This window comes from Halalkalibacterium halodurans, from assembly GCF_004376175.1.
Taxonomy (GTDB): Bacteria; Bacillota; Bacilli; order Bacillales; family Bacillaceae_D; genus Halalkalibacterium; species Halalkalibacterium halodurans.
In genome coordinates, this window is the sequence record NZ_SNUY01000008.1 from 1 (window position 1) to 55,310 (window position 55,310).

Genomic DNA, 55,310 nt, shown 5'->3' on the forward strand with positions numbered 1-55,310 from the left:
TGGAATTGGGTGTTGTGGTAACCTCAATTATCTACAGAATTTAAGGGGGTGGCAATTTTTTTGCTTATAAAGCCCTCTAATATAGGATTTAATAACCTATTTTTATATAAAGTTTTGACAATACGATTAATTTAGGGGGAGAGAAAAGATGAAAAAGCTTTTTGGTCTTTTGGGGCACCCTGTCGGTCATTCATTATCACCGCTCATGCATAACCAAATGTTTCAATTGTTAGATTTCGATGGTTATTACCATGCATTCGACGTGGAGCCGTCTCAGTTAGAAAAAGCTGTAGAAGGGGCTCGGGCGTTACAAATGCAAGGCTTCAATGTGACAATCCCGCATAAGGTGACAATTATGGATTATCTCGACATGGTCGATGAAGAAGCGCAAGAAATTGGAGCTGTAAATACGGTGGTAATGAAAGACGGGCAATTGTTCGGTTCTAATACAGATGGGCAAGGGTACTTAGAGTCTTTGATGGATGTTGTGACAACTCCTTTTCCGACACACGATGTGTTGATTATTGGTGCAGGTGGTGCCGCTCGAGCGATCGGGATGGTGCTTAAACGGGAGAAGGTTCGATCCATTACGATCGCGAATCGAACGTTGGCAAAAGCCAAGGAATTTAGCGAAGTCCTTGAATCGAGTGAGACAAGCTGTTCAGCTCTTTCCCTAAAAGAAGCTGAACAACAACTAGAACGTTTCTCGGTTATTATTAACACTACATCTGTCGGGATGAGCCCCCGTGTCGACGATATGCCTTTATACCTTGAACGTTTATCAAGGGAGACGGTTGTTAGCGATTTAATCTATAATCCACTTGAAACGAAATTTTTACGTGAAGCCAAACAAAAAGGCGCAAAAACGGTAGATGGGTTAGGGATGTTTGTCAATCAAGGGGCGCTTGCTTTCGAATTATGGACAGGTTTACGCCCTGATCGTGAAAAAATGAGACGCTGTGTTTTAGAACAGCTAGGAGGATAATGCAATATGTTAACAGGAAAGCAAAAACGTTTTTTACGGGCGAAAGCTCACCACCTTCAGCCTATTTTTCAAGTAGGAAAAGGTGGGGTCAATGAGAACATGGTTAAACAAATTAGTGAAGCTCTTGAAGCGCGCGAATTAATTAAAGTCAGCGTACTACAAAATTGCGAAGAGGATCGTGACGAGGTGGCCGAGGCTTTGGCTACCGGTGCTGAAGCTGAACTCGTTCAAGTGATCGGCAATGTTATTGTGTTATATAAGGAATCAAAAGAACAGAAAACAATTGAGTTGCCGTAGGAAGGGAGCGGAAACGGAGTGAAGCGCATCGGACTTTTAGGGGGAACGTTCGACCCGCCGCATATCGGTCATCTTTTATTGGCGCAAGAGGCGATACATTGTGCGGACTTGGATGAAGTTTGGTTCGTACCGGTCGGCATCCCTCCCCATAAAGAGCGAGAGGAGATCGCTTCCAACGATGATCGGCTTGCCATGATCAAGAGAGCGATTAAAGGGAAGGAAACGCTTTTTAACATCTGCACAATCGAGTTAGAGCGAGAAGGGAAATCGTACACCATTGATACGGTTCGGACGTTAACAAAGAAACACCCAGATGTTCGCTTCTTTTTTATTATCGGCGGCGACATGGTCAAAAGCTTACCGACATGGAAAGGGATCGATGAGTTACTTGCCACTGTAACGTTCATTGGCTTTAAGCGACCAGGTGTTTTGCTTGATTCCCCTTATCAAGACCAACTGATGCTCGTAGAGGGGCCAGAGGTGAACGTTTCATCGACGATGATCCGTGAGCGGATGACGGAAGGGAAACCGATCTCGTACTTATTACCTTTAGATGTAGAACGCTATATTTATGAAAAGGGGTTGTACAAAACCAATGAATCGCGGAAAAGCCCTTCAGTTAGTAAAACCTCATCTAACTGAACATCGTTACCAACACACCATTGGGGTAATGGAAACGGCGATTGATTTGGCAAAGCTTTATGGTGCGGATCAACAAAAGGCTGAGCTTGCTGCCATTTTTCATGATTATGCCAAATTTAGAGATAAAAATGAAATGAGAACTTTAATAAGGGAAAAGCTGTCGCAGCAGGATATATTATTTTATGGAGATGAGCTGTTGCATGCTCCATGTGGTGCATACTATGTACGAGAAGAAGTCGGAATTGAGGATGAAGACGTTCTTCAAGCGATACGCTTCCATACAACGGGGAGGCCGAATATGAGTCTGTTGGAGAAAATTATTTTTCTAGCTGATTATATAGAACCAAACCGTCAATTTCCCGGTGTGGAAAAAGTGCGCACACAAGCAAAAACAGATTTGAATGGCGCCATTATTTCTTCTTTAGTAAATACAATTACGTTTTTGCTTAAAAAAAACCAGCCTATATATCCTGATACCCTTGCAACATACAATCAGTTACTATTAGAACAGAAATGATGGGAGGAGTGAAACACAAATGTCAAATCAAGAACTATTGCAACTGGCGGTAAATGCTGTGGACGATAAAAAAGCAGAACAAGTCGTTGCCTTAAATATGAAGGGGATTTCATTAATTGCTGATTTTTTTCTCATCTGTCATGGGAACTCCGAAAAACAAGTACAAGCAATTGCTCATGAATTAAAAAAAGTAGCACAGGAACAAGGCATTGAAATTAAACGTCTTGAAGGCTATGAACAAGCGAGATGGGTACTGATTGATCTCGGTGATGTGGTCGTTCACGTGTTTCATAAAGATGAGCGCGCATACTACAACTTAGAAAAGCTCTGGGGAGATGCGCCAACTGTTGAATTAGAAGGAGTTATTAGTTAATGAGTTTAAAGCCAGGTTATCAAGTGACAATGCGCGTGGACCGTGTTCGTGATTTTGGGGCCTTTCTAACAGATGAAAGGAAGCAAGAAGAAGTGTTTCTTCATAAACGGGAAATGACGAGAGAGGTTTCGGAAGGCGATGAGGTTACGGTTTTTTTATATCATGACCACAAAGGTCGTTTAACTGGGACAATGGAAGAACCGCTCCTCACAGTCGGTGAACTCGCTTGGCTCGAGGTCGTTGCTGTGAAGGACGGGCACGGATTGTTTTTGCATAACGGTGTTTCCCGTGATCTGTTTCTTTCCATCGATGAATTGCCGACTGATCGATCCATTTGGCCACAAGTGGGTGACCGACTTCCCGTATCGTTAACATGGGATAAAAAAGGGCGGTTAATGGGGAAATTGGTGAAAGGACAACCTTTGGAAGAGCAAGCTAATAAAGCAACGAATAATCTCCGAAAAAAAGAAGTGCATGGCACAGTCTACCATTTTCTCGACGATGGCGCTGTTTTGTTTACAGAAGAAGGTTATCTTGGCTATTTGCATAAAACAGAAATGGAGACGAAGCCGAGATTAGGGGAACGTATCACAGCGAGAGTATTATATGTTCGTGAAGACGGTCGGATCAATGTCACCACATTCCCTGTACGAACAGAACGGCAAAAAGAGGATGCGGACGTCATTTTTGACTATTTGTGTTCCCGTGGAGGGGCCATGCCGTTTTCTGATCGAACTCCACCGGAGGATATTAAAAAACGTTTTGATATGAGTAAAGCGTCGTTTAAACGGGCCCTCGGAAAGCTCCTGAAGGAAGGGAAAGTTTATCAAGAGGATGGATGGACGTATCGCAAGGAGAGCCGAGAGCAATGAATTACGAGATGTTTGCTAAATTATACGACCGATTAATGGCTGATGCGCCATATGATCGTTGGGCAAAACTCGTGGAGGAAGAAATCCGAAAGGCGATATTCTCAGATGTAAACCTACTGGATATTGGCTGTGGGACAGGCCGTTTGCTTAAGATATTAAGTGAGCGAGGCTATGCCTGTACAGGCGTCGATCAATCGGCGAACATGCTCGTGATTGCGAGAGAGGCGTTAGCTCAAAAAGGGGTTCAAGTCCCTTTATTTCAGCAAGATATGACCGAGTTCTATACCGGAGAAACGTATCAAGTGATCACGATCTTTTGTGACTCCTTGAATTACGTGATAACCGAAGAAGGAGTTGTCCAAACGTTTCAGCGGGTATTTGACCATTTAGATCAACAGGGAGTGTTCATGTTTGACGTCCATTCTCCTACAAAGCTCAGGAACCATTTTATCGGAAAAACGTTCGCTGATGCGGATGAAGAAATTTCATATATATGGCAGAGCTTTGCTGGTGAAGCTGAACAATCGGTTGAGCACGAGCTTACGTTTTTTGTACGTAATGAGACTGGCTCCTATGATCGTTATGAAGAACTCCACATTCAACGGGGGTATCCAATTGAGCGTTACGTGGACTGGCTAAAAGAGGCGGGTTTCTCACGTATAGACATCACTGCTGATTTTACAAATGAGGCACCAACCGAAAATAGTGAGCGGATTTTTTTTAAAGCTTATAAAAAATAAACAGGAATTTGCTTTTGCGTAGCGAAAATGATAAAGGGCAGGGATATCCCTGTCCTTTATCTCTTACAAGGAGGTGACTCAACCCTTTAACGTAAGCTGAGACGAAATTTTCTCCTGTTCGTGATAATATTTTTGATGGGTTTTCTGAAACAGGCGATCAAACATGTGACCCACGTCTTCCTCTAACACGCGGATCCCTTCCCCAGTAATACCTCCAGGTACACATACCCGTTTTTGTAACGTCGGTAAAGTATATAATTCCTGATCTAACAATTTCCCAATCCCAATTAACATTTCGGTCGCTAACACCGTCGCGTCTTCTTCGGAAATCGCTGTTTGCCGAACCGCTGCCTCAATGAAACGTTGCGTTAAATAACTAAAAAATGCGGGCCCGCAACTTACGATATCTGAAGATACCCGTGTAATTTTTTCTTCAATCAATAATGGCTCTGAAATGGTGCCCAATAAGCCGCAAAGGAACGACCGATCCTCTTCAAGACAACGCTCACTGAAGCTAACGAGCGTTGAACCCGCGAAAGCCCGATTTAAGATGCTCGGAATGGCTCGGGCCACTTTGCAATCAACAGAGTTTTCTAATTGGGCGATTGAGATTGGGCTTGTGATCGAGACGAGCAGTTTGTTTGCCGAACAATGGGGACGTATGTCCATTAACACGCGGTGGAACTGCATCGGTTTTACACAAACAAAAAAGCAGTCAGTCTGCTGAACGACCTCCTCTGGGTGATCAACTACCGATAGCCCGGGATACCGACGAGCCAACGCATCTGCCTTTTCCCGTGTGCGATTTGTTATCACCATTTGTTCGGCTGTTAAGGCGGATGATTCGAGAAATGATTCAATGAGAATTGTTCCCATACTTCCTGTCCCAATAAACCCGATTTTCATGATGTCGCCTCCTTCTCGCTGCTACCATCAAGTTGACATATGATGGATCCTTACTTACACATGTATGACAGGAGTTAGGAGAATATGTTTGTTGTCTTATTTTTGCATGCGTAACGCGTAAGTCTTGACCATCTCAACGGTTACAAGTTTACGTGTAGGCAATTGATATAGTTTAGCTAGTTGATTCATCTCTTCTGTGATTCGATTAATGGCTGTGGTTGTGAAAGGCTTGCCTTGCTTCGCTTCGCTTACCGCTTTTTCGATCGCTGCCTCTCGCTTTTGATCCATTTGTTGAAACTGTTTTTGCGCTTGACGATGCTTTTTGATTTGGTCTGCAATTTGTAAATGTACGCTCATTTTGGGCTCCTTTCTCGCTCGATCGTGAGGTGATTAATAAATGAAATTTTTTCCATTGACAAAAAGGGAGCAGTTGGTGAGTGTGGTCGCTCTCATTTTCGCTCTGATAGTAAGTGTAATGGTCTTTTTGGCCTTTGGCAATGTTGGATTAAAAGAAAATAACCAGGCTGAGGAGGACATATTTATGTCTTTTGATAACAATCAGCCCTTATCGGAGGCTGACAAGCAGCTTGATGGAACGAATGAACGGTTGGTGGTCGACGTGAAGGGAGCTGTGGAACATCCTGGCGTTTATGAGATGGTACAAGGGGAACGGGTGATTGACGTAATTGAAAAGGCGGGTGGTATGACAGAAAAGGCTGCTGCTGAAAGTGTCAACTTAGCGGTAAAATTACACGATGAGATGTTTATTTATGTTCCTGAACAAGGTGAAGCTGAACAGTCTCTCCCTGAACAGCAAAATGAGCAAGGGGATACCCAGATGGTCGTATTAAATCGAGCGACTGAAGTGGAACTACAATCATTACCAGGAATTGGCCCTGCTAAAGCGACAGCGATCATCTCCTACCGTGAAGAGCATGGAGCCTTTTCTTCATTGGAGGAGCTAATGAACGTCTCAGGAATTGGGGAAAAGTCATATGAAAAGCTCGCCCCTTACTTGCGGTTGAATTAGGACATTGACGAAGTAGTGAGCGTCCACTACACTTACAGGAGACAAAATGTAGAGGTGAGCAAGTTGAATCGAATTTCTTGGGATCAATATTTTATGGCACAGAGCCACTTGTTAGCACTTCGGAGTACGTGTACTCGCCTTATGGTAGGGGCGACGATCGTTCGCGATAAGCGGATTATTGCTGGTGGTTACAACGGATCGATTTCAGGTGGGCCTCATTGTATTGATGAAGGCTGTTACGTTGTTGAGGGGCATTGCATTCGAACGATTCATGCTGAAGTGAATGCGTTATTGCAATGTGCAAAATTCGGGGTACCTACAGAGGGCGCAGAAATTTATGTAACCCACTTTCCGTGTGTGAACTGTACGAAAGCCATTATTCAAAGTGGTATTAAAAAAGTTTACTATGCAACGGACTATAAAAATTCCCCGTATGCTGAAGAGTTGTTTCGTGATGCGGGGGTAGACGTGGAGCAGGTCGAATTAGAAGAAATGATTTTGGACCGGCACAACGAAGAAAAACTAACGTTTACTGCTGATTTGTTAAAAAGGCTGGCTGAAACTGGCTATGACGAAGCTGAGATCCGTCAATTGCACGAAAAGGCCAACCGTCTTTATACATCTTCTTAAATCGCTAATGGGCGAATGATCCTTCCTAATTCTTAAACCTAGGTTCATGTGAGGTGATGGCTTGGCTTCCCGAATCATTTTCCTCTTCTCTTTATTGATCATGCTAGGCCTCGCTACTGGCTTGCGGGGCTTTAGTGCCCTCCTCGGATTCCTCGCGTTCCTTCTACTCCTGATCATTGTCTGTCAACAATATCGGCGTTTTCTGCTTCTTTTTCTAGCGATCCTTCTCTTTTTATGTGCTTGGTTGTACGGAGTCGTCCAAGAAAGGCAAAACGAGACGCAACTAAATCCGTTAGTTCAAAGCGTGGAAGGGACGCTCATTTCTGATCCAGAATTGGACGGGGACCAATTTTCTGCGACCGTAAAAACAACAGATGGTGAAAAAGTGCTCATTAGAGGAAGGGTCCAAGCTGAAGCGGAGAAAGATAAACTGGAAATGACGCAAATAGGGATGGTCTGCTCGTTCGTTGGCCAGTTAGAGATACCTAGTGAACCGACGAACCCATACCAATTTAATTACAGGCAGTTTTTAGATAATAATCGAATCCATTGGATATTTCGTACCGATTTAACGCAATGGCAGTGTAGTGACCAGCCCACGACTCTTTTTATGAAGGTAAAACGCTGGCGGAGCGAACAATTGCAAGACATTTATGACTTGGCATCCGATGAAACAGCAGGATTAATTGCAGCTTTCGTCTACGGTGATCGAAGTGAACTTGACAGCGAGCTACTATCTGCATACCAGTCATTAGGGGTCATCCATTTACTTGCGGTATCAGGGCTTCATGTTGGACTCGTGGTCGCAGCTGTTTTTTATCTTTTCATCCGGCTCGGTGTTACACGTGAAAGAGCGTATGAGTTGCTCCTATTGTTTCTCCCCTTTTATGCCATTGTCGCAGGGGCGGCACCTTCAGTTGTTCGCGCGGTAGGGATGACGATGACTGTTTTATTAGCACTCCGTTTTCAAAAGCGATTGGCGCCGATAATCGTCCTTTCTTTAGTTGCCGTCATTTACATCATTATTGAACCATACGCGATTTTCCAATTAGGCTTCCAGCTCTCCTTTTTAACGACGTGTGCGCTGCTTCTTTCATCCTCCACCTTATTGCAAGCAATCAATCGACCGTTGCTCTCCTTGGTAAAAGTCACGTTCCTCGCCCAACTGATCTCCATGCCTGTTATTTTGTATCACTTTTTTGAACTGCCCATCCTCTCTGTTCCTCTCAATCTTCTCTTTGTACCCGTTGTCTCTTTTGTTCTTTTGCCGTTAAGCTTTTTCGTTGCAAGCTCGCTATTGATACATCCAGGGGTTGCTGAGCTTCCCTTATTCATTCTTGAGATCATTGTGCCAATCGTCCATCAGCTTCTTTTGGTTTTAAACGAACAATCGTTTGCCGCTGTTGTCATTGGAAAGCCGTCACTAAATAGCGTTTTTCTAATGATGATCAGCTTGATCATTGGTTGGGCATGGCTTGAACGAAAGGAACCATTCAAAGCCTGGGGTGCTTTTTCGGTCGTATTATTTCTTATCGCTTGGCAAATTTATTCCCCGTATTGGAGCAATGAAGCCATAGTAACTATGATTGATGTTGGTCAAGGGGACAGCTTTTTGATTGAGCTTCCAAGAAGAAAGGCGGTTTATATGATTGATACCGGTGGATGGGTAACCTATGGGGAAATGGAGCCGTGGCAAGAACGGCGTAACACGAGAGATATTGGTGAGCAAGTACTGACACCGATTTTGAAGGGGAAAGGGATACGTGGGATCGATAAATTAATTTTAACCCACGGACATGAGGACCATTTTGGCGGAGCTGAAGGACTGGTCCGATCCATAAAGGTGGATGAAGTCGTCTATGGATACAAACATGCCGAATACACCGAACGGGAAATGGAAGTTTTAAGTGCGTTAAAAAAAGCAGGAGCATCAATTCGTTTCGTTAAGTCGGGTGATCAATGGGTGATAGGTTCTTCTTCCTTTCGCGTGTTATCTCCTTTTGGTGATGAAGAGGAGCTCAACGATCAGTCGGTTGTCGTATATGCGGTAATTGAAGGGGTTCGTTTTTTGTTCACAGGTGATTTAGAGGAAGTAGGCGAGAAACGATTGTTGGAAGGTTATGGTGATCTAAAGGCAGATGTGTTAAAGGTAGGCCATCATGGGAGTGCTACTTCAACGACTGATCCGTTTCTTGAAGCCGTTCACCCGGTGGTGGCTCTTATCTCAGCAGGCAGAAACAATCTGTATGGGCATCCAAATCAAGATGTATTGGCAGCGTTGGAGCAACATGAAACTTTTGTACTGCGGACAGACCTCCATGGAGCTGTTAAGTTAACGATTCGGGATGGAGGGATTTACGCTCGGGTGATGACGACAGATTGAATTGTCATGGATAAACAAAAACAACCACTTTTATCACAAAGTGGTTGTTACGGATTAATGTCCACCAAACACATCAACTAATGTTGCAATCGTGAAAAGTACGGTGAAAAAGCCAAACACTACTGCAAATCCAACAATGGAATCAATAAAGTCGTTTTTCTTATACTGAACATCTTTCTCAAAGTGGTTCATCGTATCTCCTCCTTCATCGCAATTTCAGTATAAGGGATATCCCCAAAAAAATCTACCAGATTTGACAAGCTGTCGTGAGAATTGCAGGCTTGTTCATAAAATTCTCATAAACCTAGATCACTTCCCTTGGTTGCTAAGAGTTGTCACCTATAGTTTCAGGTTGCATAGGATATCATAACAACTACACAGGCGGTTATGATTATCGTCATAAAGAGGATGGCTCGGGGTCCTCCTTTATGACGTTTATCATAAATGGGGGATGGGCTTTATCTGGTTCATCTCCCTTTTCCATTCGTACCTATATGATATACTAAATTCGAACAGCTTATGTTCGTTTTTTGTATTGATGATTGGCTTGCTTTTAAAGGATGTGACCGAAAATGAACTATTTAAAATTAAAGCAAGACGCCCAAGCGGGACGAGTGGCCCCTGTATATTTTATGTATGGGACCGAGTTGTTTTTAATGGAAGACCTCATACAGGACATTTTGTCCGTAACGTTATCGGATGAGGAAAGGGATATGAATGTTTCATCTTATTCCCTTACTGATGTTCCGATTGAGACGGCGCTCGAAGAAGCAGAAACGGTTCCTTTTTTTGGCTCGAAGCGGGTCGTGATCTTAAAAGATGCTGCCCTATTTACAAGCAAAAAGCTTGATGTTGAGCACGATGTGAAACGATTGGAGCAATACATATTGAACCCAGTTCCAGAGACGGTTTTGCTGATCATGGCCCCTTATGAAAAGCTCGATGAACGAAAAAAAATCACGAAGCTTATTAAAAAAGAGTCGATTGTTCTTGAGGCAAAGCCTTTGGACGAAGGAGAGGCAAAAGCATGGCTATCCTCACTGGCAAGCGAGCTTCAGGTGGAGATGGACGAGAAAGCTATCGACACGTTGTTAGGGATGACGGGTCTTCGCTTGACCCAATTAGCATCTGAAATGAATAAATTAGCGTTGTATGTAGGGGAAGGAGGCATCATCCGATCAGAGGACGTAACCTTGCTCGTTGCCAAAACGCTTGATCAGAACATTTTTGATTTGATTGATTTTGCCATCAATCAGAGGACTCATCAAGCGCTCTCTCTTTACCATGAGCTCCTGAAACAAAAAGAGGAGCCATTGAAGCTGTTGGCCTTATTAACACGGCAGTTTCGCATCATGTACCAAGTCAAAGAGCTTGGACGAAGAGGATACACCCCGAATCAGATGGCGAAGCCGTTAAAAATTCATCCCTATGTTGCCAAACTTGCGGGAAAAAAAGCAGCCAGCATGTCAGACCAACTGTTATATTCCCTAATCGAAAAAGCTGCGGATACAGAGTTTGCGATTAAAAGTGGAAAGGTTGATAAAGTGCTGGCATTAGAATTGTTTTTACTCACAATGGGTTCTAGGGAGAGCGTAGGTTAGTGGACAAAGCGTAACTACCCATGAAAAAAAGCCTGCTCCGTTATCAAGGAGAGGCTTTTGTCCGTTACGCAGAAAGTCCGTTCAATTTTTTCGCAAGGCGAGATTTTTGACGAGATGCTGCGTTTTTATGGATAAGACCTTTGTTCGCTGCTTTATCAAGCTTTTTTGTTGCTTCAACAAAAGCTGCTTTGGCCGCTTCTGCGTCGTTGTTTTCAACTTTCGCTTCAAATTGCTTAATCGCTGTGCGAAGTGCAGATTTAACAGAAGCGTTTTGAATACGACGCTTTTCGTTTGTTTTTACACGTTTAATCGCAGATTTAATATTTGGCATTCCCTTTCACCTCCCGAATAACCATCGTTGATCTTAATGAACCGCTCGTCACAAATGGTCCGTTCGGTTTCTTTAAGAGTTGTTCAAAAAGGGTACAAGACATGTCTCATGATGACATTATTCACTTTTCGAACATAGTTAAAAAAGAAAAAGAGATCAATGTGATCATCTTGACAACAATCTGCATTCTATCAAATGCGGAAGAAAAATGCAATAGAGAATGGAATACGAATCGATAGGGAACGATAATTTTTGCAGCAATTATTTGAGAACGAAGAAGGAGTGGGAAGAATGGTGAAGGAATTAAATTTAGAACAGTATAATGTACGAACTGATTTAGCCATTGAAGCTCACGATATAGTCAAGGAACAAGAAGCACAAGAAGCAAAACAGTCAGCGTCAACTGTTGAAGGTTTTGATATTGAAGAAACGGTTATGGATGGTGTAAAGGTAAGCAAAGTGGTCATTCATCCTTTAGGGGCTGAGCGTACAGGGAAAAAAGCGGGGCGCTATTTAACATTTGAATCACAAGGAATCCGAAAAAAAAATACGGACATTCAAGAAAAAATGGAGCGGGTGTTTGCCCAGCAATTTTCTCAATTTATGAGGGAGTTAGGGATCACGAAAGACCATACTTGCCTCGTGGTGGGGTTAGGAAACTGGAATGTGACCCCAGATGCCTTGGGTCCGATTACGGTAGAAAATTTATTAGTCACGCGTCATTTATTTACTTTAGCACCAGAAGAAGTAGGGGAAGGCTTTCGACCAGTGAGTGCGATCGCTCCTGGTGTAATGGGTGTGACAGGGATTGAGACAAGCGATGTTATTTACGGAATCATTGAACAAACAAAGCCTGATTTCGTCATTGCTGTAGATGCCCTTGCGTCACGATCGATTGAACGGGTGAATGCGACGATTCAAGTATCCGATACAGGAATCCACCCTGGTAGTGGGGTCGGGAATAAACGGAAGGAACTGAGCAAAGAAACGCTTGGAATTCCTGTTATTGCAGTTGGAATTCCGACTGTAGTAGATGCTGTTACAATTACTAGTGATGCCATTGATTACGTATTAAAGCATTTTGGCCGGGAGCTGCGGGAAGGGGAAAAGCCATCTCGAGCATTGGCTCCAGCCGGAATGACATTTGGTGAACGTCGTGAGCTAACAGATGAGGATCTGCCTCCAGAAGAAAAGCGAAAGACATTTCTTGGGATGATGGGCACGTTACCTGAGGGAGAGAAGCGGCAGCTCATTCAAGAAGTGTTGGCTCCCCTCGGTCATAATTTAATGGTCACTCCTAAGGAAGTGGATGTCTTTATTGAAGATATGGCGAATGTCATTGCCTCTGGCTTGAATGCTGCTCTACATCAAGGGGTCAATCAAGACAATGTGGGAGCGTACACCCATTAAAATCTTTGGGCTCGCCAACTGGCGGGCTCTTTTTTTATTTCGTAAGCCTCCTTCTATTTGGACTTTTTCTCGCATACGGTTATAAATAACGATCGTCCTAATCGGACGAGCTTTCGTCGCTAAGGGAAGAATGCGATAAGAAGGGGAGCAGCTATGAGACAAGTGATTTTCCTTTGTGTAGCATGTATAGTGGTTGGATTAACAGGGGCATTGTTTGGTGTGCAGCAAATGAACGAGCATCTAGGACTGTCAGAGCCCGAGCCGCTGGTTATTGAGGAGCGACCTGAAAAACAACGTGAACCGAGCGATGAACGGCTGCAGGAGACAATGGAACTAGCGGAAAAACAAGAACGGAATGTGGAAACCGGTCAGTTTAATTTTTTCTCCGCTTTAGGTGAAGCGTTAGCAAATGGTGTCAATCAAGGGACAAGGTTCGTGTTAGCGACATTATCCTCATGGTTCCATGACGTGTTAAACGGATCTCGTTCTTGAAATGAACAATATATTGAATGATCACTTTTACGTTGCTATAATTGAAACTAGTGTATTTTTGACGATGTCGTAGGAGTGATGACGAAGATGAACAGAGAGGAACGTCTCGCTCGTCAGTCGCGAATTCGGAATTTCTCGATTATCGCCCACATTGACCATGGGAAGTCAACGTTGGCGGACCGAATTCTTGAGAAGACGAGTGCCCTCACGCAACGAGAAATGAAAGACCAGATGTTGGATGCTATGGATCTTGAGCGTGAACGGGGCATAACCATTAAGCTGAATGCAGTTCAGCTTGTTTATAAAGCGAACGATGGAAATGAGTACATTTTTCATTTAATTGATACACCAGGTCACGTGGATTTCTCATATGAAGTTTCCCGGAGTTTAGCTGCCTGTGAAGGGGCACTGCTTATTGTTGATGCGGCGCAAGGGATTGAGGCGCAAACGTTGGCCAATGTTTATTTAGCCCTCGATAATGATCTTGAAATCCTACCGGTTATTAATAAAATTGATTTGCCGAGTGCTGAGCCTGAGCGTGTGCGCCAAGAAGTGGAGGATGTGATCGGTCTTGATGCGTCGGAAGCTGTCCTTGCTTCAGCTAAAAATGGAATTGGGATTGAAGAAATTTTAGAACAAATTGTTGAAAAAGTTCCAGCGCCGAGTGGAGATCCAGAAGGTCCGCTAAAAGCATTGATTTTCGATTCATTGTACGATTCTTATCGAGGCGTTGTTGCCTATATTCGAATTGTAGAAGGATCTGTGAAACCTGGACAAAAAATTAAAATGATGGCAACTGGAAAAGAGTTTGAAGTTACCGAAGTGGGCGTCTTCACACCAAAGCCTGAGAAGCGGGAAGAGCTTACTGTAGGTGATGTTGGCTTTCTAACCGCTTCTATAAAAAATGTCGGTGATACTCGGGTCGGTGATACGATCACGAGCGCGAACAACCCGGCGGACGAGCCCCTTCCTGGTTATCGACGAATGAATCCGATGGTTTACTGCGGCTTATACCCAGTCGATACGAATGATTACAACGACTTGCGCGAGGCGTTAGAGCGTCTTGAATTGAACGATGCGTCATTGCAATATGAACCTGAAACGTCACAAGCTCTCGGTTTTGGTTTTCGCTGCGGCTTCTTAGGACTTCTCCATATGGAAATCATTCAAGAGCGGATCGAGCGAGAATTTGGTATTGATTTAATTACGACGGCACCAAGCGTTGTATATAGCGTTCAACTGACGAACGGGGAAGTACAGCAAATTGATAATCCGTCTAACATGCCTGATAGGCAAAAGATTGAGGAAGTAGAAGAGCCGTATGTCAAAGCGACGATCATGGTTCCAAACGATTTTGTCGGAGCTGTCATGGAGCTTTGTCAAGGGAAGCGCGGGATTTTCATCGACATGCAATACCTTGATGAAAACAGAGTGCAAATCATTTATGAAATTCCCCTATCAGAAATCGTCTATGATTTCTTTGATCAATTAAAATCAAACACGAAAGGATACGCCTCCTTTGACTATGAATTGATCGGTTATAAGCCATCTAACTTAGTGAAAATGGACATTTTGCTGAATGGTGAAGTCGTTGATGCCCTTTCTGTCATTGTCCACCGTGACTCTGCATATGAACGAGGAAAACAAATTGTTGAAAAGCTAAAAGAACTCATCCCACGCCAGCAATTTGAGGTGCCAGTTCAAGCGAGTATTGGCACGAAAATTATTGCCCGTTCAACGATCAAAGCGATGCGTAAAAACGTATTAGCGAAATGTTACGGCGGTGACATCTCACGTAAACGGAAGCTTCTAGAAAAGCAAAAAGAAGGAAAGAAGCGAATGAAAGCTGTGGGGAATGTGGAGGTTCCACAGGAAGCATTTATGGCCGTATTGCGTATGGATGAACCGAAAAAGTAACAGCGTAAATCGTGAGCCTCTTATAAAGCGTTGCTTTATGGGAGGTTTCCTTTTTATCGTGTTTAACTTGCGCTAAGGCGGTAAGGTAAGTTTTTCTAATAAGCAAAAGGTTGTTATACTATCGCATGGTATCACAAACGGTGCTGAATGGACGAAAGGAGTCACCGCATGCCAAAAGCAGCTTATATTCATATCCCATTTTGTGAGCATATTTGTTACTACTGTGATTTCAATAAATTTTATTTGAAAAACCAGCCGGTAAATGAGTATTTACAAGCTTTAGAAACAGAAATGGCGATGGTTGTTGCAGAACAGCCGACTAAATCATTGCAAACCCTCTATGTCGGTGGCGGTACACCGACCGCTTTAACGGCTGATCAGTTAGCTCAGCTGCTAGCGAGTATTAAACGGACGTTGCCTTTAAGCGATTTGGAGGAATTCACCTTTGAGGTGAACCCTGACAGCATTGATGAGGAAAAGCTCGACGTTCTTCGCTCGTACGGTGTGGATCGTTTGAGCATAGGGGTTCAAGCCTTTCAACCATTGCTTTTAAAAGAGATTGGCAGAACGCATGATCAAAAGAGTGTGGAGCAAGCCGTTGAGAAGAGTCGGCAAGCCGGGTTTGCGAATCTATCCCTCGATTTGATGCTCGGTTTACCAAAGCAAACACCTGAGATGTTTGCGGAAACCTTAAAAGAAGCATTTGCCCTCGAGGTAGAACATTTGTCCTGTTATTCATTAAAAGTGGAGGCAAAGACGGTTTTCTACAATCGTCAACGCCAAGGACGACTGACGCTCCCGCCTGAAGACGATGAAGTGAAAATGTACAGGCAGTTGTGTTATGAGACGGAAAAACATGGATTTAAGCAATATGAAATAAGCAATTTTGCGAAAAAGGGATATGAAAGTCGGCATAATCTCGTGTATTGGAACAATGATGAATATTACGGGTTTGGCGCAGGGGCCCACGGATATGTAGGCGGTGTTCGTTATATGAACCATGGCCCTCTGCCAAAATATTTGCAAGCCATGGAAGAAGGAAGGCGGCCTGTTTTTGAGTCCCATCATGTATCGAGAGTTGAACAAATGGAGGAGCAAATGTTTCTTGGCTTGCGAAAACGATCAGGTGTAGAGGAGCGTGTATTTGTTGAGCGCTTTGGCGTCTCGATGTTCTCCTTGTATGAGAAGCAAATCGCCCAATTGGTCGCACGCTGTTTGCTCGAGCGTACAGATGACCGTGTCCGCTTAACCGACGAGGGGCTATTATTAGGAAATGAAGTATTCGAACAATTCTTAGCTGTATTAGACGAAGGAAAGCAGCAATGAAAATTTGCTATTGATCCATCATCTACGTTGACAAATAGGGACCTTTTTGATAAGTTAGCAATAGATTTAGCACTCGAACTATGAGAGTGCTAACAGTCGAAGGCATGAAAAACTCAATGCGATGATCACATATCACTAAGTGTCTTTATGTGAAGCAACCTCAATAGGGGTGATATAGCCATGTTAACAGACCGTCAACTGTTGATTCTACAAGCGATTGTTGATGACTATATTCGCTCTGCTGAACCTGTTGGTTCTAGAAGCATTTCCAAGCGAGAGGATATTACCTTTAGTCCGGCAACGATTCGAAATGAGATGGCGGATCTTGAGGAACTAGGTTTTCTTGAGAAACCTCATAGTTCTGCAGGACGTATACCTTCTCAGAAAGGGTATCGGTACTACGTGGATCATTTGCTCATGCCACACCGTTTAACGAAGAAAGAACGGCACTACATTCATGAGCTTTTCACAAAGAGGATCCAGGAAGTCGAACAAGCGATTCAACAATCGGCACAGATTTTATCGTCGATGACTCGTTATATTTCTGTTGTACTAGGTCCTGAAATGTTTGAAACGAAACTTAAAAGCATCCATATAATTCCCCTTACGGCCCATTCGGTTGTCGTGATTTTTGTCACGGATACAGGGTATGTTGAAAATCAAACGATGCATCTGCCTCATTCGGTTAATCCGGTCGATCTTGAAAAGACGGTCAACATTTTAAATGAGCGATTGGCAGGAGTCTCTCTGTTTCAGCTTCGTGAAAGGTTAAATAAAGAGGTTGCAGATGTTCTCCGTTTTCACGTGACGAACTATGAACTCGTACTAGATTTGTTAGAAAAGACGTTTGAAGCAGAAAAATCTGAAAAAGTCTTTTACGGTGGGAAAACAAATTTGTTATCCCAGCCGGAATTTCGCGATGTGGAGAAGATCAAACAAATCTTAACGATTCTTGAGCAGGACGATGTCATGCATCAAATGATTCGCTCAAGCGGCGAGCAGATTCAGGTGAGAATCGGCCATGAAAACAACGTGGAAGCTTTTGAAGATCTCAGTGTGATCACCGCATCTTATTCCATTGGTGGCAAGCATATGGGAACGATCGGAATCGTCGGTCCAACAAGAATGGAATATCGCCGGACGATTTCTGTTGTTGAGCACCTATCAAAAGACTTAACAAAGTTGCTGACAGACTTGTATCAACAAAGCTAGAGATGGTAATATTGACAATTAGTGTGCATTGATGCTGCTAATTGTTCTACATATGATTTCATACAGGAGGTGACGATCGTTGGTAGAAAACGAAAAAACATCTGTTGAAGAAACGGAAGAAAAAGCCGAAACAGAAGATGAGATGTTAACTGAAGACCCATCCAACGAGGACTCGGATGAAGCGAATGAAGAAGGAAATGAGCTGTCTGAGGAAGAGAAACGTATTGCTGAATTAGAAGGACAGGTTGATGAACTGAATCAACGTCTTTTACGTATACAGGCAGATTACGACAATTTCCGCCGCCGTCAACGAGAAGAAAAAGAAGCGGCTGCTAAATATAGAGCTCAGTCTTTAATTGAGGAGCTGTTACCTGCTCTTGATAATTTTGAACGTGCATTGCTCGTGGAACCTGAGCAAGAGGAAACAAAAACGCTGCTTAAAGGGATGGAAATGGTCTATCGCCAAGTCTCTGAAGCCTTGAAAAAAGAAGGCCTTGAAGTGATTGAGACAAAGGGAGAAACCTTTGATCCGCATCTTCACCAAGCCGTGATGCAAGTTGAGGATGCTGAATTTGAATCAAATGAAATTGTGGAGGAATTGCAGAAGGGTTACAAGCTAAAGGATCGGGTGATCCGCCCTTCGATGGTGAAAGTGAACGCCTAATATAGAAGCACTACATAATTAAAAACCATTGGAAAGGTAATAGGAGGAGTCTTAACGATGAGCAAAATCATTGGTATTGACCTTGGAACAACAAACTCATGTGTAGCCGTTATGGAGGGTGGCGAAGCGACGGTTATTCCGAATCCAGAAGGAAACCGTACTACCCCTTCTGTTGTGGCATTTAAAGATGGGGAACGCCAAGTAGGGGAAGTGGCAAAGCGACAAGCGATCACGAACCCTAACACCGTGATTTCAATCAAGCGTCACATGGGGACGAACCACAAAGAAAACATTGAAGGAAAAGAATATACACCGCAAGAAATCTCTGCGATTATTTTGCAAAAATTAAAATCTGACGCTGAAGCCTATCTCGGTGAAGAAGTAACGAAAGCAGTTATTACGGTTCCAGCTTATTTCAACGACTCACAGCGCCAAGCGACAAAGGATGCAGGGAAAATCGCTGGATTAGAAGTAGAGCGGATTGTCAACGAGCCAACAGCAGCTGCTCTTGCCTATGGTCTTGACAAAGAAGACGATCAAACGATTCTTGTCTACGACCTCGGTGGTGGTACGTTTGACGTTTCCATTCTCGAATTAGGTGATGGATTTTTTGAAGTAAAGGCCACTTCAGGGGACAATAAGCTTGGTGGGGATGACTTTGACCAAGTGATCATTGACCATTTGATCGCAGAATTTAAAAAGGAAAATGGCATTGATCTATCACAGGATAAAATGGCGATGCAACGTTTAAAGGATGCTGCTGAGAAAGCGAAAAAGGATTTATCTGGTGTGACGTCAACACAAATTTCATTGCCGTTCATTACAGCGGATGCAACAGGACCAAAGCACCTTGAACTAACCCTTACTCGCGCGAAGTTTGAAGAGCTTTCTTCACACTTAGTAGAAAGAACGCTTGGGCCTACACGTCAAGCATTACAAGATTCAGGCCTTTCTGCAAGTGAAATTGATAAAGTTGTTCTCGTTGGAGGATCTACACGTATTCCTGCCGTTCAGGAAGCGATTAAGAACCTTACAGGAAAAGAACCACATAAAGGGGTAAATCCAGACGAAGTCGTTGCCCTCGGTGCAGCGGTTCAAGCAGGGGTTCTAACAGGAGATGTTAAAGATGTCGTACTTCTCGACGTAACCCCGCTTTCACTTGGAATTGAAACAATGGGTGGCGTGTTTACGAAGCTTATTGAGCGTAATACGACAATCCCTACTAGCAAATCGCAAATCTTTTCAACGGCTGCCGACAACCAGCCTTCTGTTGATATCCACGTTCTTCAAGGAGAGCGGGAAATGGCTGCCGACAACAAGACGCTCGGTCGCTTCCAACTAACAGATATTCCGCCGGCACCACGTGGGGTACCGCAAATCGAAGTTACATTTGATATTGATGCGAACGGGATTGTAAACGTTAAAGCGAAAGACCTCGGCACAAACAAAGAACAGTCCATTACGATTACATCTTCTTCCGGTTTAACAGATGAAGAAATCGATCAGATGGTCAAGGACGCAGAAGCGAACGCTGAGGCTGATAAGAAACGCCGCGAAGAAGTAGAGCTACGGAATGAAGCGGATCAGCTCGTCTTTACAACCGAGAAAACGTTAAGAGATCTCGGTGATAATGTAGATGAGGCTGAGAAGACGAAAGCCGAGGAAGCAAAAGAAAAGCTGAAAAAAGCGATCGAAGCGAACAATATTGATGAGATTCGCACAACGAAAGAAGAGCTTCAACAAGTCGTTCAAGCCTTAACGACAAAACTATATGAGCAAGCGGCTCAACAAGCACAGCAAGCCCAATCGGCTGAAGGGGATCAAGGCACAGTGGAAAAAGGGCAGGATGACAACGTTGTGGATGCAGATTATGAAGAAGTCAATGAGGAAGACAAAAAGTAATCTTAGCTTTAGAAAAAGTCAAAGTCAGAGCCATGACTTTGGCTTTTTCTACGAAAAAAATCGTGCAACTAGAACATCTTGCTTTGCAGCCAGAAAAAATGGTATGATGAACGTTATGTGATAGTGAGATAATCGGTGATACAGTCAACCATAAAGATTGCAAGAGCTAGCATAGCATAAGCTCTTGAACAATGAATAACATGGATAGTTCAGAAGAATCGGGAGTGGATGACATGAGCAAACGGGATTACTATGAAGTCCTTGGTGTTGATCGTAACGCGTCCGCGGATGAAGTGAAAAAAGCGTACCGTAAATTGGCACGTAAATACCATCCTGACGTGAACAAGGCACCCGATGCAGAGGATAAATTTAAGGAAGTAAAAGAAGCGTTCGATACACTAAGTGATCCGCAGAAAAAAGCCCATTATGACCAATTTGGCCATACGGATCCGAACCAAGGATTTGGCGGTGGCGGTGCTGGTGACTTCGGTGGTTTTAGTGACATTTTTGATATGTTCTTTGGTGGCGGCGGGGGTAGACGCAATCCGAATGCACCTCGTCAAGGTGCGGATCTGCAATATACGATGACCCTTGAATTTAAGGAAGCTGTTTTCGGTAAAGAAACGACGATTGAAATCCCGCGGGAAGAGACCTGTCATACGTGTTCAGGCTCTGGTGCAAAGCCTGGGACGAAGCCGGAATCTTGTCCGCATTGCGGCGGCTCCGGTCAGCTTAATATTGAGCAAAATACGCCGTTTGGCCGCGTCGTTAATCGCCGAGTTTGTCACCATTGTGAGGGAACAGGAAAATATATTAAGCATAAATGTGCAACATGCGGAGGAAAAGGAAAAGTACGTAAACGGAAAAAAATCAATGTCAAAGTACCGGCAGGCATTGATCACGGTCAACAAATAAGGCTCTCTGGCCAAGGGGAAGCTGGAGTTAACGGAGGACCTGCTGGAGATTTATATATTGTGTTTAATGTGAAGCCCCATGAGTTTTTTGAGCGTGATGGCGATGACATTTATTGTGAAATGCCGTTAACCTTTGTCCAAGTAGCCCTAGGCGATGAGATTGAAGTCCCAACATTGAATGGGAAAGTTAAGCTAAAAATCCCAGCAGGGACGCAAACGGGTACGAGTTTTCGCTTGCGCGGAAAAGGAGTTCCGAACGTACACGGTCGCGGGCAAGGAGATCAGCATGTTCAAGTTCGCGTCATTACGCCGAAGGAGCTCTCTGAAAAAGAAAAAGAGCTACTTCGTGAGTTTGCACAAATGTCAGGCGGTCGCCCCGACGAGCAAGACGATTCCTTTTTTGCAAAAGTGAAGCGAGCGTTTAAAGGGTAAATGAAGAGAAAGGGTGGAGTTGGTAAGATGAAATGGTCTGAGTTTAGCATCCATACAACACAGGAGGCGGTCGAACCTGTCTGCAATATTTTGCATGAAGCAGGGGCGAGTGGTGTTGTCATTGAAGACCCTAAAGATTTAGTGAAGGAATGGGGTGTGCATTACGGTGAAATCTACCAACTTAACCCTGACGATTACCCTGAAGAAGGTGTGATGATTAAAGCATACTTTCCTGTCAATAGTTTCTTAGGAGAAACGATTGAGGAAATTAAGGAAGCTATTAATGGTCTTTTGCTTTATGATATCGATCTCGGTCATAATAAAATTCAACTCGTTGAAGTCCTTGAGGAAGAATGGGCGACGGCTTGGAAGAAGTATTATAAGCCGGTGAAAGTGTCAAACACCATCACGATCGTTCCGACTTGGGAAGAGTATGAAGCCCATGAGGATGAAATGATCATTGAGCTCGATCCAGGAATGGCATTTGGAACAGGTACCCACCCTACGACCGTTCTTTGTATTCAGGCGCTCGAAAACGTCATCCAAGGCGGCGAGTCAGTGATTGACGTTGGAACAGGTTCAGGGGTTCTGAGCATTGCAGCAGCCAAACTTGGAGCTAGTGAGGTGCTTGGACTCGACCTGGATGAAGTAGCTGTAAAGAGCGCTCAAATGAATGTGAAGCTGAATAAAGTTCATAGACAAGTAATGGTTCGACAAAATCATTTACTTGAAGGGATTACAGGGACGCGAGATGTCATCGTCGCGAACATTTTAGCGGAAGTGATCATCCGCTTTGTCGCAGATGCAAAAGCGGTGTTAAAACCAGGAGGAACGTTTATTGTTTCGGGGATTATTAAAAGGAAAAAAAACGATGTAAAAGATGCCCTCGTCACAAACGGATTTCAGATCGAAGAGACGGTTGAATTGGAAGACTGGGTGGCGATCATCGCCAAAAACGGACACGAGTGAGGCAAAGACATGCAACGATATTTTGTCCCAAAGGAACAAATGACAGATACGTATGTCACCATTACAGGGGATGACGTGAAGCATATCATAAAGGTCATGCGCATGACGATCGGAGATGAATTAATTTGCAGCGATGGTCATGGCCGGACGGTTCGCTGTGAAATCGAGAAAGCGAATGATTCAGAAGTACTCGCTCGTGTCATTGAACCACTCATACCAAATACAGAGCTGCCTATTCGAGTAACGATCGCTCAAGCACTACCAAAAGGGGACAAGCTTGACTACATTGTGCAAAAAGGGACAGAATTAGGTGCTCAAGCGTTTTGGCCGTTCTCTGCCAGTCGCTCGATTGTGAAATGGGATGAGAAGAAGGGGCGAAAAAAAACAGAGAGATTGATGAAAATCGCCAAGGAAGCCGCTGAGCAATCATACAGGGAACGGATCCCTTCCATTGAAACGCCGCTAGCGTTTTCTAAGCTTTTGCAGGAGATCTCCGGTTTTACGAAAACGATCGTCGCGTATGAGGAAGAGGCGAAAGAAGGGCGCCTTATGACTTTCGCTGCCTGTTTGAACGAATTACATCATGGAGACTCCCTTCTTGTCATCATCGGCCCAGAAGGTGGATTTACAACTGAAGAAATTGATGCGATTCAAAGGGCGGGAGGAGCGCCTGCAGGCCTTGGGCCGAGAATTTTGCGAACGGAAACGGCCTCTCTCTATGCCTTGGCTGCAATTTCGTATCACTTTGAACGAATGAGGTGAAAAACATGGCAACAGTTGCTTTTCAAACATTAGGGTGTAAAGTGAATCATTATGAAACAGAAGCCATTTGGCAGTTGTTTAAAGGAGAAGGCTATGAGAAGGTCGACTTTGAGCAAATGGCCGATGTGTATGTCATCAACACATGTACAGTGACAAACACAGGAGATAAAAAAAGTCGCCAAGTGATCCGCCGTGCGATCCGTAAAAATCCTGATGCGGTCATTTGCGTTACAGGCTGCTATGCGCAAACATCCCCTGCAGAGGTTATGGCGATTCCTGGTGTTGACATTGTTGTTGGAACACAGGATCGAAAAAAGATGCTTGAGTACATTGAGCAATACAAGAAAGAGCGTCAGCCTATTAACGGTGTAGGAAATATTATGAAATCTCGCGTGTATGAGGAGTTGGATGTACCTGCTTTTACAGATCGAACCCGGGCATCATTAAAAATTCAAGAGGGCTGTAACAATTTCTGTACCTTTTGTATTATTCCTTGGGCTCGTGGGTTGATGAGATCACGTGATCCGAAAGAAGTCATTAAACAAGCAGAGCAGCTCGTTCAAGCAGGCTATAAAGAAATCGTCTTAACTGGTATTCATACGGGTGGTTATGGTGAAGATTTAAAGGATTACTCACTTGCCCGTTTATTGGAAGACCTCGAACAAGTGAATGGTTTAAAGCGAATTCGAATTTCATCGATTGAAGCAAGTCAGCTTACCGATGAAGTCATCGAAGTCATTGACCGTTCGACTAAGGTTGTCCGCCATTTGCACATTCCGTTACAATCAGGCTCTGATACTGTATTAAAACGGATGCGACGTAAGTATACGATGGCTTTTTTTGCTGAGCGGTTAGAACGTCTCCGCGAAGCGTTACCAGGTTTAGCGGTTACATCCGATGTCATCGTCGGCTTCCCCGGTGAGACGGAGGCTGAATTTCAAGAGACGTATGATTTTATTGCAAAGCATAAGTTTTCTGAGTTACATGTGTTCCCATACTCCAAGCGAACGGGGACACCTGCAGCGCGTATGGAAGATCAAGTGAATGAAGATGTAAAAAATGAACGAGTCCACCGTCTTATTCAACTTTCTGATCAGCTAGCAAAGGAGTACGCGTCACAGTTTGAAGGAGAAGTATTGGAAATGATCCCTGAGGAGCGGGATAAAGAAGAGCCAAATTCCGGTCTATATGTTGGTTATACCGATAACTATTTAAAGGTAAAAATTCCGGCAACGGACGAGATGATCGGAAAACTCGTAAAAGTGAAAATTACAAAGGCAGGGTACCCCTATAATGAAGGCGAATTTGTCCGAGTGTTGGATGAAGAGCCTCAGGCAGTGGCTCACGGGTGATCTGATCAATGGCATCTATCGTAATGTTTGCGGTGGGTGTCGTTTTTCATTCGCTCAATGGATGGGATAGGAGAAGGTGATGGGCGTAAGATAACAATAAGGATGCGGCTCGCCAATCGCTCTGTTCTATGCTACCATACAGAGAGGTACGTACAACTCACGAGGAAGGAAGATGAAATCATGTCACGTTCGATTGCACAAATGATTGATCATACGCTACTTAAACCAAATACAACAGAAGACCAAATTGTAAAGCTCTGTGAGGAAGCAAAGGAATATTCATTTGCATCTGTTTGTGTGAATCCTACTTGGGTCGCACTTGCTGCGCAGTTGCTAAAAGATGCACCTGATGTGAAAGTATGTACAGTTATCGGCTTTCCGTTAGGGGCAACGACTCCGGAAGTGAAAGCGTTTGAAACGACTAATGCCATTGAAAATGGAGCGACAGAAGTGGACATGGTCATTAACATTGGAGCGTTAAAAGATAAACAATACGAGCTTGTTGGACGCGACATTCAAGCGGTTGTTAAAGCAGCAGAAGGGAAAGCATTAACGAAAGTAATCATTGAAACATCGTTATTAACGGAGGAAGAGAAGAAGGCTGCGTGTGAGCTTGCCGTAAAAGCAGGAGCCGACTTTGTCAAAACGTCGACTGGATTCTCTGGCGGAGGTGCTACGGCTGAGGATATCGCGCTCATGCGAAAAGTGGTCGGACCAAATTTAGGAGTCAAAGCTTCTGGAGGTGTTAGAGATCTGTCCGACGCGAAAGCGATGATTGATGCTGGTGCTACTCGGATTGGTGCGAGTGCTGGGGTGGCGATTGTTAACGGGGAGCGTAGGGAAGGGAGTTATTAAGGAGGAGCCTGAGGGAGGCTCCTTTTTTCTTATGCTCGGCTTTTTCTACTGTGATGGGCCGTGTAACGTTTCAATAAACGAAGCAAAAGGTTTAACAAACGGGAGGATCGCAAGTGAACAAATAACATTAAAGATCGTACTAGCATGAGCAAGCTGAATAGCTGGAATCGTCGTTAGCGTCATGACGAAGTGACTCAAATGTGGAATAAGGGGAATAAAGAGCAGGACCCCGATCACATTTAACCAAAGATGGGCAAATGCTACGAGGCGCGAGGTGCGACCTGATCCTATGCTAGCTAATAAGGCGGTGAAGCATGTACCGATGTTCGCCCCTAACATAATGGCAATTCCTCCGTGTATCCCAATGATTTCTTCATTCAAAAATCCCATGGCAATCGCCGTTGTGGCTGTACTTGATTGGATTAGCGCCGTTAATAAGGTGCCGACGCCAGCACCAACGATAAGCCAATCGTTTGTTAATTCGATAAAGGCTTGAATGGCCGGGATAGCAGCTAACGGAGAAGCAAGGTTCTCTAATCCGTTCATCGAAATGAAAATGCATGCAAGTCCAAAGCTAACACAGCCAAGACAGTATGTGATGAGATGGGGGATCGCGAGACCGATTAATCCGATGAGAAGTAAGGGAACAATCAATGAGTGTAAATCAAGGGCGATTAATTCAACGGTAAAACATGTACCGACATTCGTTCCTAAAATGATTCCGATCGATTGACGGAACGTTACATATCCTGCTGCTACAAAGCCAATGGTGACAATCATGACAGCTGAACTGCTTTGTAGAAGTATAGTTAAAAGAAGGCCAACAAAAAAGCCCTTTAGTGGATTATCCACGAAACGAAGGATGCCAACACGTGCTTTCTCAGCATTCATCGTCAGGAGCCCTGCACGCATGACCGCCATTCCGAATAAAAATAAGCTAACAAACACGGCAAATAGTGTAAACAATTGTTGCGTCACGCACAACCACCCCCATACAATGTATGGACAAGTGAGGACAAGAATGACTCATTTCTTAACTTCATCAGTTGGTAAATGTTCGGTTTCAGTTGACCGACAAAAACCCTTATATTATAATCAAACAAGACGTGCATTTTTTGTGTACATCTAGTTGGTTGTTTCGGAGGGAGGGAAAGAAAATGGCAGAAACTCGTGTTCGTAAAAACGAATCGATTGATGCTGCACTTCGTCGCTTCAAGAGATCACTCTCTAAAGAAGGAACGTTGGCTGAGGTTAGAAAACGTAAGCACTATGAAAAGCCTAGTGTTCGTCGCAAGAAGAAATCCGAAGCTGCAAGAAAGCGTAAGTTCTAAATAAAAGAGGGTGTTGAAATTGAATCTCCTTGATCGTTTAAATCAAGACATGAAAGAAGCGATGAAAAACAAGGAAAAAGAAAAGCTTTCTGTCATTCGTATGGTGAAATCATCTTTGCAAAATGAACAGATTAAATTCGGACGCGATCTGACAGAAGATGATCAATTAACGGTGCTTAACCGTGAGCTTAAGCAGCGTAAAGATTCCCTCCAAGAGTTTGAAAAAGCCAATCGGGAAGATCTCGTTGAAAAGCTTCGCAATGAGATTTCTATACTTGAGCATTACATGCCTGAACAGTTGTCAGAGGATGAACTCCTAGCAATTGTCAATGAGACGATTGCAGAAGTAGGAGCATCTTCAAAAGCCGATATGGGTAAAGTAATGGGGGCGATCATGCCTAAGGTAAAAGGCAAAGCTGACGGAGGTCTCGTCAATCGCCTCGTGCAACAACAGTTATCATAATTGAACAATCCGACGTCTTGTCATTGGACAGGGCGTCTTTTTATGATTCCTACAGATGAAGAAGCTGAACAGTCTTTGCTGTCGGTGGACATAGGGGACCGGGTTCGATAAAATGAAAAAAAGATCGTGTAAAAAGTTGAAACTTATTTCTACACATTTCGTAAAAAAAATAGCGATATCAACTAGAAAGGAGGACAGCTATGGAACGAATCCGGTGGCTTTACGGTTTTCTAGCATGCATCCTCATAGCCATATTACTTGCCCCCCTTCAAATCATGGCTCAAGGCGAGTTCCGCACATCGGATCAACCTCTCGTATACTACATCCCTGTTGAACAGGAAGTCGAGCGTGGATTGGAAGCGTTTTTACAGCGGTCGTTGGATAGTGCGGTGGAAGAAGGGGCTGATCATATCGTCTTGGAAATTAATACTCCAGGTGGACGAGTGGACGCAGCTGGCAATATGGCAAGAGCTTTGCGGGAGACAGACATTCCGATCACTGCTTATGTGATCGATCAAGCGTTATCAGCAGGAGCCTACATCGCGTTAAACGCAGATGAGATTGTCATGGCACCGGGATCAACGATGGGATCAGCCGCTGTCATTGATAGTGCGGGAAATGCAGCCGACGAGAAAGCTCAGTCGTACTGGCTAGCTGAAATGCGAAATGCGGCTGAATATAACGATCGCGATCCTAAGTACGCTTTAGCGATGGCGGATCGTAGCATTGAAATTCCAGAGCTCGATATTTCAAACGAAGAGCTGTTAACTCTTACAGCGAGTCAAGCGCTTGAAGTTAATTATGCAGAAGCGATTGCGTCAAATCGAGCAGAGCTATTAGAGCATCTTCAGATTGACAATGCTTTCGAACAGGAAATGGAAGTAAGCTTTGCGGAAAAGCTAGCTCGCTTTGTGACAAATCCGCTAATCATTCCGATTTTACTCTCCATCGGTAGCCTCGGGCTTGTGCTTGAGCTCTATTCCCCAGGTTTTGGTGTCCCAGGAATCATGGGAATCTCAGCATTGCTGCTCTTTTTCTTCGGCCATTTAATTGCCGGTTTTGCAGGCTACGAAGCGATGATTTTATTTATCGCTGGTTTTCTCTTAATTTTAATAGAGGTGTTTATGCCCGGCTTCGGTCTATTTGGTATCCTTGGTATCGCAGGGATGATCGGAGGAATGTTACTCGCGTCCTTTTCAACTGCATGGATGCTCGTATCTTTAGGAATCTCAGCTGTCGTCACTACGGTAGTTGCTATCATTACGTTTAGGTATTTCGGATCAAGAGGACCATGGAAAAAAATGATCCTTACTGAATCGACCAGCAGTGAAAAAGGATACATTACAAATGAGACAAGACAAGAACTTGTCGGGTTAATTGGTCAATCCCTAACACCATTACGTCCTTCCGGATCGGGACTATTTGGAGAGGAACGACTTGACGTCGTCTCTGAGGGAGGATATATTGAACAGGGTAGGAAGATAAAGGTCGTATCTACATCTGGATCGCGGATCGTTGTTCGCGAAACAGATGAATGATTAAAAGGAGGAATTTTGTTATGCCAGTTGATTTAGGCTTGATTATCCTTTTAGGGGTCATTTTTATTGCTCTGGCGGTACTATTCACGTTTGTTCCAGTCGGGCTGTGGATTTCCGCTCTAGCAGCAGGTGTCAAAATTGGTATTTTTGAATTAGTCGGAATGAGACTCCGTCGCGTTATTCCAAGACGTGTCGTTGAGCCACTCATCAAAGCAGTAAAAGCAGGTTTGGATTTGAGCACTTCAAAACTAGAAGGTCACTACCTTGCAGGAGGAAATGTGGACCGTGTCGTTAACGCCCTTATCGCGGCTCAACGTGCGAACATTGATTTAAGCTTTGAGCGTTGTGCAGCTATTGACCTTGCTGGTCGTGATGTATTGCAAGCTGTGCAAATGAGTGTTAACCCGAAAGTGATTGAAACTCCGTTTATTGCCGGTGTGGCAATGGATGGTATTGAAGTAAAGGCGAAAGCAAGAATTACAGTGCGAGCCAACATTGATCGTCTTGTCGGTGGTGCAGGTGAGGAAACTGTAATCGCCCGTGTTGGTGAAGGAATCGTTTCAACTATTGGTTCTTCAGACGACCATAAAAAAGTATTAGAAAATCCAGATACAATCTCGCAAACTGTCTTGAAAAAAGGTCTAGATGCTGGGACGGCATTTGAAATTCTTTCCATTGACATTGCAGATATTGATATCGGGAAAAACATTGGTGCCGGCCTTCAAACAGATCAAGCGGAAGCGGATAAGAAAATTGCCCAAGCGAAAGCGGAAGAGCGCCGTGCAATGGCCGTGGCAAAAGAGCAAGAGATGCGTGCGAAAGTTGAAGAAATGCGCGCGAAAGTTGTGGAAGCGGAAGCGGAAGTACCAATGGCCCTTTCTGACGCATTGCGTAAAGGGAATATGGGCGTGATGGATTACTTAAACTACCAGAACGTAATGGCTGACACGGATATGCGTGACTCCATTAGCAAAGCTACAGGTGATCAAGAAGCGGATGAAAAAAATGACCGCTAATGAACTTCACCGTCTCAACTTGGGAGGTGAGTGACCGTGGAAAGTTTCCTTATTCCACTTCTGATCTTTTTACTCGTTAGCCTGTTTGGCCGTCTAGGCGGCAACCAGCGGAAAACTGGCAGGGAACAAAATACTGAACGCCCTCAGCAATCTAAGCAACCACAACAGCCAGGACCTTCACAGCAGCCTTGGCCAGGAAGCTCAGAACCGATCGAGGATTGGCGTGATTTATTTGATCCCCATAGAAGGGAAAAAGAGACGGAGCCTGCTTATGCAGAACCAGTCGAGTCTTATGATTATGAGGATCTACATGACGAGCAGCCTCAAACGCAACCAACTGTGCAAGATTCGGTTCGAGATTTTAAGAGCGTGAGGGACAATCAACCTGTATCGGAGCAAGTTCCTCCTGTCTCCATCACTCGCTCACTAAAACAGAAGAAGGAAACAAATCTTGCGTTGCATTTTCATCATTTGACAAAAGATGAAGCGATGAAGGCAGTCGTTTGGTCAGAAGTTTTAGGCCAACCTCGTGCAAAACGCCCCCATCGATCGTTCTCTAAACGTTAATGACAGCCGCTTGTTACCACAATGGTAGCAAGTGGCTTTTTCGTATTAGGGAATGTCAATTAAAGCGATAAAAGTGACTGGAGTTCCCATAGAAATGACAGATTATCAGTGATAACCAATTCCCTTTTCTCATAAAAATGAAAGGAGAGGGGGTTGGTTCAATGAAGAATGTCAAACAACAATTGATGCGATGGATGACGAACCAGTTGCAGCTCCCAGCAGATGTGATGATGGATTTGCCACGCATTACGATGATCGGCCAGCTACATATATACATTGAAAACCACCAAGGAGTGCTTCGATTCTCTAATCAAGAGTTACGTTTATTGCTCAAGCACGGGCAATTGCTCATAAAGGGGGACGGATTTGTCATTAAAACGATCTTACCTGAAGAGTTACTGTTGGAGGGCAGAATCGATCAAGTGTTGTTTATTCCTGATTCGCCATCCAAGTGATTGGAGAGAAGAGGAATGAGAGGGGAAATGGGAATGAAAACGAAAGCAATGTGGAAGCAACTAGTTCGCGGATATGTTCGAGTGCAAATTGACGGAGTGTACGGGGAACGATTTCTTAATCGCTGCATTCAAAAAAATGTGGCGATTTGGAGCATCAAGCGGATGGGAGCAGAACGAATTGTCTGTTTTATGGACATGCAAGATGCAAAAAAAATTCGACCTCTTGTCAAGCAAACAGAATGTAAGGTGACGTTTGTAGAACGGCTTGGTTATCCTGCCTTCGTTAAAAAGGCGATGAATCGAGTCGGATTTGTTGGCGGAATCGGTTTAGCCATCGTATTAATGTTTATTCTATCCAATATTGTTTGGTCTATTGAAATTAAAGGAGCGTCTCCGAAAGTGGAGCATGAACTTCGTCAACTTGTGGAAGAACTAGGAGTAAAAAGAGGGGCATTTCAATTCACATTACCGAGTGTCGAAGACTTGCAGCGCGAAGTAACCGAGCAGCTTTCTGGAGCGACATGGATCGGCGTTCGACAAAATGGGACAACCTACCAATTTGAGGTGGTGGAACAACAACTTCCAGAGGAAGCAGAAAGAATTAGCCCAAGACATCTTGTTGCAAAGAAAAAAGCAATCGTACACAGTGTATTTGTTGAGCATGGTCAGCCAAAGGTAAAAGTGAACGATTATGTAGAAAAAGGGGACATGCTCGTTTCAGGCTTTATCGGAAAAGAAGGAAAAGAGCAAATTGTTCCAGCTGTTGGTGTGGTTTTAGGAGAAATTTGGTATACATCTGATGTAACGATTCCGCTTGAAAGCCAATTTTCAACCTTAACAGGGGAATCTGTGACGACCCATCAACTTAGTGCTTTTGGAGTTAACCTCCCGATTTGGGGGTTTAAGAAACATGAGTTTAAGGAGTTTGAAACGTTTCAAGAGCAGAAGGAGTTGTATTTTTGGAAATGGACACTTCCAATTCAATATACACGAACAAAAGTGTATGAAGCTAATCGCTTCGAGCAGAAATTGACGAAAGGCGAAGCGGTCGAACGCGGGAAAAAACTAGCGAAGCAAGAACTTTATGAGAAAATTGACAAGGATGCCACAATTGAAGGCGAAAAAGTTTTGCACGAACGCGTCGAGAATGGTAAAGTAAAACTAAGAATTCACTACCAAGTTATTGAAGATATCACATCGGAAATGCCGATCATTCAAGGAGATTGAGATTATTGCCAGAAACGAAACTAATACAGTTACGAGTAAAAGACACACAGGAAACACAAGCTCTCTTTGGCCCGAAGGACGCCCATTTGCAACGTTTGGAAGAATATTTACAGGTGTCGATTGTAACGCGAGGTGAACAAGTTTCCGTTACGGGGGAAGAAGGAAAAATAACCCTTGTGGAACATGTGCTTTCAGCTTTGATCGAACTGATTCGCAACGGCGTCTCACTGTCAGAGCGTGATGTTGTTTATGCTGTACAGCTAGCTGAGAAAGATCAGTTAGATGAATTGTCGGAAATCTATCGTGAAAATATTACGACGAATATAAAAGGGAAAGCGATTCGAGCCAAGACCCTCGGGCAGCGTCACTACGTTCAAACAATTAAAACCCGGGATCTTGTCTTCGGCATTGGCCCTGCTGGAACAGGGAAAACATACCTTGCTGTCGTCATGGCTGTCACAGCCTTAAAAGATGGATTAATCAAACGGATCGTCTTAACAAGGCCAGCAGTGGAAGCAGGAGAGAACCTCGGCTTTTTGCCTGGAGACTTGAAGGAAAAGGTCGACCCTTACTTACGGCCTTTGTATGACGCGCTGCACGATGTACTCGGGACTGAACAAACGAACCGACTGATGGAAAGGGGAACCATTGAAGTGGCCCCCCTTGCCTATATGAGAGGTCGAACCCTTGACGACGCATTTGTCATTTTAGACGAAGCACAAAATACAACGCCAGAGCAAATGAAGATGTTTCTAACCCGTTTAGGATTTGGCTCAAAAATGGTCATTAATGGGGACCTTACGCAAATCGACTTACCTAAAGGAAAGCAATCTGGCTTGAAGGTGGCCATTGGTATTCTAGAGCGCGTAAAGGAAATTGGGTTCATTTATTTGCAACAAGCAGATGTTGTGCGCCATACACTCGTTCAAAAAATTCTCGATGCCTACGAGGTTGAAGAGAAATCCTAACAGGCGCTACAATTGGATAGGATGGCAATTAAATGAGACCCTCTGTGCTTAGAGGGTCTCTTGTTACTTGATTATTTGAAAGGCTCCGAGGCTACACTGAAAACAGGATCTCCTTTTTGCGAAACGTAGGAATCAAACAGTACGTAGAAAAAGGAAGTGCTTTGATTCAAAGCGCTTAACGATTGAATAACCGAGAAAGGTTAGAGGTGAAAGCCGGTGAAAAAACGAGCGTCGATCGATCAACAAAAATGGTGGAAGCAAATCCGTGATCATCAATATTCGCGCGTGATCATGTACATGGTTCTTGCCATCATTCTTTACTTCTTAATGCTTGGGAATGTACTTCCTGACCGGCTTGACATTCAATTATCGTCTATTGCTGAACAAGATATTCGTTCACCAATTACGATTGAAAACCGAGAAGCGACGGAAGAACGACAAAAAGAAGTACTCGATTCTGTCTCTCCGGTTTATTCTCTAGACCGTGATTTAACACAGCGACAAGTAGGGTTGGTCGATGATTTATTTCAAGTGGTATATGAAGTAAAGCGAGACTTAGAGGAGCATGAAGAAGAGGAAGAAGAGGTAACCTCAGAAGAAAAAGTAGAGATGGTTCAGGAACGTTTATCAGATGAAACGGGAAGGGATCTGTCTGAAACGACGATCCAAACATTGTTAGAAACATCGGAGGCGCAGTTGAACTTAGCGCGAAATACAACCGTAAGTGCCGTTCATGAAATCATGAGTGAATCGATCTCGGTTAGCGGACTTTCGGAAGCAAAAGAGTCCGTGCCTGAGCTGATGACTATTTCAACTGTAAGCAGTCAGCTTTTAGATGCGATGATTGAAGTGGCTCAATTTGCCATCGTTCCGAATTATACATATGATGAAGAAGCAACCGAGCGCTTGCGACAAGAAGCGTTAGATTCGGTCGAGCCAGTGATCATTAGAGAAGGGCAGCTGCTTGTAAAAGAAGGAGAAAGCATTAACTACGATACGTATGAACAGCTAAGGCTTGTCGGGTTGCTTGATGATACGTTCAATCCGTTTCCATATATCGGGCTTGCGATCCTTGTCATTTTAATTGTCATGATGGTCGCCTATTATTTAAAAGAAACGAAGTCATCTGTTCAAACGAACAATAGTCACTTGCTTATGTACATTCTTATTTTTATCGTGACCGTATCAGTCATGAAAATTGTTTCGTTTGTTGAGGCTTTTGACATTCAGGCATCTGGCTATGTAGTCCCTGCAGCTCTCGGATCGATGCTGCTCACTATGTTGGTCCACCATCGCATTGCCTTGTTCTCGAGCATCATGTTTGCGATTATTGGCAGCATCCTATTTAATCAAGGCGTGGCGGGGTCGTATAATTTTTCATTCGCCCTTTATATTTTGTTCAGCTCGTTTGCTGCTGTGTATTTCCTGTCGCGCTCACAAAATGTAACAACACTCATTTTGCGCGCAGGTTTATTCGTATCGTTTATGAACATGCTAATTCTTTTGTCCATTTTGTTTTTAAAATCGGTTCAGACAAACTGGATGGAAGTTGGCTTACACATGGGATTTGCTTTTGCATCAGGCTTTTTAGCAGCCGTGCTCACACTGGGTCTCATGCCTTTTTTTGAGGCGGGCTTTGGCATCTTGTCAACATCGAAATTAATCGAGCTTTCGAATCCAAATCATCCATTATTGCGAAAAATTTTAACCGAAGCTCCTGGAACATATCACCATAGCGTCGTTGTTGGAAACCTCTCGGAAGCCGCTTGCGAATCGATTGGAGAGAATGGGTTGCTTGCACGGGTGGGCTCCTACTATCATGATCTGGGGAAGACGAGACGGCCGCACTTTTTCATTGAAAATCAGATGAAAATGGAGAATCCCCATGACCGGATCTCTCCGCAGTTAAGTGCGACGATCATTATTTCTCATCCGTATGATGGGGCAAAGATGCTGAAGGAATATAAAATGCCAAAAGAAATTATAGATATAGCCGAACAGCATCACGGGACAAGCTTATTAAAATATTTTTACCATAAAGCCCAGCAAGAATCAGATCAAGAAGTAGAGGAAACAAGTTTTCGTTATCCTGGACCGAAGGCACAATCAAAGGTGGCGGCTATCGTCGGAATTGCCGATAGTGTGGAAGCAGCTGTTCGGTCAATGTCTAGACCGAATCCGAACAAAATCGAAGCGCTCGTTCGAAAAATCATTACCGATCGCCTTGAAGATGGACAATTTGACGAATGTGAATTAACGCTAAAAGACTTAGATCAAGTTGCCAAATCGATCTGTGAAACGTTAAAGGGAACATTTCATGAGCGTATAGAATACCCCGAAGATGAAAAAAAGAAGGAGAGTGGCCATGAACATTCAAATTGATATGATCGATCATACGGATACGCTAACAGAAAAACAGGAAACGTTGATCCGAGAGCTTCTTCACGAAGCGGCGCGCTACGAAAAGTTAGCGGAAGGGACATATGAACTTTCGCTATCCTTTGTCAGCGATGAGGAGATCCAAGAACTGAATCGTGATTATAGAGGCAAAGATCAGCCGACAGATGTGATTTCTTTTGCTCTAAATGAAGTAGGTGAGGGAGAACAGCCAGTGGAACCAGAAGCAGGTACACCGAATTTGCTTGGAGATATCATTGTCTCAATTCCGCGTTGTCAAGAGCAAGCGGAAGCATATGGTCATTCGTTTGAGCGAGAGCTAGGGTTTTTAATTGTACACGGCTTCCTACACTTGTTAGGTTATGACCATATGAGCGAGGATGAGGAGAAAAAAATGTTCATGCGACAAGAGGATATTTTGACTGCTTATGGCCTTACAAGATCGTAATAAACGGGGCTTTCGTCGGTTGCTACGCTCCTTTGTCTATGCGACGAACGGACTTGTGTATGTCATTAAGCGTGAACAAAATATGCAAATTCACCTCGCAATTAGCATAGCTGTCCTTTTCCTTGGGCTTCTTCTGGAGTTGTCCACGTACCAGTGGCTTATCCTTCTCCTCGTCATTGGAGGGATATTTTCCCTCGAAATTATGAATACAGCAATTGAACGAACGGTGGACCTGATTACGGATGAATACCACCCGTATGCTAAGCGAGCGAAGGATATTGCAGCAGCCGCAGTGTTTGTATATAGTATATTTGCTATCATTATCGGATTGATCATTTTCATTCCGCCACTTTTGGAAAAATGGTTTTCATGATGTAACGGAAAGATTGGTTGAGAGGGGCCTTTGAACAAAATGTGGAAAAGGTTTCAAAAAAACATCATCGCAGGGGTTATCTTCCTTCTACCTGCCATTGCAACAATTTACGTGATCGTGTTTTTATTTGGATTGATTGATTCTTTCCTAGGATCATTCATAACCGATGTGCTTCGTGGGTTAAATATTATCACGGTAGAAGAAGGTCGAATCTATTTTTTGGGTGTCTATACTCCATTTTCTGAACGGCTGTTGGGCATCGGATTTATTTTAACGATTATGCTAATTGCGTGGATCGGTTCAATGCGGCTACGTGGACAAGGACATCGAACCTTTAGTCGGATTGATCAAGCGTTTCGAAAAATTCCAATCGCAAACTCGATCTATACTTCAGTAGAGCAAATCATTCATGCGTTTGCACAGGAACGGACATCGTTTCAAAATGTAGTGCTTGTTGAATATCCGCGAAAAGGTCTGTATACCGTAGGCTTTCAAACAGGAGAATCAAAAGGCGAAGTGCAACGAGTAACGTCAAAAGATTGCATCAATGTGTTTTTACCGACGACCCCTAATCCAACTTCTGGATGGCTTGTCCTCATTCCGAAAGAGGATGTCATTCATTTAAACATGACGGTCGAGCAAGGATTAAAGTTTATTATCTCTGGTGGTGTGGTTGTGCCGCCAGATCCCGAGGAAATGTTGGAACGAGAGCATCTCGAAACGTATTATGATGAAAAGAAAATGATGGTTCGGGTGCGATCAAAAAGAGGAGATGAATCATAATGGATCGACAAATGTTAATTAAAGAAGCCATTCAAGCGAGAGAAGGAGCGTATGTTCCTTATTCCCGCTTTCAAGTAGGAGCAGCCCTACTCATGAAGGACGGCTCCGTTATTCGCGGGGCAAACATCGAAAATGCATCCTATGGTTTGACGAACTGTGCTGAACGAACAGCGCTGTTTAAAGCTTACTCTGAAGGACGTCGAGATGTGGTGGCAATTGCAGTTGTTGCCGATACGAAACGACCCGTTCCTCCTTGTGGAGCCTGTCGTCAAGTCATGGCTGAGCTATGTCCTGCTGATACAAAAGTTTACTTAGGAAATTTACAAGGGGACATTCAAGAAATAACGGTTTCTGAACTATTGCCAGGAGCCTTTACTGCGGAGGATATGAATGATTAATCAGAAAGAAGGATTCAAATCAGGCTTTGTTTCCATCATCGGCCGCCCAAATGTTGGAAAGTCTACACTGTTAAATCATGTAATCGGTCAAAAAATTGCGATCATGTCAGACAAGCCGCAAACGACCCGCAATAAAATCCAGGGCGTTTATACGTCAGAAGACTCGCAAATTGTGTTTATTGATACACCAGGGATTCATAAACCAAAGCATAAATTGGGCGATTTTATGATGAAGGTTGCACAAAACACGCTTAAAGAAGTGGATCTTATTTTGTACGTGGTTGATGGGGCAGAGGCATTCGGTCCAGGTGAGGAATTTATCATTGAACGGTTAAAAGAAGCGAAAACCCCAGTCATTCTTGTGATCAATAAAATTGATAAAGTTCATCCAGATGATTTGCTGAGCTTAATTGAAACCTATCGTCATAAGCATGAATTTGAAGAGGTCGTGCCGGTCTCGGCATTACAAGGAAATAATGTGCCAACTTTACTGTCAGAAATCACTAAGCATTTAAGTGAAGGACCGCAATATTATCCGAGTGATCAAGTAACAGATCATCCGGAACGCTTCGTCATTGCTGAGTTAATTCGTGAGAAAGTGCTTCACCTTACACGAGAAGAGATTCCCCATTCCATCGCTGTTGTCATTGAACAAATCAAACGGCGACAGCATCAAGATACGGTCTATATCGGGGCAACGATCGTTGTGGAACGTTCTTCTCAAAAAGGAATCATTATTGGAAAACAAGGAAAGATGCTGAAGGAAGTCGGACAGCAAGCACGTGCGGATATTGAGGCATTACTCGGATCCAAAGTATTTCTCGAACTATGGGTAAAAGTGCAAAAAGATTGGCGTAATAAACCGCAGCATCTTCGTGACTACGGCTTTCGCGAAGACGAATATTAATGTAAGATTGCAACGTGCAAGAAAATGTCACACACTCTTTACAATGGCTGGGGGAACAGCCATTGTTTTTTTTGCTAGAAACGTTTAAGATATAGAATAAGAAGAAATATATGACAAAACAAAAAAGTCAAGGCGATTCAACTAGTAAATATTCCATCTTATCTTTTTGTTAAAGCGGGTCAATCTATGCTTAGAACGTTTAAGTCTTTCTATAGGAAGGTGGAATCTGAAGTGCTCGATTTATCTTGGAAAGTATTTGAGAAGACTGGTAATGTGGATACGTATCTTTTGATCAAGGAAATAGAGCGTGCATCAGATCAGCAAAGTCAAATGGAAGACCTTGAACTTGTAATAGAGGAACAAGATAGTCCTACTCATTAACGTTGTTAGTTGATCGTGTTAAAGTGGTGAAGAACATGTTTCACAAAGCAGAAGGCATCGTCATTCGCACGGTGGATTATGGTGAATCCAACAAAATTGTCACCGTGTTTACGAGAGAATATGGAAAAATTGCTTTAATGGCTCGAGGGGCCAAACGTCCGAAAAGCCGGCTAACCGCAGTCACTCAATTATTTACGTATGGCATGATGATGTTTCAAAAAAATGCAGGACTTGGAACATTAACGCAAGGTGAAATTATACAATCTTTTCGGGAGGTTCGAAATGATCTGTTTCGAGCCTCCTACGTCTCTTATGTTACGGATCTAACAAACAAATTAACCGAAGATGAAAAGAGAAACCCTTACTTATTTGAGTTGTTGTTTCAGACGATTCATTATATGAACGAAGGGATGGATCCAGACGTATTAACGCGAATTTTTGAAGTGAAAATGTTCACAGTCGCTGGCATAAAGCCAGGGCTGGATCAATGTGTGTCCTGTGGATCGACGGATGTTCCAGTAGGTTTCTCCATAAAAGAAGCGGGCTTTTTGTGTAAACGATGTATTGAGAAAGACCCACATGCGTATAAAATTACAGCTCAAGTAGCCAAGCTACTACGTTTGTTTTATCATTTCGATTTGCAGCGGCTTGGAACCATCTCGTTGAAGCCGGAAACGAAGGCGACTCTCAAAACCATCATCCATCAATATTACGATGAATATTCAGGCTTACACTTAAAATCGAGACGATTTTTAGACCAGTTGGAATCAATGGGATTTCACGACCAATCTACGGATTGACAGAACAGAAAAAGTTAAGTATGATTCAAAGTACCAAAATGTTATATTTCAATGCTATGACGGAGAACAGTACTTGATTCCTTTTACATAAAAGCGAACCTAGGATGGTGAGAGCTAGGGATGTAAACATCAAGGAAGGCACTCTTGAGCATGAACGATGAAAAGAAAGTGGCCTATGGTGTCATCATAGGCAAATAGGGTGGAACCGCGGGTTAACTCTCGTCCCTATGCCGTCCGTTCGGCATAGAGGCGGGAGTTTTTTGTACTTTAAGTGAAACTTTTGTTCAGGAGGAAAGAAAGGCAACGGCTTTCACTAAAGGTTTGACGCGCCGATTTCGAACGGTGGTCTATATGAAAAGGAGGAGCTTGAACAGATGAATGTGCAGACAATGATTTTAACGCTGCAAGAGTACTGGTCAAAACAAAACTGTATTTTGTTGCAGGCGTATGATACGGAAAAAGGGGCAGGTACGATGAGTCCATACACGATGCTCAGAACGATTGGACCCGAGCCTTGGAACGTCGCCTATGTGGAACCATCCCGTCGTCCAGCAGACGGACGGTATGGTGAAAACCCGAACCGATTGTATCAACACCATCAATTTCAAGTGATCATGAAGCCATCGCCAACGAATATTCAGGAGCTTTATCTTGACAGTTTGCGGGCACTTGGAATTAATCCACTTGAGCATGATATCCGCTTTGTAGAAGACAACTGGGAGAATCCATCCCTCGGATGTGCTGGTCTCGGCTGGGAAGTGTGGCTTGACGGTATGGAAATTACTCAATTTACGTATTTTCAACAAGTGGGAGGTCTTGAGGCGAATCCTGTTTCGGCTGAAATTACGTACGGTTTGGAGAGGTTAGCTTCCTATATTCAAGACAAGGAAAACGTTTTTGACCTTGAGTGGGTAGAAGGTTTCACGTATGGCGATATTTTTACACAGCCAGAGTACGAGCACTCTAAATATACGTTTGAGGTATCAGATTCCGCGATGCTGTTTGAGCTGTTTAGTACGTATGAGAAAGAAGCGGATCGTGCCCTTGAGGAGAATCTCGTATTTCCGGCATACGACTACGTCTTAAAATGCTCGCATACCTTCAATCTTCTTGATGCCCGTGGTGCAATTTCTGTTACCGAACGGACAGGCTACATCGGGCGTGTGCGAAATTTAGCGCGTAAGTGTGCAAAGAAATATTACGAAGAACGAGAAAAGCTAGGATTTCCTATGCTGAAAAACAAGGAGGCCGATCATGAGCAAGCGTGATTTTCTGTTAGAAATCGGACTGGAAGAATTACCTGCTCGCTTTGTTTCAGATGGAGAGAAGCAACTAGCGGATAAAGTGGAGTCGTTTTTAAAGGAGCAGCGGATTTCATTTGAACAAATATCCTCATTTTCCACGCCCCGCAGGTTAGCGGTTCTTGTTATTGGTTTGGCTGAGAAACAAGCAGATGTAGAAGAAGAAAGCCGTGGACCAGCCAAAAAAATCGCCTTGGACGAAAGTGGAAACTGGACAAAAGCCGCTCAAGGATTTGCTCGAGGCCAAGGAGTCTCTGTTGATGATTTATATATACAAGAAGTGAAAGGGACGGAATATATTTTTGCGAAAAAATTTGTCGCTGGTCAAGAGACTGCTTCTCTGCTTCCAGAACTAAAGGAGCTTATTACAAGCTTACACTTTCCTAAAAATATGCGCTGGCATACATACAGCTTGCGATATGCCCGTCCAATTCAATGGCTTGTTGCATTATACGGACAGGAAGTTATTCCTTTTGAAATAACGGGTGTAGCTGCTGGTCTAGAGACCGCTGGGCATCGATTTTTAGGAGAAAATGTCACGATCGATGAGCCAACTTTATATAAGGAAAAGCTCCTACAGCAATACGTTATGGCTGATAGTGAGGAGCGAAAAAAAGCGATTCGTCATCAAATTCAATCGATAATGGAAGAAAAGGATTGGGTAATTCCAATTGATGAGGATTTACTCGATGAGGTAACGAACCTAGTGGAGTACCCAACCGCCTTATTTGGGCGCTTTGACGAGGCATTTTTATCTTTACCAAACGAAGTACTCATTACATCGATGCGTGAACACCAACGCTACTTTCCGGTGAAAAATCAAGCCGGTGAACTGCTTCCATATTTTGTGACGATACGAAACGGGGATCACCGACACCTTGAAAATGTCGTAAAAGGAAACGAAAAAGTGCTACGGGCTCGCCTATCAGATGCAGCATTTTTCTATGGAGAAGACCAAAAATTAAACATCGACGAAGCAAACAAGCGACTCGATCAAATCGTCTATCATGAAGAGTTAGGCTCGATAGGTGATAAAGTAAAACGGGTTAAGGTGCTTGCCGCTTCGATTGCGGAGAAGCTGGGTGTAACGAGTCAAACTTTACAAGCGATCAACCGAGTAGCAGAAATTTGCAAGTTTGACCTTGTGACACAAATGGTCGGTGAATTCCCTGAATTACAAGGACGAATGGGCGAAGTCTATGCAGAGATTGCCGGTGAACCACCAGAAGTAGCAAAAGGGATCGTTGAGCATTATTTGCCGCGATTTGCAGGAGATCAATCACCGAGCAGTGTCCAGGGAACGGTGGTAAGCTTAGCGGATAAGCTCGATACGATTGCAGCATGTTTCGGAATTGGTTTAATTCCTACTGGCTCTCAAGATCCTTATGCTTTACGGCGCCAAGCAGCTGGTGTTGTTCAAATTTTACTAGATCATGAGTTGGATTTAGATGTGGATGAGCTTTTGCTTGAGACAGTTGAGCAGTTACAGGAAAAAGAGCTGTTAACTGTACCTGAAAGCGAAGTTGTGAAGCAATTACGTGAATTTTTTGCCCTGCGTGTGAAAACAAAATTACAAGACGAGGGAGTTCGGTACGACTTAACAGATGCTGTACTAGCCTCAGGAATTTCCAATGTTCCAGTTGTTTTCAAGAAAGCGAAGCTATTGGTCAGTAAAGTAAATACGCCTGAGTTTAAAGAGCTTGTGGAAGGCCTTAGCCGTGTCACGAACATCGCAGGTAAAGCAGAAAAAAATGTGGCTATCAATCCGGACCTGTTTGAAAAAGAAGAGGAGCGGGTATTGTATGAGGCCTATGTGCAAACAAAAGATCTTGTCCAAGGGGCTTTAGCAAGTGGGGATGTCTCTGCAGCTTATGCTGCGCTTGAACAGACGATTGAGCCGATTCACCAATACTTTGAGCACGTGATGGTGATGGTTGATGAGCAGGTAATAAAGGAAAATCGGTTAGCCTTAATGCATGCTTTTGCCGGTGTGATTGGCTCTTACGCTAACTTTCAAGAAATAGTGTTTAAATAAGCTTTTTTCGATGCCAACCGATGATAAATCGTATATAATAATAAAGTTAATGTATAACACATTTAGAACTGTTCTGGTCAAAGTGTGTGATGAAGGCGGTGAGACCAATCGAATTAACGAATCGTCAAGAACACATCTTAGCTATCGTAAAAGAAAATGGCCCCATTACGGGAGAACAAATTGCCGAACGTCTATCGTTAACAAGGGCGACGCTTCGCCCTGACTTGGCGATCTTGACAATGGCCGGTTTCCTTGATGCTCGCCCGAGAGTCGGTTACTTCTATACTGGGAAAACAGGCTCACAGTTGTTAACAGACAAAGTGAGAAACATTCAGGTGCAGGACTATCAATCAAGACCTGTCGTTGTCCAAGACTCATCATCCGTTTATGATGCGATCTGCACCATGTTTCTTGAAGATGTGGGGACGCTCTTTGTCGTGGACAAGCATTCAACACTTGTCGGCGTACTCTCCCGAAAAGATTTGCTCAGAGCAAGTCTAGGAAAGCAATCACTTGAGACCATTCCAGTAAGTATCATTATGACGCGAATGCCGAACATAACCATTTGCAAAAAAGACGATTTTATCATTGAAGTGGCTAAGAAGCTTATTGATAAACAAATTGACGGGATTCCGGTCGTACGGGAAGTCGAACGGGGGTCAGGTTTTGAAGTGGTCGGTCGAGTAACAAAAACGAACATCACCTCCCTTCTCGTTGATTTGTCAAACGATGAAATCATATAGCCCTGGGAGACAAGGAGGTCGTGATGGAACTAGGTAAACAGCGCCCTGTAGTCTATGTTGTATCAGACTCGGTAGGCGAAACAGCAGAGTTAGTTGTAAAAGCGGCTGCTAGTCAATTTAGCGGTGCAGGTATTGAAGTGCGGCGAATTCCATATGTAGAGGATAAGGAGACGGTCGATGAAGTTATCCAGCTTGCCAAACAAGCGGATGCCATCATTGCCTTTACATTAGTAGTCCCTGGTATTCGGACGTATCTGCTTGAGAAAGCGACGGAAGCAAAGGTCGAGACAGTGGATATTATCGGACCTATGCTTGAGAAAATTAGCAGCCTGACGAAGGAAGAGCCAAGATATGAACCAGGGATCGTCTACCGATTGGATGAAGATTATTTCCGAAAAGTGGAGGCGATTGAGTTCGCTGTGAAATACGATGACGGACGAGATCCTAGGGGAATTGTCCGCGCTGACCTTGTATTAATTGGCGTTTCGCGCACATCAAAAACCCCGTTGTCCCAATATTTAGCCCACAAGCGTTTGAAAGTGGCGAATGTGCCATTAGTTCCTGAAGTAGAGCCTCCTGAGGAGCTATTTAAGCTTTCGCCGAAAAAAGTCATCGGATTAAAAATTAGTCCAGAGCAACTCAATGGTATTCGAGCGGAACGGTTAAAAACGTTAGGATTAAAATCGCAAGCCAACTATGCGAACATTGATCGGATCAAAGAAGAACTTGCTTACGCAGAAGGAATTATGAAACGAATTGGTTGCCCAGTTATCGATGTGTCGAACAAAGCAGTTGAAGAAACAGCTAATTTGATTTCAAGCATGTTCCAAAAATAACGAAGCAGGTTTTTGTCTCTTTTGAAACGGGAAAGGGGATTGTACCTCTTTCCTTTTTCGAGTGATTTTTTCGATCGCCACACTGGTCATTTTTATAAAAAACAAGTATAATAAAAAATTGTGATTTTACATGTATACAGAGGCTGATATTAAGGAATAAATCGAAGAGAGAACAAATAAATTGGAAATGTCAAGACTTTTATTTTTAATTTTGGAAAAGATAGTGAGGCAACTGTTATATTTTCGACAAACTTCGCCGGTTTTATTTGCTAGCAGGAATCATTCATGCGTTGTAGAATAAGGAATGTATGAAAAATGAGGATTCTACGCAAATCTTTGAAGTTTTTGTCGATGCAGACTCTTGTCCAGTAAAAGACGAAATTGAATTAGTGGCTGAATCGTATAAGGTCAAGGTTACTTTTGTTTCATCGTATGCTCACAATATGACCGTTGGTCCAACTTCGAAGGTGGTGATGGTCGATGCGGAGCGAGAGGCAGTGGACTTATACATTGCTAACCATATTAAAAAGAAAGATGTTTGTGTCACACATGATTATGGGCTCGCCTCCTTACTACTGACAAAAGGGGCAACGGTTATCTCGCCTCGGGGTCAAATGTTTGACCATACGATTATTGACTCGCTTTTAGCCCAGCGTCATCAATCACAAAAGGATCGAAGGGCAGGAAAGAAAACAAAAGGACCACGAGCGTACTTGAAGGGGGATCGAGAAAGGTTTATTCAGCAGTTTGAGAAGATTTTATCGAATCGAGCAGGAATTTAGCAAAAAAACTCGAATGATAACACTCGTTAGGAACAAGTTAGGCTTGGTGATGACTGATGAATCAACGAATTCCCCAAGAAACCATAGAGGAAATTAGGCGGAGTGTAGACATTCTTGATGTCATAGGCGAATATGTACAACTTAAGAAACAGGGGCGAAATTATATCGGACTTTGCCCGTTTCATGGGGAAAATACACCGTCTTTCTCCGTTTCTCCAGATAAGCAGCTGTACCACTGTTTTGGCTGTGGAGCGGGGGGGAATGCGTTTACTTTTCTCGAACAAATTGAAGGGTTCACGTTCGTAGAGGCGGTAGAAACACTAGCTAAGCGTGCGAATGTTGTATTGCCTGAAAGGGTGTCTCCAAGTGTAAAACAGAATCGTGATGAGGAATTGCTGATTTCGATTCAAGAGTTTGCTGCCAAGTTTTTTCATCATGTGCTCATGCTGACGGAGGAAGGAAAGGCGGGTCGCACGTATTTAGAAAGGCGCGGGTTTACAAAAGAGCAAATTGAACACTTTCAGATCGGGTTTGCTCCCCCGCATTGGGACGCACTAACCAACGTATTAGCAAAGCGTGACGTGGACTTAAAAAAAGCTGGTGAAAGCGGCCTTCTCGTTGAACGGGAATCTGACGGAAAACGATATGATCGCTTTCGTAACCGAGTGATCTTTCCGATTCGAAATGGAAAAGGAAAGATTGTAGCGTTTGGGGGACGAACGCTCGGAGACGACAAACCAAAGTATTTAAATAGTCCTGAGTCGCCAATTTTTCAAAAGGGAAAGTTACTATACGGCTTCTATCAGGCAAGGCCAGCAATAAGGAAAGAAAATGAGGCGGTTCTATTTGAAGGGTACGTAGATGTGATCGCAGCATGGAAGGCCGGAGTAACCAATGGAGTAGCGACACTCGGTACCTCTCTCACGGAAGAGCAAGCGAGGATGATCAGGCGGAATGCAGAAACGGTGATTATTTGTAACGACGGCGATGCTGCTGGTGCAGAGGCCACGTTTCGCTCGGCTGATCTTTTGCAACAGGAAGGCTGCCATGTAAAAGTGGCAATGATCCCAGATGGACTTGACCCCGATGACTATATCCAAAAATATGGCGCTGAACGATTTAAAAAGGATGTAATAGGGGAAAGCTTAACATTAATGAAATTTAAGATGAAGTATTTTCGAATGGGACGCAATTTGCAAAATGAAGGGGAACGAATCCTTTATATCGAAGAGATCATTAAAGAAATTGCGAAGCTTTCGAAAGCTGTGGAACGAGACCACTATCTACGCCAATTGGCCGAAGAATTTTCCCTTTCGCTTGATGCGTTAAAGCAAGAACAGTATCGAATATACCGTGAGATGAAACGCCAGAATCAAGTAAGTCAAGGGAAGACGAACACGGTTCGGCAAAAGAAGCACGACTTCGAGCAAAAGCGTCTTTTACCAGCTTATCAAAACGCTGAACGGATCCTACTCGCACATATGATGCGAAACGTGAGTGTGGCAGAAACCGTTCAGGAACGACTCGGTGGACGGTTTAACGTTGATCATTATCAAGCGATCGTTGCTCATTTATTCGCTTACTATGCAGAAGGGTTCGAGCCAGATCCAAGTACCTTTATTCAGCGCCTTGAAGATCAAGAGCTTATTCGAGTCGCTACGGAACTGGCCATGCTTGAGATTAATGAAGAAATAAACGATCAAGAGTTAAATGACTATATTGAAAAAATTGAGATGTACCCGAAATGGTTAGAGCTTCAACAAATAGAAAGTGCATTAAAGAAGGAAACAGATCCAGTCCTTTATGCAACGCGAAAGCAAGAATTAATCAATATGAAGAAGCAACTTAAGCTGTGAGGGTCGCCTAGTTGTAAAGAATGGAAGGAGGGGATCGAATGGCAGAGAAACCGTTACGCCCATTGGCAGAAGGTGAACTTTCCATCGATCAAGTAAAGGAACAATTGGTGGAGTTAGGGAAAAAGCGTGGCGTTCTCACTTATGCTGAGATCACGGAAAAGCTAGCTCCATACGATCAAGACTCAGACCAAATGGACGAGTTTTTTGAGTATCTAGGTGAACAGGGGGTCGAGATTTTAAACGATAATGAAGAGGTTCCAAGCTTGCAACAAGTAGAGAAGGAAGAAGAGGAGTTTGACTTAAACGACTTGAGTGTACCTCCAGGTGTTAAGATTAACGATCCTGTTCGCATGTATTTGAAGGAAATTGGTCGTGTCCCGCTATTAACGGCCGAAGAAGAAATTGAACTAGCTACGCGAATTGAGCAGGGAGATGAAGAAGCGAAGCGTCGCTTAGCTGAAGCGAACTTACGTCTCGTTGTTAGTATCGCCAAACGTTACGTCGGTCGTGGCATGCTGTTTCTTGACCTTATTCAAGAAGGTAACATGGGACTAATTAAAGCGGTAGAAAAATTTGATTATAACAAGGGCTTTAAGTTCAGTACGTACGCTACATGGTGGATCAGACAAGCAATTACACGCGCAATTGCCGACCAAGCACGGACGATCCGTATCCCGGTCCATATGGTGGAAACGATCAATAAGTTAATACGTGTTCAGCGTCAGCTTCTCCAGGATCTAGGTCGTGAGCCATCACCTGAGGAAGTTGCGGAAGAGATGGATTTAACACCTGAGAAAGTTCGAGAGATTCTTAAAATCGCTCAGGAGCCTGTTTCGCTCGAGACTCCGATAGGCGAAGAGGATGATTCTCACCTAGGAGATTTTATTGAAGATCAAGATGCGTTAGCTCCTTCAGATGCGGCTGCTTATGAGTTATTAAAAGAGCAGCTAGAAGATGTTCTTGACACGTTGACTGATCGTGAAGAAAATGTTCTCCGCCTTCGCTTTGGGCTTGATGATGGGCGCACACGTACGTTAGAAGAAGTAGGGAAGGTCTTTGGCGTCACTCGAGAGCGCATCCGCCAAATTGAGGCGAAAGCGTTACGTAAACTTAGACACCCAAGCCGTAGTAAACGGTTGAAGGACTTCTTAGAATAAATGTGTGGGGACCCCCTCTTTCCTTTTGGGGTTCCTTTTTTACACTTTAAGAAAAGTTAACTTTTGTAAGATATAAGAAAAGCACCAGCTTTCGCTACAGGATTTGGCGACAAGCCTCGTTTTTTCTAGTAAGCGATTGATTCATTAAAAAAGTATAGGGCGTAAGATAAGTCAAGTTTCTCAATTAAAGGCTTGTCCTTCATGGATCATCCAGGAGGGGAAAATGGACGAAAAACGTAAGGAAATCATTATTCGAGAGCTTCAATACTGGAAGCAATCGAAGCTTTTGCCGTCCCATTACTGTGATTATCTCCTATCCCTCTATACAGAAGGAGAATATGATCATAAGGATCAAGGAGCAGGGAAAGCGGTTTGGAAGCAGGTCAGATGGTTCGTTGCCATTATGTTGTTTGTTTTTTCAATTCTTGTCATTTATTTTACTAATTTTTCAAGCTATATGCAAATCGGATTTGCTTCCTTTTCAGTAGCTATTATATGGTTAATTGCTTTTAAATCAAAGGTTTATAACATCATCATGGTACAATTTACCTATTTTTTAGCGGCGATATTACTATTTGTTGTCACAGTAGAGACAATGTATCTCCTTCCCTATACGTCCAAGCTGTGGGTAGGGGCAGTCATTTTTAGTCATTGTCTTATATGGCTTGCATATGGCTGGAGACAGAAGCTTTTCTATTTTCTCATCGCTGGAGGGGCTGGCTTCATCCTTCTCGTTTTTATCATGATTACTTGAAAAAAGATTGACAAATTGCGCAAAAATGAGGGAAGCCCTTTCCTCGCAAGGAGTTTTCCGTTAAAATGAATTAGGACATCTTTGCGTTTTGTCTACATACGATGCGACGTGTGATTGACTGACTTTGAAAAGGAGGACATAGTTCATGAAGGGTAGACCGTTACTTCCATTTGCCATTATCGCAGTTGTGGGCATCCTTCTCATGATTTCCATTTCGATCATTGGCTTGAATCAACGAGCAGCAATGGACGAGGAAGGCGAAGGGGCAGATACAGAAGAAGTTGTAGAATTTGATGATCCAGTTGAAGCTGGGGAGCAGATTGTGAATCAGTCATGTATTGGCTGTCACGGTGGTGACCTAAGCGGTGGATCCGGTCCGGCGCTGACAGGTCTAGAAGGAAAGTATAGTGCAGAAGAAATCGCCGATATTGTTCAAAACGGTAAAGGTGCGATGCCAGCCATGCCGCACGATGATGCAGAGGCAGACGCAATCGCTCAATATTTACTTTCCATTGAGTAAAAAATGAAGCGGGGGAGCTATTTCCCTCGCTTTTCTACATAAAGAAAAGGTGAACAATGTATGAATGTTGAACAACTATCTGAACGATTAACACGAGTTGCTTCCTTTGTTCCAGTAGGTGCGAGACTCGCTGACATTGGATCGGACCATGCTTATTTGCCGTGTTATCTTTGTTTAAAAGGAGTAGTCGAGTTTGCGATTGCAGGTGAGGTAAATGAAGGGCCTTATCAATCTGCTGTGGAGCAAGTGCAAAAGGTGAACTTGGGACATGTAATATCTGTACGTAAAGGTGATGGCTTAGCCGTTATTCGTGCAGACGATCAAATTGATACGGTTACGATTGCTGGCATGGGAGGAACGCTCATTTCTACCATTTTAGAAGAGGGGAAGAGAAACCTTCAAACGGTTCGCCGGTTAATCTTACAGCCAAATGTCCATGCGAAAGCGATTCGGCAGTGGTTATCAGACAACGGCTGGAGGTTGCAGGCAGAAGCGATTTTAGAAGAAGATGAAAAAATTTACGAATTGTTGATCGCGGAAAGAGGCTCGGATGAAGATCTATATGTGAGTAAAGAGTTAGACTTGCTCGTAGGTCCTTATTTACGAAAAGAGCGAAATGCAGCGTTTCAGAAAAAATGGACGGCGGAATTAACAAGTTGGAAGCGTGTTTTGTCGCAATTGAATAAGGCAAAACCTTCCGAGGAATTGGAAGCGAAAAAGATCGAGCTCCAGAAAAACATTTCACTCATCGAGGAGGTTTTACGATGAAAATAGCCAATGGACAAACGGTGATTCAGCTATTTGAACGTTGGTCCCCTAAATCCCTTGCGGTGGAAGGGGATAAAAATGGCGTTCTAATCGGAACGCTCAATAAACCGATTCAACGTGTGTTAACAGCGTTGGATGTGACGGAATCTGTTATTGATGAGGCCATTGAACTAGGGGCAGAGCTCATTTTAGCTCACCATCCAATCATTTTTCGTCCGTTATCCTCGATCCGCACGGATACAGCATATGGGCGTATCATTGAGAAGGCAATTAAGCATGATCTGACTATCTATGCCGCACATACGAATTTAGATATTACGAAAGGCGGAGTCAATGATTTAATGGCCGATGCGCTTGGGCTAAAAGACATAGAGGTGTTGGCTCCAACTACTACAGAGTCCCTTTATAAACTAGTGGTGTTTGTCCCACACACACATACGGATCAAGTTCGCGAGGCTCTTGGACGTGCGGGAGCTGGACATATCGGAAATTATAGTTACTGCACATTTAATTCAAAAGGAACAGGAACTTTCAAACCAGAGGAAGGGACGAACCCGTTTATCGGAAAACAAGGTGCTTTAGAGTTTGTAGAGGAGCTCAAAATAGAAACGATCGTCACAGAAGGGCAAAAGAACAAAGTTGTGGCAGCGATGATCAAATCTCATCCGTATGAAGAGCCTGCCTATGACCTTTATCCTCTTGCGAACGAAGGGGAAACGCTCGGCTTAGGGCGAATTGGTTATTTACACGAGAGCATGACACTAGAGGAGTTTGCAAAGCAAGTAAAGAAAGCCTTTGATGTACCAACAGCAAGGGTCGTCGGTTCTTTAGAGACGCAAATTCGAAAAGTGGCCGTTCTTGGCGGTGACGGGAATAAATATATGGCTCATGCATTGCGGAAAGGAGCCGATGTCATCGTTACTGGAGATGTATACTATCACGTAGCTCATGACGCGTTAATGGACGGTTTAAACATCGTCGATCCGGGGCACAATGTAGAAAAAATTATGAAGCAGGGTGTAAAGGAAAAGCTAGAAAAGCTTCTTAAGGATAAGAAATATGATACAGAAGTCGTTGCTTCTTCGGTTCATACAGATCCATTTACGTTTATTTAAAGGTAGGTGCTCATCGAGTAGATGGGCGCTTTTTTTGGGCTCTACAATAAATGTTGGGGTTTTTGCACAAAAGAGGGCAAAAAAAATGCACGCAGGCTCCTTTATCCATTATCCTTGAATTGCCGAGAAACAAAGAAAGGATAGGAGCTGCGTGTACGATGAATTTTACCATGGATTTGCCCGGATTAAAAGGTGTGAAGGTCACAAAGATGGGGGAACGAGAGGGCTTTATCGCGCTCCATGTAGAAATGCCGCGAACGCCTCATCGTTGCCCATCCTGCGGGGAGAGAATCCTTGATTATCGAATCCAAAAAGTTCAACATCTCAAGCTCTTTGAACGGTGGGTGTATCGATTCTATCGAAAGCGCCGGTACGCGTGCAGATGCGGGAAGCGGTTTGCGGAGAAAGTCAGACAGTGGAATGGAATCAAGCGTTTCGTTTGCGGCTCATTCAAGGGAAGAACTTTGCGAATACAGCGAACCTATACCGAACATCCGTGACAACCGCAGTGCAGCGTTTTTATTTCTTAATTACTAATGGAGGCGGCCTCCCTAACCTTTAAGAGCTTATTGGAGCAATTGGAGAACTTACCTCGTAACGATGAATAGCAAAAAAACTGTGTCCCTTAATTGGGCACAGTTTTTTCGGCTACTTTTTAATTTTCACTTTCGGTAAAATTTTCTGGAGGGTCACCTTACGTTCAGGAGTCCACGTTTCCGGTTTGGAAGGATCATACTTTTCAATAAAAGCAATGACTTCCTTCGTAATCGGCGTTGGCGTAGAAGCCCCGGCAGTGACGCCGACCGTCTCCACACCGTCAAACCATTCCTGTTGGAGCTCGGTTACATCCCCAATTCGATAGGCTTTTGTTCCAGCAATCTGCTCTGAAACTTGGGCCAATCGGTTCGAGTTGTTGCTCTTTGGATCACCGACTACGATGACTAAGTCACACTCTCTTGCCTGCTCAGCTACGGCTTCTTGCCGAACTTGAGTCGCTAGGCAAATTTCGTTATGGACTTCCGCCTGTGGGTATTTTTCCATCGCTTTTTTCATAATTTCCGAAACGTCCCACTGGCTCATCGTTGTTTGGTTCGTGATAATGATCTTGTCAGCGGAAATGTCAAGGCTCTCAACGTCCTCAACATTTTCGACGAGGTGGACAAATTCAGGGGCCACCCCTATAGCACCTTCTGGCTCAGGGTGTCCTTTTTTCCCAACGTAGATAAATTTGTATCCTTCTTGCGATTTTTCACGGATTAAATCGTGAGTTCTCGTAACGTCAGGACACGTAGCATCAACGACAGTCAATCCTTTTTCCTTCGCAAGCTTTCGAACTTGCGGTGAGACACCGTGTGCGGTGAAAATAACCGTCCCCTTATCCACTTGCTTTAAAATGTCAAGTCGATTAGGGCCATCTAATGAAATAATCCCTTCTTCTTCAAAGGCATCGGTCACATGTTTATTGTGGACGATCATACCTAAGATGTAGATCGGTCGTGGCAAGTCCAAGTTTTGTGCAGCTTGTCTTGCTAATACCATCGCATCGACTACACCGTAGCAGTAGCCGCGCGGAGAAATTTTTACAACGTTCATAAAGGCCTCCTTGAAAAGTCGAGTACTCGCTTTTCTAACTTTCTGGCGTTCAGCCCATATTATAAAGGAGAATCCGAACGTTGACAATCTTTACGTTTCAGAAGGTGAGGGGAGGTGCTCGTCAATGAATGCATATGCCTGTTCTTCGCTAATATTTTTGACAACGATTAATTCACTGGCAATAAACTGTTTCGCTTTTTGGAGAAAGTTGCGGTCTTGGATGTGAAGGCCATTGGTTCGCTCTGCTTGTTTTTTTGCTAAGCCTGATATGAGGTGTGCTGCATCAATAATCGATCCGCTTTTAAGTAGATTTTCGGTATCCTTTGAAAATTGGTTCGTAGATAACGGAGTTTCTGGACCTTTTTGCAGGGCGTCGATCAAATGATCCACATCGCTTTGATCGATCACTTTTCGTAATCCTGATTGTTGGATGCGGTGTTTAGGAAGCATGACCTTGATGTCCGTTAGCGGGAAGTGCAGGACGAAATAAGAATGAGTTTCACCAAGGATTTCTTTTTCCTCAATGTCTTGAACGACTCCGGCACCGTGAAAAGGATAAACGACATGATCGCCAATCTTAAACATGGGCATTCCTCCAAAAAGTTGATACCCTTAGTGTACCTTAAATAACACAAAATATAAATTCTATAAGAGCTTGTTCAAAAAGCCATAAAATCCGAAAAAAAATAAAAATGCACCTTAGCGAAAAATGGTAAAATGGAAGTAACGAATCAACCAAAAATACCAATTTGCGAGGTGCATTTTCATGGATATGCAGCTAGAACTGCTTCCTTACCACTACTATAACACACTCGGTTTCGATGTGGAATTGATAGATTATATTGATCATGTTGATGATTCTATTGTCTTGGAAAAAATGAAACCATTATATAAAGGCGGTGGTCGCCCGCCTATTGATGCTAGGACGTATTTTCGTATGCATTATTTGTACTTTACACGGCCTGAGATCACGTCTTTTAGAGAGCTCTGCAGACAGCTGAAGGACCCTAAGAATCAGGCATGGCGCAACTTCATCGGCACTCCAAACATAAAGGATGTTCCTGTTCATTCGAGCTTGACTCATTTTCGTCATACTCTGACACCCGAGCACTTTTATAAAATCTTATTCGATTTCATTGGTCAGGCCCTGAAACTGGATGGTTTTTTAGAACCAACTCTTGCGGGAATTGATTCTAGACCCGTCTTTGCTCACGTGAATGGCTATAAAAAGAAACGTTGTGCTTGTGAAGATAAAGAGACATGTGAATGCGACAAAACGTATTCGGATCCCGATGCCAAAGTAGGCGTTCAGCGGAATAAAGCCAATCAGAATAAATTTTTTATTGGCTATCGAAAACATTCGATTGTTTGCCCCGCACCCTCGGGTCCTGTTGTTCTCTTGTCTATTATTCTTCCACCAGATACTCACGATGTCGATGTTCTTCTTCCGTTGGTTGAAAAACTAAAAGAAATCGGTGATTTGAAGGTAGAGTATCTTGTGGCAGATTTAGGCTATTTCAGTGCCGAACACCAGATAGAATCTTTACATAAACATGATGTGGCCGTCGTAACAGATTTCAAAAAGAATACGGTCATCCCTGAAACTTGTTCATCAGAAGGAAAGCCTGAATGTGAAGCTGGCCATGAACTCCTATGGGATGGATTTGAGAAGGAAACCTATACGTCTTGGTTTCATGGTGACGAAACCAAATGTATGTCCTGTCCATTACAGGCTACTTGTAATAAGCAATTCGGTTTCACCTTTGAAGAAAACCCATTCTTCTATGGTCCAGTTCCACAAGGGTCAGAGCTTCAAGAACGGATGTTAAACTTTCGTAAGCAAGTGGAGCTATCTTTTGCACATGAATCGAATCAGCTCGATTCTGTGATGCGACATAAAAAGGTGCCAGTAAAGACCACCAAGAGAGTCCAATCTTTCTTCATCATGAGAGATTTGTTTCGACTCATTCAACGGATGATCAAACACATACGAGATACGGTCTTACCTGGAAATCATGTTGAAGCTATAAGGAAATTACAGGAAATCCAAGTGGAACAGCTTTCCTTGCCGATAGCTAGCTAATTTAACCCCAATCAAACCTTTTTCAAAAAATTGTCTATGGTCCAAGGGAGAAGTCTACCCTTTTTTAGGTGCGATTTTGAGTGGGGCGAAGGTACATTTTTTTGTCTGAAATTATTTTACTTTCATTACCATTAATGGAAGTGTAGTCAACTGATTTTCTATTTATGATTTGATTAAAAAGGTGCTTTTTGAACAAGCTCT

Annotated in this window: 58 protein-coding genes, 1 pseudogene and 1 other annotated feature; of the genes and pseudogenes, 52 read left to right on the plus strand and 7 right to left on the minus strand. The window is 43.5% G+C overall.

Features of this window, described 5'->3' with window-relative positions; translation table 11 throughout:
* Window positions 1-148 precede the first annotated feature (148 nt).
* The 7 genes from aroE to E2L07_RS04000 are packed head-to-tail and all read left to right on the plus strand — an operon-like array spanning window position 149 to window position 4,426.
* Complete coding sequence (gene aroE / locus E2L07_RS03970) at window positions 149-985, plus strand: shikimate dehydrogenase (RefSeq protein WP_134228917.1); 837 nt, start codon at window positions 149-151, stop codon at window positions 983-985.
* 6 nt (window positions 986-991) lie between these two features.
* A complete protein-coding gene (gene yhbY / locus E2L07_RS03975) occupies window positions 992-1,282 on the plus strand; it encodes a ribosome assembly RNA-binding protein YhbY (RefSeq protein ID WP_010897492.1) in 291 nt (96 codons plus the stop codon).
* An 18-nt stretch (window positions 1,283-1,300) separates the two neighbouring features.
* Window positions 1,301-1,924 carry a nicotinate-nucleotide adenylyltransferase gene (locus E2L07_RS03980; protein ID WP_010897493.1) on the plus strand — a complete coding sequence of 208 codons (624 nt, stop codon included), beginning with the start codon at window positions 1,301-1,303 and terminating at the stop codon, window positions 1,922-1,924.
* Window positions 1,878-2,441 carry a bis(5'-nucleosyl)-tetraphosphatase (symmetrical) YqeK gene (gene yqeK, locus E2L07_RS03985; RefSeq protein ID WP_010897494.1) on the plus strand — a complete coding sequence of 188 codons (564 nt, stop codon included), beginning with the start codon at window positions 1,878-1,880 and terminating at the stop codon, window positions 2,439-2,441. Before E2L07_RS03980 ends, yqeK begins: the two co-directional genes overlap by 47 nt.
* 19 nt (window positions 2,442-2,460) lie before the next feature.
* Window positions 2,461-2,814, plus strand: a complete 354-nt coding sequence (gene rsfS, locus E2L07_RS03990) for a ribosome silencing factor (protein WP_010897495.1) — start codon at window positions 2,461-2,463, stop codon at window positions 2,812-2,814.
* Complete coding sequence (locus tag E2L07_RS03995; RefSeq protein WP_134228918.1) at window positions 2,814-3,686, plus strand: CvfB family protein; 873 nt, start codon at window positions 2,814-2,816, stop codon at window positions 3,684-3,686. The genes rsfS and E2L07_RS03995 overlap by 1 nt, the downstream gene beginning before the upstream one ends.
* Window positions 3,683-4,426: a class I SAM-dependent DNA methyltransferase gene (locus E2L07_RS04000; RefSeq protein WP_010897497.1), complete on the plus strand. Its 744-nt coding sequence runs from the start codon at window positions 3,683-3,685 to the stop codon at window positions 4,424-4,426. Before E2L07_RS03995 ends, E2L07_RS04000 begins: the two co-directional genes overlap by 4 nt.
* 78 nt (window positions 4,427-4,504) lie before the next feature.
* Here the strand turns inward: E2L07_RS04000 and comER are convergent, their stop codons facing one another.
* Entirely contained in the window at window positions 4,505-5,332 is an 828-nt protein-coding gene (gene comER / locus E2L07_RS04005; protein ID WP_053431538.1) for a late competence protein ComER, read from the minus strand.
* 96 nt (window positions 5,333-5,428) lie between these two features.
* Window positions 5,429-5,689: a YpbS family protein gene (locus E2L07_RS04010; protein ID WP_053431537.1), complete on the minus strand. Its 261-nt coding sequence runs from the start codon at window positions 5,687-5,689 to the stop codon at window positions 5,429-5,431.
* Window positions 5,690-5,873: 184 nt separating this feature from the next.
* On the opposite strand from E2L07_RS04010, the gene E2L07_RS04015 reads away from it, so the two are divergent.
* The 3 genes from E2L07_RS04015 (at window position 5,874) to E2L07_RS04025 (ending at window position 9,375) form a co-directional block, all read left to right on the plus strand.
* On the plus strand, window positions 5,874-6,362 hold the full coding sequence (locus E2L07_RS04015) for a ComEA family DNA-binding protein (protein WP_166740016.1): 489 nt from the start codon (window positions 5,874-5,876) through the stop codon (window positions 6,360-6,362).
* Between the two features lie 63 nt (window positions 6,363-6,425).
* A complete protein-coding gene (locus tag E2L07_RS04020; protein WP_010897501.1) occupies window positions 6,426-6,992 on the plus strand; it encodes a ComE operon protein 2 in 567 nt (188 codons plus the stop codon).
* Between the two features lie 61 nt (window positions 6,993-7,053).
* On the plus strand, window positions 7,054-9,375 hold the full coding sequence (locus E2L07_RS04025; RefSeq protein WP_053431535.1) for a DNA internalization-related competence protein ComEC/Rec2: 2,322 nt from the start codon (window positions 7,054-7,056) through the stop codon (window positions 9,373-9,375).
* 54 nt (window positions 9,376-9,429) lie between these two features.
* On the opposite strand, the gene E2L07_RS04030 is transcribed toward E2L07_RS04025, so the two are convergent.
* On the minus strand, window positions 9,430-9,567 hold the full coding sequence (locus E2L07_RS04030; protein ID WP_010897503.1) for a YqzM family protein: 138 nt from the start codon (window positions 9,565-9,567) through the stop codon (window positions 9,430-9,432).
* Between the two features lie 380 nt (window positions 9,568-9,947).
* Between E2L07_RS04030 and holA the strand changes: the two genes are divergently transcribed.
* Window positions 9,948-10,976, plus strand: a complete 1,029-nt coding sequence (gene holA, locus E2L07_RS04035) for a DNA polymerase III subunit delta (protein ID WP_134228919.1) — start codon at window positions 9,948-9,950, stop codon at window positions 10,974-10,976.
* Window positions 10,977-11,040: 64 nt separating this feature from the next.
* On the opposite strand, the gene rpsT is transcribed toward holA, so the two are convergent.
* Window positions 11,041-11,307, minus strand: coding sequence for a 30S ribosomal protein S20 (gene rpsT, locus E2L07_RS04040; RefSeq protein WP_053431533.1), 267 nt, complete (start codon window positions 11,305-11,307; stop codon window positions 11,041-11,043).
* Window positions 11,308-11,598: 291 nt separating this feature from the next.
* Between rpsT and gpr the strand changes: the two genes are divergently transcribed.
* From gpr to deoC, 12 genes are all read left to right on the plus strand, one after another.
* Entirely contained in the window at window positions 11,599-12,717 is a 1,119-nt protein-coding gene (gene gpr, locus E2L07_RS04045; RefSeq protein WP_134228920.1) for a GPR endopeptidase, read from the plus strand.
* A 153-nt stretch (window positions 12,718-12,870) separates the two neighbouring features.
* On the plus strand, window positions 12,871-13,209 hold the full coding sequence (locus E2L07_RS04050) for a DUF3679 domain-containing protein (RefSeq protein ID WP_010897507.1): 339 nt from the start codon (window positions 12,871-12,873) through the stop codon (window positions 13,207-13,209).
* Between the two features lie 87 nt (window positions 13,210-13,296).
* Window positions 13,297-15,126: a translation elongation factor 4 gene (gene lepA, locus E2L07_RS04055; protein WP_010897508.1), complete on the plus strand. Its 1,830-nt coding sequence runs from the start codon at window positions 13,297-13,299 to the stop codon at window positions 15,124-15,126.
* A 168-nt stretch (window positions 15,127-15,294) separates the two neighbouring features.
* Window positions 15,295-16,452, plus strand: a complete 1,158-nt coding sequence (gene hemW / locus E2L07_RS04060; RefSeq protein ID WP_010897509.1) for a radical SAM family heme chaperone HemW — start codon at window positions 15,295-15,297, stop codon at window positions 16,450-16,452.
* A gap of 180 nt (window positions 16,453-16,632) precedes the next feature.
* Window positions 16,633-17,664, plus strand: coding sequence for a heat-inducible transcriptional repressor HrcA (gene hrcA, locus E2L07_RS04065; RefSeq protein WP_053431530.1), 1,032 nt, complete (start codon window positions 16,633-16,635; stop codon window positions 17,662-17,664).
* Between the two features lie 79 nt (window positions 17,665-17,743).
* Complete coding sequence (grpE, locus tag E2L07_RS04070; protein ID WP_010897511.1) at window positions 17,744-18,328, plus strand: nucleotide exchange factor GrpE; 585 nt, start codon at window positions 17,744-17,746, stop codon at window positions 18,326-18,328.
* A 57-nt stretch (window positions 18,329-18,385) separates the two neighbouring features.
* The gene (gene dnaK, locus E2L07_RS04075; RefSeq protein ID WP_134228921.1) at window positions 18,386-20,230 is read left to right on the plus strand and encodes a molecular chaperone DnaK; all 1,845 of its coding nucleotides are present in this window, start codon (window positions 18,386-18,388) and stop codon (window positions 20,228-20,230) included.
* A 233-nt stretch (window positions 20,231-20,463) separates the two neighbouring features.
* Complete coding sequence (gene dnaJ / locus E2L07_RS04080; RefSeq protein WP_053431528.1) at window positions 20,464-21,576, plus strand: molecular chaperone DnaJ; 1,113 nt, start codon at window positions 20,464-20,466, stop codon at window positions 21,574-21,576.
* Between the two features lie 27 nt (window positions 21,577-21,603).
* Window positions 21,604-22,545 (plus strand): 50S ribosomal protein L11 methyltransferase, encoded by a 942-nt coding sequence (prmA, locus tag E2L07_RS04085; RefSeq protein ID WP_010897514.1) that lies wholly within the window; start codon window positions 21,604-21,606, stop codon window positions 22,543-22,545.
* Between the two features lie 9 nt (window positions 22,546-22,554).
* On the plus strand, window positions 22,555-23,307 hold the full coding sequence (locus E2L07_RS04090; RefSeq protein ID WP_010897515.1) for a 16S rRNA (uracil(1498)-N(3))-methyltransferase: 753 nt from the start codon (window positions 22,555-22,557) through the stop codon (window positions 23,305-23,307).
* 5 nt (window positions 23,308-23,312) lie between these two features.
* Entirely contained in the window at window positions 23,313-24,659 is a 1,347-nt protein-coding gene (gene mtaB / locus E2L07_RS04095; protein ID WP_010897516.1) for a tRNA (N(6)-L-threonylcarbamoyladenosine(37)-C(2))-methylthiotransferase MtaB, read from the plus strand.
* Window positions 24,660-24,839: 180 nt separating this feature from the next.
* Window positions 24,840-25,514: a deoxyribose-phosphate aldolase gene (gene deoC, locus E2L07_RS04100; protein WP_134228922.1), complete on the plus strand. Its 675-nt coding sequence runs from the start codon at window positions 24,840-24,842 to the stop codon at window positions 25,512-25,514.
* 45 nt (window positions 25,515-25,559) lie between these two features.
* Here deoC and E2L07_RS04105 read toward each other — a convergent pair whose 3' ends face one another.
* The gene (locus tag E2L07_RS04105; protein ID WP_134228923.1) at window positions 25,560-26,492 is read right to left on the minus strand and encodes a Na/Pi symporter; all 933 of its coding nucleotides are present in this window, start codon (window positions 26,490-26,492) and stop codon (window positions 25,560-25,562) included.
* Between the two features lie 179 nt (window positions 26,493-26,671).
* Between E2L07_RS04105 and rpsU the strand changes: the two genes are divergently transcribed.
* From rpsU to E2L07_RS04245, 28 genes and pseudogenes are all read left to right on the plus strand, one after another.
* The gene (rpsU, locus tag E2L07_RS04110) at window positions 26,672-26,845 is read left to right on the plus strand and encodes a 30S ribosomal protein S21 (RefSeq protein ID WP_010897519.1); all 174 of its coding nucleotides are present in this window, start codon (window positions 26,672-26,674) and stop codon (window positions 26,843-26,845) included.
* Window positions 26,846-26,864: 19 nt separating this feature from the next.
* Window positions 26,865-27,308 carry a GatB/YqeY domain-containing protein gene (locus tag E2L07_RS04115; protein ID WP_010897520.1) on the plus strand — a complete coding sequence of 148 codons (444 nt, stop codon included), beginning with the start codon at window positions 26,865-26,867 and terminating at the stop codon, window positions 27,306-27,308.
* Between the two features lie 200 nt (window positions 27,309-27,508).
* Complete coding sequence (locus tag E2L07_RS04120; RefSeq protein WP_010897521.1) at window positions 27,509-28,846, plus strand: NfeD family protein; 1,338 nt, start codon at window positions 27,509-27,511, stop codon at window positions 28,844-28,846.
* A gap of 20 nt (window positions 28,847-28,866) precedes the next feature.
* Entirely contained in the window at window positions 28,867-29,862 is a 996-nt protein-coding gene (gene floA / locus E2L07_RS04125) for a flotillin-like protein FloA (RefSeq protein ID WP_010897522.1), read from the plus strand.
* Between the two features lie 36 nt (window positions 29,863-29,898).
* Complete coding sequence (locus E2L07_RS04130) at window positions 29,899-30,429, plus strand: hypothetical protein (RefSeq protein ID WP_010897523.1); 531 nt, start codon at window positions 29,899-29,901, stop codon at window positions 30,427-30,429.
* Between the two features lie 161 nt (window positions 30,430-30,590).
* Window positions 30,591-30,884: a sporulation protein YqfC gene (gene yqfC, locus E2L07_RS04135; protein WP_010897524.1), complete on the plus strand. Its 294-nt coding sequence runs from the start codon at window positions 30,591-30,593 to the stop codon at window positions 30,882-30,884.
* Window positions 30,885-30,917: 33 nt separating this feature from the next.
* Window positions 30,918-32,111, plus strand: coding sequence for a sporulation protein YqfD (yqfD, locus tag E2L07_RS04140; protein ID WP_010897525.1), 1,194 nt, complete (start codon window positions 30,918-30,920; stop codon window positions 32,109-32,111).
* Between the two features lie 5 nt (window positions 32,112-32,116).
* On the plus strand, window positions 32,117-33,079 hold the full coding sequence (locus E2L07_RS04145; protein ID WP_010897526.1) for a PhoH family protein: 963 nt from the start codon (window positions 32,117-32,119) through the stop codon (window positions 33,077-33,079).
* Window positions 33,080-33,295: 216 nt separating this feature from the next.
* Window positions 33,296-35,461 carry an HD family phosphohydrolase gene (locus E2L07_RS04150; protein ID WP_010897527.1) on the plus strand — a complete coding sequence of 722 codons (2,166 nt, stop codon included), beginning with the start codon at window positions 33,296-33,298 and terminating at the stop codon, window positions 35,459-35,461.
* Window positions 35,445-35,924 carry an rRNA maturation RNase YbeY gene (gene ybeY, locus E2L07_RS04155; protein ID WP_053431523.1) on the plus strand — a complete coding sequence of 160 codons (480 nt, stop codon included), beginning with the start codon at window positions 35,445-35,447 and terminating at the stop codon, window positions 35,922-35,924. The genes E2L07_RS04150 and ybeY overlap by 17 nt, the downstream gene beginning before the upstream one ends.
* The gene (locus E2L07_RS04160; protein WP_134228924.1) at window positions 35,905-36,297 is read left to right on the plus strand and encodes a diacylglycerol kinase family protein; all 393 of its coding nucleotides are present in this window, start codon (window positions 35,905-35,907) and stop codon (window positions 36,295-36,297) included. The genes ybeY and E2L07_RS04160 overlap by 20 nt, the downstream gene beginning before the upstream one ends.
* 39 nt (window positions 36,298-36,336) lie before the next feature.
* A complete protein-coding gene (locus tag E2L07_RS04165; RefSeq protein WP_041820434.1) occupies window positions 36,337-37,080 on the plus strand; it encodes a DUF502 domain-containing protein in 744 nt (247 codons plus the stop codon).
* On the plus strand, window positions 37,080-37,478 hold the full coding sequence (locus E2L07_RS04170; RefSeq protein WP_010897531.1) for a cytidine deaminase: 399 nt from the start codon (window positions 37,080-37,082) through the stop codon (window positions 37,476-37,478). The genes E2L07_RS04165 and E2L07_RS04170 overlap by 1 nt, the downstream gene beginning before the upstream one ends.
* Complete coding sequence (era, locus tag E2L07_RS04175) at window positions 37,471-38,385, plus strand: GTPase Era (protein WP_053431522.1); 915 nt, start codon at window positions 37,471-37,473, stop codon at window positions 38,383-38,385. The genes E2L07_RS04170 and era overlap by 8 nt, the downstream gene beginning before the upstream one ends.
* Window positions 38,386-38,616: 231 nt before the next feature.
* Complete coding sequence (locus tag E2L07_RS04180) at window positions 38,617-38,766, plus strand: YqzL family protein (protein ID WP_010897533.1); 150 nt, start codon at window positions 38,617-38,619, stop codon at window positions 38,764-38,766.
* Between the two features lie 35 nt (window positions 38,767-38,801).
* Entirely contained in the window at window positions 38,802-39,566 is a 765-nt protein-coding gene (recO, locus tag E2L07_RS04185) for a DNA repair protein RecO (protein ID WP_134228925.1), read from the plus strand.
* Between the two features lie 47 nt (window positions 39,567-39,613).
* Window positions 39,614-39,796 (plus strand) — a binding site (T-box leader).
* A 144-nt stretch (window positions 39,797-39,940) separates the two neighbouring features.
* On the plus strand, window positions 39,941-40,834 hold the full coding sequence (glyQ, locus tag E2L07_RS04190) for a glycine--tRNA ligase subunit alpha (RefSeq protein ID WP_010897535.1): 894 nt from the start codon (window positions 39,941-39,943) through the stop codon (window positions 40,832-40,834).
* The gene (gene glyS, locus E2L07_RS04195) at window positions 40,821-42,902 is read left to right on the plus strand and encodes a glycine--tRNA ligase subunit beta (RefSeq protein WP_053431520.1); all 2,082 of its coding nucleotides are present in this window, start codon (window positions 40,821-40,823) and stop codon (window positions 42,900-42,902) included. Before glyQ ends, glyS begins: the two co-directional genes overlap by 14 nt.
* Before the next feature lie 89 nt (window positions 42,903-42,991).
* Window positions 42,992-43,645 (plus strand): transcriptional regulator CcpN, encoded by a 654-nt coding sequence (gene ccpN, locus E2L07_RS04200; protein ID WP_050768964.1) that lies wholly within the window; start codon window positions 42,992-42,994, stop codon window positions 43,643-43,645.
* A gap of 23 nt (window positions 43,646-43,668) precedes the next feature.
* Complete coding sequence (locus tag E2L07_RS04205; RefSeq protein ID WP_010897538.1) at window positions 43,669-44,481, plus strand: pyruvate, water dikinase regulatory protein; 813 nt, start codon at window positions 43,669-43,671, stop codon at window positions 44,479-44,481.
* 308 nt (window positions 44,482-44,789) lie between these two features.
* Window positions 44,790-45,263: a YaiI/YqxD family protein gene (locus E2L07_RS04210; RefSeq protein ID WP_010897539.1), complete on the plus strand. Its 474-nt coding sequence runs from the start codon at window positions 44,790-44,792 to the stop codon at window positions 45,261-45,263.
* 56 nt (window positions 45,264-45,319) lie between these two features.
* The gene (gene dnaG, locus E2L07_RS04215; RefSeq protein ID WP_134228926.1) at window positions 45,320-47,119 is read left to right on the plus strand and encodes a DNA primase; all 1,800 of its coding nucleotides are present in this window, start codon (window positions 45,320-45,322) and stop codon (window positions 47,117-47,119) included.
* A 38-nt stretch (window positions 47,120-47,157) separates the two neighbouring features.
* Entirely contained in the window at window positions 47,158-48,276 is a 1,119-nt protein-coding gene (gene rpoD, locus E2L07_RS04220; protein WP_010897541.1) for an RNA polymerase sigma factor RpoD, read from the plus strand.
* Between the two features lie 223 nt (window positions 48,277-48,499).
* Window positions 48,500-49,030, plus strand: coding sequence for a hypothetical protein (locus tag E2L07_RS04225; protein WP_010897542.1), 531 nt, complete (start codon window positions 48,500-48,502; stop codon window positions 49,028-49,030).
* Window positions 49,031-49,175: 145 nt separating this feature from the next.
* Window positions 49,176-49,550 carry a cytochrome c550 gene (gene cccA / locus E2L07_RS04230; protein WP_134228927.1) on the plus strand — a complete coding sequence of 125 codons (375 nt, stop codon included), beginning with the start codon at window positions 49,176-49,178 and terminating at the stop codon, window positions 49,548-49,550.
* Between the two features lie 60 nt (window positions 49,551-49,610).
* Complete coding sequence (locus tag E2L07_RS04235; protein WP_134228928.1) at window positions 49,611-50,318, plus strand: tRNA (adenine(22)-N(1))-methyltransferase; 708 nt, start codon at window positions 49,611-49,613, stop codon at window positions 50,316-50,318.
* Window positions 50,315-51,433 carry a Nif3-like dinuclear metal center hexameric protein gene (locus E2L07_RS04240; protein ID WP_134228929.1) on the plus strand — a complete coding sequence of 373 codons (1,119 nt, stop codon included), beginning with the start codon at window positions 50,315-50,317 and terminating at the stop codon, window positions 51,431-51,433. The genes E2L07_RS04235 and E2L07_RS04240 overlap by 4 nt, the downstream gene beginning before the upstream one ends.
* A 158-nt stretch (window positions 51,434-51,591) precedes the next feature.
* Window positions 51,592-51,953: pseudogene (locus tag E2L07_RS04245) on the plus strand (transposase family protein); the annotation flags it as partial.
* Window positions 51,954-52,081: 128 nt separating this feature from the next.
* Here the strand turns inward: E2L07_RS04245 and E2L07_RS04250 are convergent.
* Together E2L07_RS04250 and E2L07_RS04255 are read right to left on the minus strand one after the other, a co-directional pair.
* Window positions 52,082-53,026 (minus strand): 4-hydroxy-3-methylbut-2-enyl diphosphate reductase, encoded by a 945-nt coding sequence (locus E2L07_RS04250; RefSeq protein WP_010897547.1) that lies wholly within the window; start codon window positions 53,024-53,026, stop codon window positions 52,082-52,084.
* Between the two features lie 90 nt (window positions 53,027-53,116).
* Complete coding sequence (locus E2L07_RS04255) at window positions 53,117-53,611, minus strand: CarD family transcriptional regulator (RefSeq protein ID WP_010897548.1); 495 nt, start codon at window positions 53,609-53,611, stop codon at window positions 53,117-53,119.
* 181 nt (window positions 53,612-53,792) lie between these two features.
* Here E2L07_RS04255 and E2L07_RS04260 point away from each other — a divergent pair, with 181 nt between their 5' ends.
* Entirely contained in the window at window positions 53,793-55,109 is a 1,317-nt protein-coding gene (locus E2L07_RS04260; RefSeq protein WP_134228930.1) for a transposase, read from the plus strand.
* The last annotated feature ends 201 nt before the right edge of the window (window positions 55,110-55,310 follow it).

What these genes read in the sequence shown, in the direction of transcription:
- aroE (WP_134228917.1), top strand. Translation starts at nt 149, where the DNA reads ATGAAAAAGCTTTTTGGTCTTTTGGGGCACCCTGTCGGTCATTCATTA.
- yhbY (WP_010897492.1), top strand. Translation starts at nt 992, where the DNA reads ATGTTAACAGGAAAGCAAAAACGTTTTTTACGGGCGAAAGCTCACCAC.
- yqeK (WP_010897494.1), top strand. Translation starts at nt 1,878, where the DNA reads ATGAATCGCGGAAAAGCCCTTCAGTTAGTAAAACCTCATCTAACTGAA.
- rsfS (WP_010897495.1), top strand. Translation starts at nt 2,461, where the DNA reads ATGTCAAATCAAGAACTATTGCAACTGGCGGTAAATGCTGTGGACGAT.
- E2L07_RS03995 (WP_134228918.1), top strand. Translation starts at nt 2,814, where the DNA reads ATGAGTTTAAAGCCAGGTTATCAAGTGACAATGCGCGTGGACCGTGTT.
- E2L07_RS04000 (WP_010897497.1), top strand. Translation starts at nt 3,683, where the DNA reads ATGAATTACGAGATGTTTGCTAAATTATACGACCGATTAATGGCTGAT.
- comER (WP_053431538.1), bottom strand. Translation starts at nt 5,332, where the DNA reads ATGAAAATCGGGTTTATTGGGACAGGAAGTATGGGAACAATTCTCATT.
- E2L07_RS04010 (WP_053431537.1), bottom strand. Translation starts at nt 5,689, where the DNA reads ATGAGCGTACATTTACAAATTGCAGACCAAATCAAAAAGCATCGTCAA.
- E2L07_RS04015 (WP_166740016.1), top strand. Translation starts at nt 5,874, where the DNA reads ATGTCTTTTGATAACAATCAGCCCTTATCGGAGGCTGACAAGCAGCTT.
- E2L07_RS04030 (WP_010897503.1), bottom strand. Translation starts at nt 9,567, where the DNA reads ATGAACCACTTTGAGAAAGATGTTCAGTATAAGAAAAACGACTTTATT.
- holA (WP_134228919.1), top strand. Translation starts at nt 9,948, where the DNA reads ATGAACTATTTAAAATTAAAGCAAGACGCCCAAGCGGGACGAGTGGCC.
- rpsT (WP_053431533.1), bottom strand. Translation starts at nt 11,307, where the DNA reads ATGCCAAATATTAAATCTGCGATTAAACGTGTAAAAACAAACGAAAAG.
- gpr (WP_134228920.1), top strand. Translation starts at nt 11,599, where the DNA reads ATGGTGAAGGAATTAAATTTAGAACAGTATAATGTACGAACTGATTTA.
- E2L07_RS04050 (WP_010897507.1), top strand. Translation starts at nt 12,871, where the DNA reads ATGAGACAAGTGATTTTCCTTTGTGTAGCATGTATAGTGGTTGGATTA.
- lepA (WP_010897508.1), top strand. Translation starts at nt 13,297, where the DNA reads ATGAACAGAGAGGAACGTCTCGCTCGTCAGTCGCGAATTCGGAATTTC.
- hemW (WP_010897509.1), top strand. Translation starts at nt 15,295, where the DNA reads ATGCCAAAAGCAGCTTATATTCATATCCCATTTTGTGAGCATATTTGT.
- hrcA (WP_053431530.1), top strand. Translation starts at nt 16,633, where the DNA reads ATGTTAACAGACCGTCAACTGTTGATTCTACAAGCGATTGTTGATGAC.
- dnaK (WP_134228921.1), top strand. Translation starts at nt 18,386, where the DNA reads ATGAGCAAAATCATTGGTATTGACCTTGGAACAACAAACTCATGTGTA.
- dnaJ (WP_053431528.1), top strand. Translation starts at nt 20,464, where the DNA reads ATGAGCAAACGGGATTACTATGAAGTCCTTGGTGTTGATCGTAACGCG.
- prmA (WP_010897514.1), top strand. Translation starts at nt 21,604, where the DNA reads ATGAAATGGTCTGAGTTTAGCATCCATACAACACAGGAGGCGGTCGAA.
- E2L07_RS04090 (WP_010897515.1), top strand. Translation starts at nt 22,555, where the DNA reads ATGCAACGATATTTTGTCCCAAAGGAACAAATGACAGATACGTATGTC.
- mtaB (WP_010897516.1), top strand. Translation starts at nt 23,313, where the DNA reads ATGGCAACAGTTGCTTTTCAAACATTAGGGTGTAAAGTGAATCATTAT.
- deoC (WP_134228922.1), top strand. Translation starts at nt 24,840, where the DNA reads ATGTCACGTTCGATTGCACAAATGATTGATCATACGCTACTTAAACCA.
- rpsU (WP_010897519.1), top strand. Translation starts at nt 26,672, where the DNA reads ATGGCAGAAACTCGTGTTCGTAAAAACGAATCGATTGATGCTGCACTT.
- E2L07_RS04120 (WP_010897521.1), top strand. Translation starts at nt 27,509, where the DNA reads ATGGAACGAATCCGGTGGCTTTACGGTTTTCTAGCATGCATCCTCATA.
- floA (WP_010897522.1), top strand. Translation starts at nt 28,867, where the DNA reads ATGCCAGTTGATTTAGGCTTGATTATCCTTTTAGGGGTCATTTTTATT.
- yqfC (WP_010897524.1), top strand. Translation starts at nt 30,591, where the DNA reads ATGAAGAATGTCAAACAACAATTGATGCGATGGATGACGAACCAGTTG.
- yqfD (WP_010897525.1), top strand. Translation starts at nt 30,918, where the DNA reads ATGAAAACGAAAGCAATGTGGAAGCAACTAGTTCGCGGATATGTTCGA.
- ybeY (WP_053431523.1), top strand. Translation starts at nt 35,445, where the DNA reads ATGAACATTCAAATTGATATGATCGATCATACGGATACGCTAACAGAA.
- E2L07_RS04160 (WP_134228924.1), top strand. Translation starts at nt 35,905, where the DNA reads ATGGCCTTACAAGATCGTAATAAACGGGGCTTTCGTCGGTTGCTACGC.
- E2L07_RS04165 (WP_041820434.1), top strand. Translation starts at nt 36,337, where the DNA reads ATGTGGAAAAGGTTTCAAAAAAACATCATCGCAGGGGTTATCTTCCTT.
- E2L07_RS04170 (WP_010897531.1), top strand. Translation starts at nt 37,080, where the DNA reads ATGGATCGACAAATGTTAATTAAAGAAGCCATTCAAGCGAGAGAAGGA.
- era (WP_053431522.1), top strand. Translation starts at nt 37,471, where the DNA reads ATGATTAATCAGAAAGAAGGATTCAAATCAGGCTTTGTTTCCATCATC.
- recO (WP_134228925.1), top strand. Translation starts at nt 38,802, where the DNA reads ATGTTTCACAAAGCAGAAGGCATCGTCATTCGCACGGTGGATTATGGT.
- glyQ (WP_010897535.1), top strand. Translation starts at nt 39,941, where the DNA reads ATGAATGTGCAGACAATGATTTTAACGCTGCAAGAGTACTGGTCAAAA.
- glyS (WP_053431520.1), top strand. Translation starts at nt 40,821, where the DNA reads ATGAGCAAGCGTGATTTTCTGTTAGAAATCGGACTGGAAGAATTACCT.
- ccpN (WP_050768964.1), top strand. Translation starts at nt 42,992, where the DNA reads ATGAAGGCGGTGAGACCAATCGAATTAACGAATCGTCAAGAACACATC.
- E2L07_RS04205 (WP_010897538.1), top strand. Translation starts at nt 43,669, where the DNA reads ATGGAACTAGGTAAACAGCGCCCTGTAGTCTATGTTGTATCAGACTCG.
- E2L07_RS04210 (WP_010897539.1), top strand. Translation starts at nt 44,790, where the DNA reads ATGAAAAATGAGGATTCTACGCAAATCTTTGAAGTTTTTGTCGATGCA.
- dnaG (WP_134228926.1), top strand. Translation starts at nt 45,320, where the DNA reads ATGAATCAACGAATTCCCCAAGAAACCATAGAGGAAATTAGGCGGAGT.
- rpoD (WP_010897541.1), top strand. Translation starts at nt 47,158, where the DNA reads ATGGCAGAGAAACCGTTACGCCCATTGGCAGAAGGTGAACTTTCCATC.
- E2L07_RS04225 (WP_010897542.1), top strand. Translation starts at nt 48,500, where the DNA reads ATGGACGAAAAACGTAAGGAAATCATTATTCGAGAGCTTCAATACTGG.
- cccA (WP_134228927.1), top strand. Translation starts at nt 49,176, where the DNA reads ATGAAGGGTAGACCGTTACTTCCATTTGCCATTATCGCAGTTGTGGGC.
- E2L07_RS04235 (WP_134228928.1), top strand. Translation starts at nt 49,611, where the DNA reads ATGAATGTTGAACAACTATCTGAACGATTAACACGAGTTGCTTCCTTT.
- E2L07_RS04240 (WP_134228929.1), top strand. Translation starts at nt 50,315, where the DNA reads ATGAAAATAGCCAATGGACAAACGGTGATTCAGCTATTTGAACGTTGG.
- E2L07_RS04250 (WP_010897547.1), bottom strand. Translation starts at nt 53,026, where the DNA reads ATGAACGTTGTAAAAATTTCTCCGCGCGGCTACTGCTACGGTGTAGTC.
- E2L07_RS04255 (WP_010897548.1), bottom strand. Translation starts at nt 53,611, where the DNA reads ATGTTTAAGATTGGCGATCATGTCGTTTATCCTTTTCACGGTGCCGGA.
- E2L07_RS04260 (WP_134228930.1), top strand. Translation starts at nt 53,793, where the DNA reads ATGGATATGCAGCTAGAACTGCTTCCTTACCACTACTATAACACACTC.